The following is a 57671-nucleotide window of genomic DNA, read 5'->3' as shown; positions in this document are numbered from 1 at the left end:
TCGCGGATCCATTCCAGGTCCTTCCAGGATATTGACGGATCGAAGTTGGTTGCCAGCCAGCCGATGTAGTCTTCCAGGCCCGTTGGGTTGCCCCGGTACGTGGAGATGTTGCCCAGATCATGCGGCTTGCCATGCAGGCCCACGTCCCAGGCCCAGAGTGGGTGAGTCATGGCTTGCAGCATCCGGCGCATACTGGCGTTCGGGCCGCTCATGCCGGAATGCGCATCGCGGTAACGGGCGCCGGGTGTCGGCATATCCACGGTGAATACGAGTGTAGTGACTCCGGCTGCCTTGGCGCGCTCCAGGGCGTTTTTCATGAAGCCACGGTCTTTCAGCACATACAGCTGGAACCACATAGGCCGCTTAATTGCTGGAGCGACCTCTTCGATCGGGCAGACCGATACGGTGGATAGGGTGAAGGGGATACCTTTCTTGTCCGCAGCCCGAGCCGCTTGCACTTCGCCGCGGCGAGCAAGCATGCCGGTCAGCCCGACTGGCGCGAGGGCCACCGGCATCGACAGGGTTTCACCGAACAGTTGGGTTTCCAGGCTCAGTTCCGACATGTTGCGCAACACGCGCTGGCGCAGCGCAATGCTGGCCAAATCTTCGACGTTGCGACGGAGCGTGTACTCGGCGTAGGCACCGCCATCGACATAGTGGAACAGGAAAGGGGGGAGTTTGCGTTTTGCGGCAGCGCGGTAATCCGTAGAGGCTGAGATGATCATCGTGTGTACTCACCGAGTGAAACGAAGTAGGTCCCGAGATGCTCACGTCTTGGACGCAAGCGGTGTCTCAAATGACGCTGCCCTGTAAGCGGGCTGACGCAGCGCACGGGTACAGGGTCGAAGATTCAAACTGCTTTGCCCCGATAGATCGGGGCAAAGCGCGCGTTGCATCAGACGCCGACCAGTGGGTCCGTTACGCCTATCACGTAGATTGCGATCATGCCGATCACGCCGGTAGCCAGCACGTAGTACAGGGTAGGCCATATGGTCTTGCGCAAGGTGATGCCCTCGCGGCCCAGCAAGCCAACGGTGGCCGAAGCTGCAACCACGTTGTGGATGGCGACCATGTTGCCCGCAGCAGCGCCTACCGCCTGAATCGCGACGATCATTGCCCCCGAGATACCCAGTGACTGCGCCACACCGAACTGGAACTGGCTGAACATCATGTTGCTGACAGTATTCGATCCGGCGAGGAATGCGCCCAGCGCGCCGACGGAGGGTGCAAGCAGCGGATAGATTCCGCCTACGCTGTCGGCTACGTAGCGTGCCATGGCGATCGGCATGCTCGGCAGGTCGGCAGCGTTGACGCCGGAGTTGATAAGGATGCGCACCATCGGCACGGTGAACAGCAGGACGAAGCCTGCGCTCAGCAGCACGCTGCTCGACTCCTTGACGGCAGCCTTGAGTTCCGATGCGCGCATGCCGTGCAGGAAGAAGGTGATCAGGACCACTGCAACCAGAATGCCACCGGGTAGGTAGAGCGGTTCGATACTGGCGCTGATGCCTGTCTCGCCAAGAATGTTGGCGAAAGCGATGGAAACGGATTTGAGCGCTGTGGAGACCTGAGGGAAGACGCGGCTGATCACCAGAATCGCGCCGACCAGTACATAGGGCAGCCAGGCGCGAAAGGCGCTCATGGGACGGGCGGCGAGCTCGTCCAGCTTCATCTCGATGGTCCCGATCCACTCTGCAGGCCAGTCTTTCGCGTCGGCAAAATCCCAGGTGGACTTCGGCGTCAGGAAGTTGAAGCGGGCGGCAGTGGTGACGATTGCCAGCCCGACCAGGCCGCCCAGCAGCGATGGAAACTCCGGACCGAGAAACACACCGGTAGCCACATAGGGGAGCGTAAATGCCAGCCCCGCGAAGAGTGCAAAAGGCAGCACCTCAAAGCCGGCTTTCCAGCTTTTTTCCTTGCCGAAGAATCGCGTCAGCATGATGACCATGATCAGCGGCATGACGGTGCCGACGATTGCATGGGTGATTGCTACGCTGCTGGTGATCTGTTGCAGGAAAATCGGCCAGCTTGATCCCTGAGCGACCAGCTGTTCGCCGAGGGTGGCGGTATCGAGGCCACTGTTCACGCCAACCACAATGGGAGTGCCGACGGCACCGAACGACACCGGGGTGCTCTGCACGAGCATGCCCATGAGCACCGCTGCCATCGCAGGGAAACCGACCGCGACGAGCAGTGGCGCCGCGATCGCAGCCGGTGTACCGAAGCCGGATGCGCCTTCGATGAAGCAGCCAAATAGCCAGGCGATGATAATGGCCTGAATTCGGCGGTCGGGGCTGATGGTGGTGAAGCCGGCGCGGATTGCGGTAATACCGCCCGAGTGCTTCAGCGTATTCAGCAGCAGGATTGCGCCAAAGATGATCCAGAGCAGGCCAAGGGTAATAACCAGGCCCTGCAAGGTCGATGCAATGATCCGCGTTACGCTCATGTCCCAGATGAACAAGCCGATGGCGGCTGTAAACAGAAACACGACGGGCATGGCGCGGCTGGCGGGCCAGCGCAGGCCGATCAGCAACACCGCGGCCAGTAGGATCGGGGTAAAGGCAAACAGGGCGAGCAGACCGTTAGACATCTCAGGCTCCCATGATCGGATTAAGTGAACAGGGGCCGGAATGGACCGGGAATGTGCAGACAGCTGGAGACCGCATGATGTGTCCTCTTCTTGTTGGTGACTGCAAGCTGTAAATTGGTAATACCAATTTACAGCTGAGTCTGGCCAGCGTAAGAGGTGTCTGACAGCTTCGTCAATTAGCGGGCTATAGACTTTGGTCGCAGGGGTAGCGGTTGCTGCGACGTCAGTCGCTGGCTACGCTTCGCTGCATGCAAGTGGTCAAACCAATCGAGAGGCGGCATGGAAGTAGGAATGGTGCGTCAGCGAAGGCTGGCCGATAACATCGTCGAACAACTCGAAACCATGATCCTAGAGGGTACGCTCAAGGCCGGTGAGCGACTGCCGGCCGAGCGCGTCCTGGCAGAGCAGTTCGGGGTGTCGAGGCCGTCACTGCGCGAGGCAATCCAGAAACTGGCGGCGAAGGGGTTGCTCGTGAGCCGTCATGGTGGCGGCAATTTCGTCGCGGAATCGCTGGGCTCGACCTTCAGTGATCCGCTGCTGCATTTGCTTGAAAATAACGCCGATGCGCAGCGTGACTTACTTGAATTTCGCCATACTCTGGAAGGCAGGTGCGCCTATTACGCAGCGCTGCGAGCGACGGAGGTCGACCAGCAGCGTCTCGGAGAAGCATTCGCGGCGCTGCAGGATTGCTACAAGCGCGAAGGTACGGTGACGCGCGCGGAGGAAGGTGCCGCCGATGCGCGTTTTCACCTAGCGATCGCCGAGGCCAGTCACAACGCCGTTCTGCTGCATACGATCCGAGGTCTGTTTGATCTGCTCAAGCGTAACGTTGTGACAAACATCGGTGGCATGTACGCGCTGCGCAATGAAACGCGGGACATGCTCATGAGCCAGCATCAGGAGCTCTACGACGCCATCATCGCGCGACGCGCCAGCGAGGCACGCGATGTGATTCATCGACACATCAGTTATGTGCAGGAAGTGCTGGCCGAAGGGCAGCAGGAGGCGCAGCGCTTGGCACGAGCCCAGCGGCGACAGGGGCGTTCAGAGAAAAATCTGGAGAGTTGAATCGGCAGTGATGGTGGCGGCGTGGCTGGCGTACGAGCGGGCTGAACCCGCTCCGTACCGGGGCTTAGTCGTCCTTACCTTTGCTGCGTATGGCGCGCTGAATCTCGCGATCAGAGTCGCGCTCTTTCTCGGTATGACGCTTATCGAACTCCTTCTTGCCCTTGCCCAATGCGATGTCGCATTTGACCAAGTGCTTCTTCCAGTAGATCGATAGCGCGACGCAGGCGTAGCCCTTCTGCTGCACGGCACCGAACAATTTGCCCAGCTCGCGCTTGTTGAGCAGTAGCTTGCGGGTTCGGGTCGGGTCAGCGATGACATGGGTGCTGGCCGTGGTAAGCGGAGTAATGTGACAGCCCATCAACCAGGCTTCTCCGTCCTTGAGGAGGACGTAGCTGTCCACCAGCTGCGCCTTGCCAGCACGAAGGCTTTTCACTTCCCAGCCGGCCAGAACGAGGCCGGCCTCGAATTTCTGTTCGATGAAGTAGTCGTGTAGCGCTTTCTTGTTTAGCGCGATGGTCCCGGGGGACTGTTTCTTCTGTTTGGCCATAGGGTGCGCATTATAGGGAGTCGCGTTGCGGCTGGCGATAACCTGCATGCTGCGACGGTACGAAACTTGAGAGGGGTGCGCTTATCCCCGACAATGGGCATCTTTATGCTTGCTCATACTCAAATGCGCGCTTTCTAGCGGATATGGGTTCAACGCTTGCCTTCGGCGAGAAGCTGTAGACCTTGATTGCAGCTGCCGATTGTCGACTGACGAAGTAGAAGGGACTGAATGACAACGCATATTCAACGTTCAGCGTTACTGCCCTATCCGGCGCACGCGCTGTTCGACATGGTCAATGATGTAGCCAGTTATCCGCAATTTCTGCCCTGGTGTTCGGCTACTGAAGTCCTGTCCAGCAGCGAGACTCAGATGCAGGCCAGCATGACGGTAGCCAAGGCTGGCATGAGTCAGCGCTTCCTGACGCGCAATGAATTGCAGGCAGGCAAACGTATCGAGATGACGCTGGAAGAGGGTCCATTTAGTCATCTGCATGGCATCTGGGAGTTCAAGGCGCTGGGTGAGAAGGCCTGCAAGATCAGCCTCGACCTGACCTTCGACTATGCCGGGCCATTGGTCCGCGCAACCCTTGGCCCGTTGTTCAACCAGGCAGCTAATACGCTAGTCGACGCGTTCTGTGAGCGGGCCAAGCAGCTGTATGGATAAGCCGATGATCGCCGTGGAAGTGGTCTATGCGCTTGCCGACAAGCAGAAGCTGCTGCGCATTGCTGTACCAGAAGGGACGTCCGTTAGAGAAGCTGCGTTGCGTTCCAGCATGGACGGTTTTTTTCCGGGGCTGGACCTCGCGACCGCACCACTGGGGATTTTCGGCAAGGCGGTACCCAAGCCGAACGAGCGTGCAGTAGAAGAGGGGGAGCGAGTGGAAATCTATCGCCCACTTATCGCTGATCCGAAAGAAGTTCGAAAGCAGCGCGCAGCCAGGGCCGCGCAAAACAAGGCTGAAGACGTTGCGAAGGGGTAGCTTGCCTCGGAGTGGCGCAATGAAAAGCCCGGCGAGCCGGGCTTTTTTGTGTCTGCAGGTGTTGCTTAGTTGGTTTCCAGGCGGTCCGGAGTCGGTACCGGCACGGGCTCGGCTGCATCCACATCGCGCTGAATCTGATCGAGCAAAGATCCTGGCTCAACCGCTTCCGGTGCCGGACGGGCAGGCGCTTCGGTTGCCGGACGATCGCTGCGATCAGTGCCCAGGATGGCCTCGTCGCGGCTTACGCCTGGCTTGAAATCACCGGCCAGACCCGCCAGCTGGTCATTGGCGTTGAACACCAGGCTTACCCGCTCCTGCTGACGCTGGCTGCCACCTGGCTGGATGCTGTACAGATAATCCCAGCGATTGGCATGGAAGGTATCGGTGATCAGTGGGTTGCCCATGATAAACCGTACTTGCGAACGGGTCATTCCCGGGCGCAACTGGTCTATCATGTCTTGCGTAACGACATTGCCCTGTTGAATGTCGACCTTGTAAACCCCGGGGAATGAACAACCGGCGAGTGCGAACAGGCCCACGAGCGTGAGGCTGGACAGCATGAGCTTGGTGTTTTGCATCGGTAGGTGACTTCCACTATCTTGGCTGGGCAAAGCCCGGATCATACCCGTATTGAAGGAGGCTGCGAAACAGCAGCAGCGAGAAAGCCAACCATGGTCGAAAATAGCGAACTACGAAAAGCTGGTCTCAAAGTAACCCTGCCACGGGTCAAGATCCTGCAAATGCTGGATACCACTGATCAGCGCCACATGAGCGCCGAGGACGTCTATAAGGCGTTGATGGAAGCCGGCGAAGACGTCGGTCTGGCAACCGTATACCGCGTGCTGACCCAGTTCGAGGCGGCGGGCCTGGTGGTTCGGCATAACTTCGATGGCGGCCATGCGGTGTTCGAACTGGCAGACGGCGGTCACCATGACCACATGGTCTGCGTCGATAGCGGGGACGTTATCGAGTTTTTCGATCCTGAGATCGAAAAGCTGCAGAAGGAGATCGTCAAACGCCATGGTTACGATCTGGTAGATCACAATCTGGTGCTCTACGTCCGCAAGAAGGCTGACTAATTCCGGACTGACAAAACTGCGAAGGCGACCTCATTGGTCGCCTTTTTTGTCTCTGTTCAGGAGGGTTGTGCAGAACTGATCATCTGCCGGGCGTGAGCTAGCGCCTGCTCGGTCAGATCAACCCCGCCGAGCATCCGAGCGATCTCTTCGACCCGCTCGGCGCCTTCAAGAGCCGCCACTGCCGTGTGGGTCTCGTCCCGGCCGCGCGCCTTGTGCACGAAGAGATGGTGATGCCCTTGCGCCGCCACCTGAGGTAGATGGGTGACAGTTAGCACCTGGCCGCGCTCGCCAAGTCGACGCAGCAGCTGGCCGACCACTTCGGCAGTGGGGCCGCCAATCCCGACGTCGACTTCGTCGAATACCAGGGTCGGTGTCCTCGAGGTCTGGGCGGTAATCACCTGAATGGCCAGGCTGATCCGTGAAAGCTCGCCGCCGGACGCCACTTTCGCCAGGGGTCGCAGCGGCTGCCCGGGGTTGGCGCTGACGAGAAACTCCACCTGCTCCTGTCCTTGCGGCATCAGGTCATCGACTGATGTGGGTTTCAGCACAACGCTGAATTTGCCGCCGGGCATTCCTAGTCGTTGAATTTCCGCTTCGACCGCAACTGCGAGTGACTCAGCAGCACGTTGGCGAGCAGCGCTCAGTTCCTCGGCTTTCTCACGATAGTGCTGAGCGTATGCGGCCAACTCTTCGCCCAGCCGCTCAAGCGCATCATCATCGGCGTTGAGGCTTTCCAGCTCTTCAAACAAGCCCTGCTGCAGCGTCGGAAGTTCCTGCGGTTTAACGCGATGCTTGCGCGCCAGCGTATAGATGCTGTCGAGACGTTCCTCCAGCGTTTGCTGGCGCTGCGGGTCGGAATCGAAGTGGTCGAGAAACCGATTCAGCTCGCCCACGGCTTCCTCTACCTGGATCTGCGCACTGGATAGAAGGTTGACGGCTTCGCCCAAGGCTCCTGGTTGATTCTGAAATGCGGTCAGGCGTTGAAGGCTCGAAGTCAGCGCCGATAGCACGTTGCCCGCATCGCTTTCGCTGCATAGGTCCAGCACCTGCTGACAGGCGCCCAGCAAGTGTTCGGCATTAGCGAGATTCTTGTGCTCCTGCTCGAGCTGGTCGAGTTCGTTCTCACCAAGGGCGAGTGTTTCCAACTCCTCCAGCTGATAGCTCAGCAGCTGATGGCGCGCTCGTTGCTCGTCGCTGCTATTGCTCAGGCGCTCCAGCGTCTGTCGAGTCTGCCGCCAGCGCTGCGCTGCAAGATATACCTGTCGCGCCAAGTCCTGGCTCCCGCCAAATTCGTCGAGCAGGCGTCGGTGGGTGTCGAGCTTGAGTAGGGATTGATGTTCGTGCTGGCTGTGGATGTCGATCAAAAATTCCCCGAGCGCTTTCAGGTCGCCTTGGGGGCACGGTGTTCCGTTGATGTAGCCGCGAGAACGACCTTCGGCCGTAATGACCCGCCGTAGGATGCATGGGCCATCGTTGTCCAGATCACGCTCCGCCAGCCATGCGCGGGCGTCGGGGATATCGTCCAGATCGAAGCTGGCCAGGATGTCCGCCTTGTCAGCGCCGATTCGAACGACGCTGCTATCTGCGCGGTCGCCGAGTGTCAGCCCTAATGCGTCGAGCATGATCGACTTGCCGGCGCCGGTTTCACCACTGATCACGCTCATGCCGCGCTTCAGCTCAAGGTCGAGGTGCTCGACGATTGCGTAGTTGTGAACAGAAAGGTGAACCAGCATGGCAGGACTCCTGCGTGGGTGACTGGCTATTTATACAGTGCTTTTGCGTGGCGCTTCAAGCGATAGGAGTCTTGCGCTCTGTAAACAAAGCGCACACAGGTGCTTTGCTCGGTGGCGCCTGATTCTATGCGTCCTGATCGAGTTACTAGTCTGCCCTTGAAGCAGAATTTCCCGCCCCCATATAGCGGCACAAGAGCGGGCCAATGCCCGCAGACGTATCGATGAGGAGGACCGCATGGCCGACGAGCAGAACCTGGACAACCAGACCCCCGAAGATAATGAAAGCGAGCAAGCCGAAATGACCGAGGATCTGGCTGCACGGGTGCAGTCCCTCGAGGAGCAGCTGGCTGCTGCGCAGGACCAGTCGCTGCGGGTTGCCGCCGAGCTGCAGAATATTCGGCGTCGTGCCGAGCAGGATATCGAGAAGGCGCACAAGTTCGCCCTCGAAAAGTTTGCCGGTGATCTGTTGGCCGTGGCCGACAGCCTTGAGCGCGGCCTGGAGCTTTCGAACCCCAGCGATGAAGCGGTCAAGCCGATGCGTGAAGGTGTCGAGCTGACCTTCAAGTTGCTCCTCGACACCCTGGCGCGCCATCAGCTGGTCCAGCTTGATCCTCAGGGCGAGCCCTTCAATCCCGAGCACCATCAGGCTATGGCGATGGAAGAAAGCACCCATGCCGAGCCTGGAAGCGTGCTCAAAGTCTTCCAGAAGGGCTACCTGCTCAATGGTCGTTTGTTGCGTCCGGCCATGGTCGTCGTCAGCAAGGCGCCAGCAGAAACACCGCCTTCGATTGATGAGAAGGCTTGAATTTCGGCTACTGACCCCCATCTCGTAGCCAAGCGTTTTTGTGTTACCCGCAGCCGGTAAACAGGCGCGGACCAATCAAAGTTCGGAGAGAAAGACATGGGCAAGATTATCGGTATCGACCTGGGAACGACCAACTCCTGCGTCTCCATTCTGGAAAACGGCAAGGCCAAGGTGATCGAGAACGCTGAAGGCGGCCGCACCACGCCGTCGATCATCGCGTACGCCAATGATGGCGAAATCCTGGTCGGGCAGTCGGCCAAGCGTCAGGCGGTGACCAATCCGCACAACACGCTGTATGCGGTGAAGCGTCTGATCGGTCGTCGTTTCGACGAGGACGTCGTGCAGAAAGATATCCAGATGGTCCCTTACAAGATCGTCAAGGCGGACAATAACGACGCCTGGGTTGAAGTCAGCGGTCAGAAGATGGCGCCGCCGCAGATTTCTGCCGAAATCCTGAAAAAGATGAAGAAGACTGCCGAAGACTATCTCGGCGAGCCGGTCACTGAAGCGGTGATTACCGTCCCTGCCTACTTCAATGACAGCCAGCGCCAGGCGACCAAGGACGCGGGCCGTATTGCCGGTCTGGACGTCAAACGCATCATCAACGAGCCGACTGCGGCTGCGCTGGCCTACGGCATGGACAAGGCTCGGGGCGATCACACGGTCATCGTTTATGACCTGGGCGGCGGTACCTTCGACGTATCGGTTATCGAGATTGCCGAAGTCGACGGCGAGCATCAGTTCGAAGTATTGGCCACCAACGGTGACACTTTCCTTGGTGGCGAGGACTTCGATATTCGCCTGATCGACTACCTCGTCGACGAGTTCAAGAAGGAAAGCGGCATGAACCTCAAGGGTGATCCGCTGGCGATGCAGCGCCTTAAGGAAGCTGCCGAGAAAGCCAAGATCGAGCTTTCCTCCAGCCAGCAGACTGACGTCAACCTGCCTTACATCACCGCAGATGCAACCGGTCCGAAGCACCTGAACGTGAAGATTTCCCGCGCCAAGCTTGAAGCGCTGGTCGAGGACCTGGTACAGCGCACAATCGAGCCTTGCCGTATGGCCATGAAGGACGCAGGCATCGATGCGTCGAAGATCGACGACGTGATCCTGGTCGGTGGCCAGACTCGTATGCCGCTCGTGCAGCAGAAGGTTGCTGAGTTCTTCGGTAAGGAAGCGCGCAAAGACGTGAATCCGGATGAGGCTGTGGCAATGGGTGCCGCCATCCAGGGTGCCGTTCTGGCCGGTGACGTTAAGGATGTGCTGCTGCTCGACGTCTCCCCGCTGACCCTGGGTATCGAAACCATGGGCGGCGTGATGACTGCCTTGATCGAAAAGAACACCACCATTCCGACCAAGAAGTCGCAGGTGTTCTCGACCGCTGACGACAACCAGAGCGCGGTGACCATTCACGTGCTGCAGGGTGAGCGTAAGCAGGCGGGGCAGAATAAGTCGCTGGGTCGTTTCGATCTGGCTGAGATCCCTCCAGCCCCTCGTGGTGTTCCGCAGATCGAGGTCACCTTCGACATCGACGCCAACGGCATCCTGCATGTATCTGCGAAAGACAAAGCAACGGGTAAGCACCAGTCCATCGTGATCAAGGCGAACTCGGGTCTGTCCGAGGAAGAAATCGAGCAGATGGTCCGCGATGCCGAGGCCAATGCCGAGGAAGACCGCAAGTTCGAAGAACTGGTTACCGCGCGCAACCAGGGTGATCAGTTGGTACATGCAACCCGCAAGATGCTGACTGAAGCGGGCGACAAAGCTTCTGAGGAAGACAAGACCAGCATCGAGAAGGCTGTTGGCGAGCTGGAAGTCGCTATCAAAGGCGATGACAAGGCCGAGATCGAAGCCAAGATCGCAGCGGTGTCCCAGGCGTCAACGCCTCTGGCTCAGAAGATGTACGCCGAGCAGCCTCAGGGCGGCCAAGGCGAGCAGGCTGGTGACAGTGGACAAGCTGGTGACGACGTTGTCGACGCGGAGTTCGAAGAGGTCAAGGACAACAAGTAAGCCGCGGCTTATGACCCCCATGACGTGGGGGAGAGCAGCGGCCACCAATGGTGGCCGCTGCCTTTCGCTCCAACACCCAGCGGCGCTGCCGTGACGGGTTTGATCGCCGCGCGGGGGCTTGCTCCCGCGTCGGCGTGTCTGGAGGGTACGAATTTGAAGGTTCAGGAAATTTATGGCCAAACGTGATTATTACGAAGTGCTGGGCGTCGAGCGTGGCGCCAGCGAGGCGGAGCTGAAAAAGGCTTATCGTCGCCTTGCGATGAAGCATCATCCGGACCGTAATCCCGGAGACAAAGCCGCCGAAGACTCGTTCAAGGAAGCCAACGAGGCTTATGAAGTGCTGTCGGATGCGAGCAAGCGTCAGGCCTACGACCAGTACGGTCATGCTGGGGTCGATCCGCAGATGGGCGCCGGTGCGGGTGCTGCGTACGGCAATGCTAACTTCTCCGATATCTTCGGCGATGTGTTCAGCGACTTCTTCGCAGGTGGGCGCGGCAGCTCGCGTGGGGGCGCGCAACGCGGCAGCGATCTGCGCTACACCCTCGAGTTGGATCTGGAAGAAGCGGTGCGCGGCACCACTGTCACCATTCGTGTGCCTACGCTAGTGGAGTGCAAGCCGTGCGATGGCTCTGGGGCGAAGAAAGGTACCGCCCCGGTAACATGTACCACGTGTGGCGGCATAGGCCAGGTGCGTATGCAGCAAGGTTTCTTTTCCGTCCAGCAGACCTGTCCGCGCTGCCACGGTAGCGGCAAGATGATTTCCGATCCTTGTGGAAGCTGTCATGGTCAGGGTCGGGTTGAAGAGCAGAAGACGTTGTCGGTCAAGGTGCCGCCAGGTGTCGATACGGGCGACCGCATCCGCCTCACCGGCGAAGGCGAGGCGGGGGCGCAAGGTGGACCTGCAGGCGACCTTTACGTTGTCGTGAATGTGCGCGAGCACCCCATCTTCCAGCGCGACGGCAAGCATCTGTACTGCGAGGTACCGATCAGCTTCGCCGATGCGGCTTTGGGTGGCGAGCTTGAAGTGCCGACGCTCGATGGTCGCGTCAAACTGAAAATCCCGGAAGGGACTCAGACAGGTAAACAGTTCCGACTACGTGGCAAGGGCGTGGCCCCTGTTCGGGGCGGCGCCGCTGGGGATCTGTTGTGTCGGGTCGCGGTTGAGACACCGGTCAATCTCGGTAAGCGCCAACGCGAGCTGCTCGACGAGTTTCGCAAGACGTTGCAAAGCGACAGTTCCCACTCGCCCAAGGCCAGCGGCTGGTTCGAGGGTATGAAGCGCTTTTTCGGCGACCTTTAACTCAGCGCGGTTGCATGCGGCGCGTAAGCGCCGCTGCAGCGTGAAGCTTGCAGCTTGGAGCTGTTTCTATGCGACGTATAGCAGTGATGGGCGCCGCCGGGCGCATGGGCAAAACGCTGGTTGAGGCGGTTCAGCAGACTGGCGGTGCTGCCGGGCTGACTGCAGCCATCGACCGTCCGGACAGTACGCTGGTTGGAGCAGATGCCGGTGAGCTTGCAGCGATCGGCCGCCTGGGGGTTCCGCTTATCGGTGATGTGGCGAGGGTGGTCGAGGAATTCGATGTGCTGATCGATTTCACTCATCCATCTGTCACCCTGAAGAATCTCGAGGTATGCCGTCGGGCCGGTAAAGCCATGGTCATCGGCACCACTGGTTTCTCAGTCGAAGAGAAGGACAAGCTGACTGCGGCAGCGCGGGAAATTCCCATCGTATTCGCGGCAAATTTCAGTGTAGGGGTCAATCTTTGTCTGAAGCTGCTCGATACAGCCGCTCGGGTGCTGGGGGATGACGCCGACATCGAAATCATCGAAGCGCATCACCGCCACAAGGTCGATGCGCCATCGGGTACCGCACTGCGTATGGGAGAGGTAGTCGCCGAAGCGCTCGGTCGGGACCTGCAGAAGGTGGCTGTCTATGGGCGCGAAGGCCAAACCGGGGCACGGGCGCGAGAAACCATCGGCTTCGCTACTGTGCGTGCCGGTGATGTCGTCGGTGATCATACGGTCCTGTTCGCGGCCGAAGGTGAGCGGGTCGAGATCACCCACAAGGCGTCCAGCCGGATGACTTTTGCAAAAGGCGCAGTGCGCGCCGCGATGTGGCTGGAACAACAGCCGGCAGGCCTCTACGACATGCAGGATGTATTGGGTCTGCGCTGAATGATGCCTTAGGCTGGGCGTTCGGGTTGATTTCGGCTAGACCTCAAAAGGCGTTTTCTGTAAGCTTCCCGTTTTAGTGTGTCCACTAAAAGTTGCGCAGAAATGACTCAAACAAAAAGCGGGATGACCTTCACACGTCATCCCGCTTTTTTACAATCTGCGCCTGCTTCAGCCTTGATCTTTGGGAGGTCTCTTGACTAAGCCAGCCCCTACGCCAGCCATTTTGGCCCTTGCCGATGGCAGTATCTTTCGCGGCGAATCCATCGGCGCCGATGGGCAAACCGTTGGTGAGGTGGTGTTCAATACCGCCATGACCGGCTATCAGGAAATCCTCACCGACCCTTCCTACGCCAAGCAAATTGTCACCCTCACTTATCCTCATGTCGGCAACACCGGAACCACGCCGGAAGATGCCGAATCCTGGAAGATCTGGGCGGCGGGCCTGGTGATCCGCGACCTGCCATTGACCTCGAGCAATTGGCGCGAAAAACAATCCCTTCCTGACTACCTCAAAGCCAACGGAACCGTTGCCATCGCTGGCATCGATACGCGCCGGTTGACGCGTATTCTGCGGGAGAAGGGTGCCCAGGACGGTTGCATCCTGGCAGGCGTCGATGCCACCGAAGAGAAGGCGCTGGAGCTGGCGCGCAGCTTTCCCGGTCTGAAAGGGATGGATCTGGCCAAAGAAGTCAGCGTCAAGGAAGCGTACGAGTGGCGCTCCACGGTCTGGTGCCTGAAGGATGATGGCCACGCTGAAATCCCGGCCAGCGAACTCCCTTATCACGTCGTGGCATTCGACTACGGTGTGAAGTACAACATCCTGCGCATGCTGGTCGCGCGCGGTTGCCGTGTCACCGTGCTGCCCGCGCAGTCGAGTGCAAGCGAAGCGCTGGCACTGAAGCCGGATGGCGTTTTCCTTGCGAACGGTCCGGGAGATCCGGAGCCTTGCGATTACGCGATCAAGGCGATTCAGGAAGTGCTAGAAACCGATATCCCGGTTTTCGGTATCTGCCTTGGCCATCAACTGTTGGCACTGGCCTCCGGTGCCAAGACCGTGAAAATGCCCAACGGTCATCACGGTGCAAATCACCCTGTGCAGGACCTGGACACCGGCGTGGTGATGATCACCAGCCAGAACCATGGTTTCGCTGTGGATGAGGCCAGCCTGCCGAGCAATCTTCGCGCGACGCACAAGTCGCTGTTCGATGGCACGCTGCAAGGAATTGAACGCACGGACAAAGTCGCCTTCAGTTTTCAAGGCCATCCCGAAGCGAGTCCCGGCCCGCATGATGTGGCGCCGCTTTTCGATCGCTTCATCGATGCCATGGCCAAGCGCCGCTAAGACCGCCGAGCACAGAATTCGAGAGAGACCATGCCAAAACGTACAGACATCAAAAGCATTCTGATCCTCGGCGCAGGCCCGATCGTTATCGGCCAGGCGTGCGAGTTCGATTACTCCGGCGCTCAGGCGTGCAAGGCGCTGCGCGAGGAAGGGTTCCGCGTCATTCTCGTCAACTCGAACCCGGCCACGATCATGACCGATCCGGCGATGGCGGATGCAACCTACATCGAGCCGATCAAGTGGGCGACGGTTGCCAAGATCATCGAGAAAGAGCGCCCAGATGCGCTGCTGCCGACCATGGGCGGCCAGACGGCTCTGAACTGCGCGCTGGATTTGGAAAAGCACGGCGTGCTTGAAAAGTACGGCGTGGAGATGATCGGTGCCAATGCCGATACCATCGACAAGGCCGAAGACCGCTCACGCTTCGACAAGGCCATGAAGAATATCGGCCTGGCTTGTCCGGTCTCCGGTATTGCGCACAACATGGACGAGGCCTACGGCGTTCTGGAAAAAGTCGGCTTCCCTTGCATCATCCGTCCATCGTTCACCATGGGCGGCACGGGCGGTGGTATCGCCTACAATCGCGAAGAATTTGAAGAGATTTGCGCACGCGGCCTTGATCTGTCGCCGACCAGCGAACTGCTGATCGATGAGTCACTGATTGGCTGGAAGGAATACGAGATGGAGGTGGTCCGTGACAAGAAGGACAACTGCATCATCGTCTGCGCCATCGAGAACTTCGATCCGATGGGCGTTCACACCGGAGACTCCATCACTGTCGCTCCGGCACAGACGCTCACCGACAAGGAATATCAGATCCTCCGTAACGCTTCGCTGGCGGTATTGCGCGAAATTGGCGTTGAAACTGGCGGCTCCAACGTGCAGTTCGGTATTTGTCCGGACACCGGCCGCATGGTCGTGATCGAGATGAATCCACGTGTTTCGCGATCGTCTGCCCTGGCTTCCAAAGCCACCGGCTTCCCGATTGCCAAGATTGCGGCAAAGCTCGCGGTTGGCTATACGCTCGACGAGCTGCAGAACGACATTACCGGAGGTCGTACCCCTGCGTCCTTCGAGCCGGCAATCGACTACGTAGTCACCAAGATCCCTCGTTTCGCTTTTGAGAAATTCCCCAAGGCCGATGCCCGCCTGACGACTCAGATGAAGTCTGTCGGTGAAGTCATGGCGATCGGGCGTACTTTTCAGGAGTCGATGCAGAAGGCACTGCGCGGGCTCGAGGTTGGGGTGGCCGGCTTCGATCCAAAGCTCGACCTCTCTGACCCGGAAAGCGAAGGCACGCTCAAACGTGAACTCACCGTTCCAGGCGCGGACCGTATCTGGTATCTGGGCGATGCATTCCGTGCAGGCAAGACGGTCGAGGAAGTGTTCGATCTGACGCGCATCGATGAGTGGTTCCTGGTCCAGATCGAAGATCTGATCAAGGAAGAAGAGCGGATCAAGACCATGGGTCTTTCCAGCATCGATCGCGATGTGATGTACAAGCTCAAGCGCAAGGGCTTCTCCGACGCTCGACTGGCCAAACTGCTCGGCGTTACCGAAAAGAATCTGCGGGCCCATCGTCACAAGTTGAAGGTGCTGCCGGTCTACAAGCGCGTCGACACATGCGCCGCTGAGTTCGCCACCGATACGGCCTATATGTATTCGACCTACGAGGAAGAGTGCGAGGCCAACCCGTCCAGTCGCGACAAGATCATGATTCTCGGCGGTGGTCCCAACCGAATCGGTCAAGGCATCGAGTTCGACTATTGCTGCGTACACGCCGCGTTGGCTATGCGCGACGACGGCTATGAAACCATCATGGTCAATTGCAACCCCGAAACCGTCTCGACCGACTACGACACTTCCGACCGCTTGTACTTCGAGCCGGTAACGCTGGAAGACGTGCTGGAAATCGTGCGTGTCGAGCAGCCGAAGGGCGTGATCGTGCAGTACGGCGGCCAGACGCCTCTTAAGCTTGCTCGCGCCCTGGAAGAGGCTGGCGTGCCGATCATTGGTACCAGCCCTGATGCCATCGACCGTGCAGAGGATCGTGAGCGTTTCCAGCAGATGGTCGAGCGCCTGAACCTGCGTCAGCCACCAAACGCAACCGCGCGTAGCGAGGAAGAAGCGCTGGCGGCGTCCAAGGTCATCGGATATCCGCTGGTTGTGCGCCCGTCATACGTCCTTGGCGGCCGTGCGATGGAAATCGTGTATCAGGAAGAAGAGCTGCGCCGCTACATGCGTGAAGCGGTAAAGGTGTCGAACGATAGTCCTGTACTGCTTGATCACTTCCTCAACTGCGCAATCGAAGTCGATATCGATGCGGTATGCGACGGCGAGCATGTGGTAATCGGCGCAATCATGCAGCACATCGAGCAGGCCGGCGTGCATTCCGGTGACTCCGCATGTTCGCTTCCTCCGTATTCGCTGCCAGCGCATATCCAGGACGAAATCCGGGATCAGGTCAAGAAAATGGCCCTTGAGCTGGGTGTTGTCGGTCTGATGAACGTTCAGATGGCAGTTCAAGGCGAGGACATCTTCGTCATTGAAGTGAATCCGCGCGCTTCGCGTACTGTTCCGTTCGTGTCCAAGTGCATCGGCGTGTCGCTGGCGATGATTGCCGCACGAGTCATGGCTGGCAAAACCTTGGCTGAGGCCGGATTGACCGAAGAGATCATTCCCAACTTCTACAGCGTGAAAGAGGCGGTTTTCCCATTCGCCAAGTTCCCTGGCGTTGATCCAATCCTCGGCCCGGAAATGAAATCTACCGGTGAAGTAATGGGTGTCGGTGACAGCTTCGCGGAAGCCTTTGCCAAGGCGCAGCTGGGCGCCAGCGAGATACTGCCCAACAGCGGCTGTGCGTTCATCAGCGTGCGTGACGATGACAAGCCTCTCGTGGCCCAAGTCGCGCGTGATCTTATCGAACTCGGTTTCGAGGTAGTCGGCACTGCGGGTACGGCCAAGATCATCGAAGCGGCGGGCCTGCCAGTTCGCCGGGTGAACAAGGTCACCGAAGGCCGCCCACACGTTGTAGATATGATCAAGAATGATGAGGTCACTCTGATCATCAATACCACCGAGGGGCGTCAGTCCATTGCTGATTCCTACTCGATCCGTCGTAACGCTCTGCAGCACAAGATCTGCTGCACCACCACTCTTGCTGGTGGGCAAGCGATCTGTGAGGCGCTGAAATTCGGTCCTGAGAAGACCGTGCGCCGCTTGCAGGATCTCCATGCAGGAATCAAGGCATGACCAAATACCCTATGACGGTTCAGGGCGCTCACGCCCTGGAAGAAGAATTGCATCATCTGACCAAGGTCCTTCGACCCAAACTCAGTCACGATATTGGTGTGGCGCGTGAACTGGGCGATCTGAAGGAGAACGCCGAGTATCACGCTGCTCGTGAGCAGCAGGGCATGGTCGAGGCGCGGATCCGTGACATAGAAGGGCGTCTGCAGAACGCTCAGATCATCGATGTCAGCAGCATTCCGCACACTGGCAAAGTGATTTTCGGCACCACAGTCGAGATTGCCAATGTTGAGACCGATGAGCGCGTGACCTACCAGATCGTTGGTGAGGACGAAGCGGAAATCAAACTGGGCAAAATTTCGGTCGGCTCCCCTATCGCGCGCGCACTGATCGGCAAGGAGGAGGGTGACGTCGCGGTGGTCAAGACTCCTGGCGGTCTGGTGGAATTCGAGATTGTCGAGGTTCGCCATCTCTGAGCGTCAGCCGTTGCGCGCGGGTACGATAAGCTGGCAGCTGGCCCAGACGTTCTGGGTCGGCGGTCTTTGGCTGCTTCAGTTCGTCGTGCTTCCGGCGCTCAGTAAGATCGGCCTTGCGCCGCTGCTCATCGAGGAAATTGGGAGCACACTTCGCCCGTTAATGGTGGGATTCGCGGCGTTCTGTGTCGTGCTGCAGTCCGTGGTGCTGATTCAGCTCGCTGGTTTGCAAAGCCTTTGGAAAGACTTGCGCGGCCAGCTGCTGCTGACGGTACTGTTGCTTGCGGCAAGTTATTTCGCGGTGGGTGCTGGGGTAGTTCAGTCACCATACTGGCTGGTGTTCAGTTATCTGGTCATCGGCATGTGCGGCCTGGTTCTTGTGCTGCAGGCCACTCCTGGAAGGGAGCGGCCATGACCGGAACCGCTTTGCAGCGGGGTTAGGCCTGAAAGCGATGGACGTTGGAAAGCTGCTTGTTGACCTTCGAATTCTTACGATAGATCAGCGCCATCTTGCCGATGGACTGGACCAGCTCGCAGCTTCCAATCTTGCACAGCTCTTCCATTAACGCTCGCCGATCGTCACGTTCGGTGATTCGAAGCTGGACCTTGATCAACTCATGGTCGCTCAAGGCGCGCTCCAGTTCTGCCTGGACACCTTCGGTCAAGCCGTTCTCCGACACGATCAACACCGGCTTCAAATGATGGCCGATGGATTTGTACTGTTTCTTCTGCTCGTTTGTGAGCGGCATAATTCGACCCTTGCGTCAGAACCCTGAAAACGTCGGCTAGTGTAACTGACACGCCCTGAGCCGCACAGATGAGGTATCAGCTTGGCACGCTCCAAGACCAGCCCGCGTTGGCTGAAAGAACATTTCGACGATCCGTACGTGAAGATGGCGCAGCGCGACGGCTATCGATCCCGGGCAAGCTACAAGCTGCTTGAAATTCAGGAGAAGGATCGGATCCTCCGTCCCGGTATGACCGTTGTTGATCTCGGGGCCGCCCCCGGTGGATGGTCGCAGGTTACTAGTCGTGTCATTGGTGATCGTGGGCGCCTTATCGCGTCTGACATTCTGCCGATGGACAGCATTGCTGATGTGACCTTCGTTCTAGGAGATTTCACGGAAGACGAGGTATTTGCCGAAATTCTCAATGCAATCGGCGATACGCAGGTGGACCTTGTGATTTCCGATATGGCCCCCAATATGAGTGGGGTGAAGGTTGCTGACCAAGCGCGTGCGATGTTTCTGTGCGAGTTGGCTCTGGATCTGGCAATGCGCGTATTACGACCGGGTGGCGACTTTCTGATCAAGATATTCCAGGGTGACGGCTTTGATGCGTACCTGAAGGATGTACGGCAGAATTTCGACAAGGTGCAGATGCGAAAGCCCTTGTCCTCGAGAGATCGCTCGCGTGAACAGTACTTGTTAGCGCGTGGCTATAAAGGTGATGGCAACGAGATGCATCTTCCGCGGTCTTAACGGGCATGTGATTTATACGGGCCGACCGGTACCGCCGTCGATTTTACGGTCTAGGATGTTTCATATCGGGTTACAGACCAAGCTGCGCGTTTAGCGACGTTGTGTAGTAAGTTAGGCCGAGAGCGAACCATCGGCCGTCATGCAGGCTCCCGACTACGCGCCTGCTCTAGAGGGTAGTGAATTGAACGACATGGCAAAAAACCTGATCCTTTGGTTGATCATTGCCGCTGTCCTGGTGACGGTGATGAACAACTTTTCCAGCCCGACAGAGCCGCAAACGCTCAACTACTCGGATTTCATCGAGCAGGTCAAAGAGGGTCGCGTCGAGCGCGTGACCGTCGATGGGTTCGTCATCACCGGTAAGCGGAGTGATGGGGAGGGCTTCAAGACGATTCGTCCGGCTATCCAGGACAACGGCTTGATAGGCGACCTGATCAATAACAATGTGGTGATCGAAGGGAAACAGCCTGAGCAGCAGAGCATCTGGACTCAGCTCCTGGTTGCCAGCTTCCCGATTCTGGTGATCATTGCGGTCTTCATGTTCTTCATGCGTCAGATGCAAGGTGGCGCCGGAGGCAAGGGCGGGCCGATGAGCTTTGGTAAAAGCAAGGCGCGACTGCTTTCCGAAGACCAGGTCAAGACTACTTTCGCTGACGTAGCCGGTTGTGACGAGGCAAAGGAAGAAGTTACGGAGCTGGTAGAGTTCCTTCGCGATCCAGGCAAGTTTCAGCGTCTGGGTGGCCGTATTCCGCGTGGCGTGTTGATGGTTGGCTCCCCGGGTACCGGTAAAACCTTGTTGGCCAAGGCGGTTGCTGGCGAGGCCAAAGTCCCCTTCTTCACTATTTCCGGTTCAGATTTCGTTGAAATGTTCGTGGGTGTTGGTGCAAGTCGTGTTCGCGACATGTTTGAACAGGCCAAGAAGCACGCGCCCTGCATTATCTTCATCGACGAGATTGACGCAGTGGGTCGTCATCGTGGTGCGGGTCTTGGTGGTGGCCATGATGAGCGCGAGCAGACGCTGAACCAGCTGCTGGTCGAGATGGACGGTTTTGAGATGAACGATGGCATCATCGTGATTGCCGCCACTAACCGCCCGGATGTGCTGGATCCTGCGCTATTGCGCCCGGGCCGCTTCGACCGTCAGGTCGTGGTCGGTCTGCCAGACATTCGCGGGCGGGAGCAGATCCTCAAGGTTCACATGCGTAAGGTTCCGCTTGGTGACACGGTTGAGCCCGCACTCATTGCTCGTGGTACGCCTGGATTTTCGGGCGCCGACCTTGCGAATCTTGTCAACGAAGCCTCCCTGTTCGCCGCCCGCGCTGGTAAGCGTGTGGTCGAAATGAAGGAGTTTGAGCTGGCGAAGGACAAGATCATGATGGGCGCGGAGCGCAAGTCGATGGTCATGTCCGACAAGGAGCGTCTCAACACCGCATATCACGAAGCCGGGCATGCAATCGTGGGGCGTGTTGTCCCTGAGCATGATCCTGTTTACAAGGTCTCGATCATTCCGCGTGGCAGGGCTCTAGGTGTCACGATGTTCCTCCCAGAGGAAGATCGCTACAGTCTTTCCAAACGTGCGTTGATCAGTCAGATCTGCTCACTGTTTGGCGGGCGGATTGCTGAGGAGATGACACTAGGTTTCGAAGGGGTTACCACTGGGGCCTCCAACGACATCATGCGCGCTACTCAGTTGGCTCGGAACATGGTGACCAAATGGGGCTTGTCCGAGAAGCTCGGTCCGCTGATGTACGCAGAGGAAGAAGGTGAGGTCTTCCTCGGGCGCAGTGCCGGTAGCCAGCACGCTAACGTGTCCGGTGATACTGCAAAGCTCATCGATCAGGAAGTGCGCAGCATCATTGACCAGTGTTATGGCACTGCCAAGCAGATCCTGGCAGATAACCGAGATAAGCTAGACGTCATGGCTGAGACATTGATGAAGTATGAAACCATTGATGCCGATCAGATCGATGACATCATGGCAGGTCGCACCCCCCGCGAGCCGAGGGATTGGCAGGACGGTTCCGGACCGACCGGCACCCCCGTCCAGCCTGAAGGCGGTCGCCCTCAGACACCCATCGGCGGCCCCGCTGGCGAGCATTGAGCTAAGGCCGCAGTAGATGACTGGAACGTTGCACCCGACCCGGCTGCCTTGTGGCAGCCGGGTTCTTGATTTATCACGCCCACATGTGATGGGTATTCTGAATGTCACCCCTGACTCGTTCTCTGACGGTGGGCGCTTTGTCGATATTGACGTGGCGTTGCGTCACGCTGAATCCATGGTCAAGGCTGGAGCTACACTTGTTGACATCGGTGGGGAGTCAACTCGCCCCGGAGCTCGGCCGATCGCCCCGGTAGAAGAATTGGAGCGTGTTGCGCCAGTTGTCGAAGCGATCGCTCGGGAGCTGGATGTGATCATCTCCATTGATACATCGACACCGGCGGTGATGCGCGAGGCCGCGCGTCTCGGGGCTGGCTTGATCAATGACGTAAGATCGCTTTGTCGGGATGGTGCTCTGGATGCGGCTCTCGCCTCGGGTCTCCCGGTGTGTTTGATGCATATGCTCGGCGAGCCTGGTGACATGCAGGACAATCCACGGTATGAAAACGTCACGAGCGATGTCGTGAGCTTCCTGCGCAACAGGATGGATGCATGTGCTGCCGCTGGCATCCCGAGAGATCGGCTCATGCTTGATCCGGGATTCGGGTTTGCCAAGACTCTGTCGCACAATCTGAGTCTTTTTAAGCACATGGAGCGGCTCCACGCTTTCGGCCGACCGTTGCTTGTTGGTGTGTCTCGCAAGAGTATGATTGGCCAGACATTGCAGCGCGACGTTGCCGATCGTCTCAACGGAAGTCTCGCGCTGGCAGCCTTGGCTGTCGCCAAGGGCGCGTCCGTTCTCAGAGTGCACGACGTGGCCGAAACGGTTGATGTGGTTCGAATGATTGCCGCAGTTGAAGCGGCCGAATAGGGATTTCATGGGTAGAAAATATTTCGGTACGGATGGCATCCGGGGTCATGTCGGCCAGTTCCCAATTACGCCGGAGTTCATGCTCAAGTTAGGTTGGGCAGCAGGCATGGCATTTCGAAAGCATGGTAAGTGCCGGATCCTTATCGGCAAGGACACCCGTATCTCGGGCTATATGTTCGAATCCGCCCTGCAGGCGGGCCTTTCGGCTGCGGGCGCGGATGTGTTGCTCCTGGGTCCTATGCCCACGCCGGCAGTTGCCTACTTGACCCGGACTTTCCATGCAGAGGCAGGGATCGTCATAAGCGCTTCTCATAACCCTCATCACGACAACGGCATCAAGTTCTTTTCTGGCCGAGGAACCAAGTTGCCCGATGAGGTTGAGTTAATGATCGAGGAGCTGCTCGATGCCCCTATGACCGTGGTCGACTCCTCCCAGCTTGGTAAGGCTTCACGAATCAATGATGCTGCTGGTCGTTACATTGAGTTCTGTAAGAGCAGCGTGCCGACCAGTACCGACTTTTCGGGCATGAAAATCGTTCTTGACTGCGCCCATGGCGCCACTTACAAGGTGGCTCCGAGCGTTTTTCGAGAGCTAGGTGCGGACGTCGTGGTTATCGGGGCGCAGCCCGATGGCTTGAATATCAATGCCGACGTCGGTTCCACTCACGTCGCGCAGCTTCAGAAAGCAGTCGTCGATCATGGAGCTGATCTTGGCATCGCGTTCGACGGTGACGGCGACCGGGTAATGATGGTTGATCACACTGGTGCTCAGGTCGATGGCGATGAGTTGCTCTACATCATAGCGACGGATCTGCAGGATCGGGATCGCTTGGAGGGGGGCGTTGTCGGTACCCTGATGAGCAATCTTGGGCTGGAGCTCGCGCTTCAGGCGCGGGACATACCCTTCGTGCGCGCCAAGGTGGGCGATCGTTACGTGATGGCCGAGATGCTTGAGCGAGATTGGGTGCTCGGGGGGGAAAATTCCGGGCATATAGTCTGCGCACAGCATGTTTCTACTGGCGATGCAATAATTGCGGCGTTGCAGGTTGTCCTGGCATTGAAGCGTCGGGGCCAGAACCTTGCACATGAGCGTCTAGCGTGGAAGAAATGCCCCCAGGTTCTGATCAATGTGCGCTATAGCGGCAATCAGGACCCGATCACTCATGCTCAGGTGCAAGCAGTTAGCGACAGTGTCACTGAGCGGATGGCGGGGCGCGGGCGGGTGTTGCTGCGCAAGTCTGGCACCGAGCCGTTGGTGCGGGTAATGGTCGAAGGCGATGATGAAAAGCAGGTTCGTTTGTACGCTGAAGAGCTGGCGAATGCGGTTACTGAAGTTTGTGCGTGATTGCCGCTTGCCAGAGGTGTTTTCGTTGAGTACCATCTGCGCCCACTTTGACCGACGAGGTAAGACATGCGTCGCCCACTGGTAGCTGGTAACTGGAAGATGAACGGTACCCGCGCCAGCGTCGCAGAGCTGACCGAGTCACTTCGCTTGCAAGCTTTCCCTGCAGAAGTTGAGGTTGTGGTATTTCCTTCCTCTCTTCACGTGATGCAAGTGGTCGATGGGCTTACTAACACTTCGATTGGTGTTGGCGCTCAGGATTGTGCGACGGACGTTGGGTTCGGCGCGCTTACAGGTGAAGAGTCTGTTTCTCAATTGGCTGATGCTGGTTGTGAATGGGTCTTGGTGGGGCACTCTGAGCGTCGCCTAGTGTTGGGCGATAGTGACGAGATGGTAAGCAAGAAGTTTATGGCAGCATTGGAATGCGGAATCACTCCGGTGCTGTGTGTCGGTGAGACGCTTGAGCAGCGCGAAGCCGGGCAGACTGTAGATGTCGTGGAGCGTCAGCTTGCTCATGTATTGGCTGATGCGGGCATTGAAGCTTTCGAGAATGCGGTTGTGGCATATGAGCCGGTCTGGGCCATTGGCTCCGGCCTTACGGCAACTCCACAGCAAGCCCAGGAAGTGCATGCAGCTATTCGGGCTCAGCTAGCTCGCGAGGATCAGCGGATTGCCGACGGCATTCGTCTCCTCTACGGGGGTAGCGTTAAAGCGGAGAATGCCGCGGAGTTGTTCGGAATGGCTGATATCGATGGGGGGCTTATCGGTGGTGCCTCTCTGAAAGCGAATGATTTCGGTGCGATTTGTCGCGCCGCAGGGAACTGATCAGATGTTGCAGACTGTTGTGATTGTGGTGCATCTGCTGGTTGCCATTGGTGTGGTTGTGCTGGTGTTGCTGCAGCAGGGGAAAGGAGCGGATGCGGGTGCATCCTTTGGGTCCGGTGCTTCGGCGACCGTATTTGGAAGCCAAGGTTCTTCTACCTTTCTCAGTCGCTTTACTGCTATACTTGCCGGCGTTTTTTTCGTGACAAGTTTGGGGCTTGCTTTTTTCGCAACCCGTCAGGCGGATCAGATGTCAGAAGCAGGCCTGCCTAATCCGGCGGTGCTGGAAGTGCCGGCTGCCAAGCCAGCTGTTGAGGATGTACCGGTTCTGGAGTCCGCTCCTTCTGGTGCGGCTGCAGATGAAGTCCCGGAGGTAGAAGGGCAGCAGTAAAAGGTTTTTGCCGAGGTGGTGGAATTGGTAGACACGCTACCTTGAGGTGGTAGTGGCCATAGGCTGTAGGGGTTCGAGTCCCCTCCTCGGTACCAAACAAGCAGGCCCGCATATGCGGGCTTTCTTGTTTTTAGGGTTTGGGTTGACCTGGTTTAGGTGCGGTCGTATAATTCGTGCCCAGTTTGACGCGGGGTGGAGCAGTCTGGTAGCTCGTCGGGCTCATAACCCGAAGGTCGTTGGTTCAAATCCAGCCCCCGCAACCAGTTGATGAAAAGCCCCTGTCGAGGGGCTTTTTATTAGCTTCAAGCCAGGTCGCCGGCATTCACAGGCGACCATCATGGATGGGCGTTTCGCCCATTTTTCATTTGTACGGCATGCACGAGGGACTTCGATGTCGAGCAAGCTAGAACAGTTGCAGGCCTTGTTGGCCCCAGTAGTCGAGGCTCTTGGCTACCAATGCTGGGGCATCGAATTCATTTCACAAGGTCGGCATTCTCTATTACGCGTCTATATCGATCATCCTGACGGGATACTGGTCGATGACTGCGAAAAGGTCAGTCGTCAACTCAGCGGCATTCTCGACGTCGAAGATCCGATCAGCTCTGATTACACGCTTGAAGTGTCTTCTCCTGGAATGGATCGGCCGCTGTTCACGCTTGAGCAGTACGCGGCAAACGTTGGTGAACAAGTCAAAATAAAGCTGCGCTCGCCCTTCGATGGTCGGCGCAATTTCCAGGGTCTTTTGCGCGGGATCGAGGAGCAGGATGTGGTGGTGCTGGTCGACGATCACGAATATCTGTTGCCGATCGATATGATCGACAAGACCAACATAATTCCCCGTTTTGAGTGAATCGCGGATCCCGCGGACCCCAATGGATTGCGATAGGCGAGGCGTACGATGAGCAAAGAAGTACTGCTGGTTGTGGAGTCGGTATCCAACGAAAAAGGCGTACCGGCCAGTGTGATCTTTGAAGCATTGGAGCTGGCTCTTGCCACTGCTACCAAGAAGCGCTTCGAAGACGAAGTGGACTTGCGGGTTGAGATCAATCGGCAGAACGGTAGCTACGAAACCTTCCGCCGCTGGACTGTGGTTGAGGAAGAGGATTTCGACGATCCGGCACATCAACTGACCACCGACATGAAGCAGGCTCAAGAAGCCGATGCCAAGGTTGGTGACGTGCTGGAAGAAAAGATCGACTCCATCGAGTTCGGCCGAATTGCTGCTCAGACTGCCAAGCAGGTCATCGTGCAGAAAGTCCGCGAGGCCGAGCGCGCTCAGGTCGTCGAGGCTTACCGGGACCGGCTCGGTGAAATCATCTCCGGCACAGTGAAGAAAGTGACCCGTGACAGCGTGATCGTTGATCTGGGTAACAACGCCGAAGCACTGTTGGCCCGAGAAGATATCATTGCGCGCGAGACCTTCCGTGTGGGCGCCCGAGTGCGTGCGCTGCTCAAGGAGATTCGCACCGAGAATCGCGGTCCGCAGCTGATCCTTTCGCGTACAGCGCCGCAGATGCTTATTGAGCTTTTCCGGATCGAAGTGCCGGAAATTGCCGAGGGCCTGATTGAAGTGATGGCTGCTTCACGTGATCCAGGCTCCAGGGCCAAGATTGCTGTTCGCTCGAAAGATAAGCGCATCGACCCGCAAGGCGCCTGCATTGGTATGCGCGGCTCGCGAGTGCAAGCTGTGTCTGGCGAAATCGGTGGTGAGCGTGTGGATATCGTGCTCTGGGACGAGAATCCGGCACAGTTCGTTATTAACGCTATGGCCCCGGCAGAAGTAGCCGCGATTATCGTTGATGAAGACGCCCATGCGATGGATATCGCGGTAGGCGAAGACAATCTGGCTCAGGCCATCGGCCGTGGTGGCCAGAATGTTCGCCTCGCCAGCCAGTTGACTGGCTGGACGCTGAATGTGATGACCGAAGCGGATATACAGAGTAAGCAACAGGAAGAAACAGGCGACATCCTGCGCAATTTCATCGAAGAGCTGGATGTCGATGAAGAGCTGGCACAAGTACTGGTCGAGGAAGGTTTCACTTCGCTCGAAGAGATCGCCTACGTCCCAATGGAGGAAATGCTCGGCATTGAAGGCTTCGACGAAGACATCGTCAATGAGCTGAGAACCCGCGCTAAAGATCGCCTGCTGACTAAAGCGATCGCAACGGAAGAAAAATTGGCAGACGCCCAGCCAGCCGAGGATTTGCTCGCGTTGGAAGGCATGGACAAGGAACTGGCGGTCGAGTTGGCAATGCGAGGTGTTATCACCCGCGAAGACCTGGCCGAGCAGTCGATTGACGACCTGCTCGACATAGACGGCATAGATCAAGAGCGTGCCGGCAAGCTGATCATGGCCGCCCGAGCCCATTGGTTCGAGTAAGTAATTAGCGGCCTGAGGAGAGAGATGCATGACGCAAGTCACGGTGAAAGAACTGGCCCAGGTGGTCGACACACCGGTCGAGCGACTGCTACAGCAGATGCGTGAGGCAGGACTGTCGCACACCAGCGCCGAGCAAGTAGTGACCGATAACGAGAAGCAAGCCCTGTTGGCGCACCTCAAGAGCAGCCATGGGGCCAAAGTGGCCGAGCCAAGCAAGATCACCTTGCAGCGCAAGACCACGACCAAGTTGAAAGTGGGTAATAGCAAGACCATCAGCGTTGAAGTGCGCAAGAAGAAGACCTTCGTCAAGCGCAGCCCTGATGAGATCGAAGCCGAGAAGCAGCGCGAGATGGAAGAACAGCGCGCCGCCGAGGAAGCTGCTCGTCAAAAGGCGACAGAAGAAGCACGGCAGCGGGCCGAGGAAGAAGCGCGCCGTCAGGCTGAGTCTTCCAAGACTGAAACGCCAGCCGCCGCCTCTCCCGAGCCTGTCGCAGCTGTTGCGCCTGAGTCCGTACCGGTTACGCCTACTGCTCCTGTTGAGGATCGCAAAAAGGATGAGCCACGTCGTCCGGACAAGGCCCGTAGTGAAGACGACGAACGTCGTGATCGCAAGCAGGCTCAACATCGTCCTTCGTTGAAAGCAAAGGCGCCGCTGTCGCGTACTGCGCGTAGCGGCGAAGACGACGCTGACGGCTTCCGTCGCGGTGGGCGTGGCAAATCGAAGCTGAAGAAGCGCAACGCGCATGGCTTCCAGAGCCCGACCGGTCCGGTCATTCGTGAAGTTGCCATCGGTGAAACCATCACGGTTGGCGATTTGGCTCAGCAAATGTCGGTTAAAGCGGCCGAAGTGATCAAGTTCATGTTCAAGATGGGCACCCCGGTGACCATCAATCAGGTGCTTGATCAGGAAACCGCCCAGCTGATCGCCGAAGAGCTCGGCCACAAGGTCAAACTGGTCAGCGACAACGCGCTTGAAGAGCAGCTGGCTGAGCTGTTGAAATTCGAAGGTGAGGCGATTACACGTGCTCCGGTTGTGACCGTTATGGGTCACGTCGACCACGGTAAGACGTCGCTGCTCGACTACATTCGTCGCGCCAAGGTGGCTGCTGGCGAAGCGGGCGGTATCACGCAGCACATCGGTGCCTACCATGTGGAAACGGATCGCGGCATGGTCACCTTCCTCGACACCCCTGGCCACGCCGCGTTTACCGCAATGCGTGCCCGTGGTGCTCAGGCTACCGATATCGTCATCCTGGTAGTCGCGGCCGACGATGGCGTGATGCCGCAGACCATTGAGGCTGTGCAGCACGCCAGCGCTGCAGGTGTCCCGCTGGTCGTTGCAGTTAACAAGATCGATAAGCCAGGGGCTGATCTGGACCGGATCCGGAGCGAGCTATCAGCGCACGGCGTTACCTCCGAAGAGTGGGGCGGCGACACCCCGTTCGTATCGGTTTCCGCGAAAATGGGTACCGGCGTTGACGACCTGCTCGAAGCGGTGTTGCTGCAAGCTGAGGTTCTCGAACTCAAGGCAACCCCGTCCGCTCCAGGGCGCGGCGTTGTGGTTGAATCGCGTCTCGACAAGGGACGTGGGCCGGTTGCAACGGTCCTGGTTCAGGAAGGCACCTTGCGTCAAGGCGACATGGTGTTGGTCGGCTCCAATTACGGTCGTATCCGCGCCATGCTTGACGAGAATGGCAAGTCGATCAAGGAAGCCGGGCCGTCTATCCCTGTCGAGATTCTCGGTCTCGATGGTACGCCGGATGCGGGCGACGAGCTCAGCGTTTTGGCTGATGAGAAGAAGGCACGTGAAGTGGCCCTGTTCCGTCAGGGCAAGTTCCGCGAAGTGAAACTGGCCCGTGCACATGCCGGCAAGCTGGAAAACATCTTCGAGAACATGGGCCAGGAAGAAAAGAAGACGCTCAATATTGTCCTCAAATCCGACGTCCGCGGTTCGCTCGAGGCGTTGCAGGGGTCGCTCGGCGGCCTGGGTAACGATGAAGTCCAGGTGCGCGTGATCGGTGGTGGTGTTGGTGGTATCACCGAGAGTGATGCAAACCTGGCGCTGGCATCCAATGCCGTGCTGTTCGGCTTCAACGTCCGTGCCGATGCTGGTGCGCGCAAGATCGTTGAGCAAGAAGGTCTGGATCTACGTTACTACAACGTGATTTACGACATCATCGAAGACGTCAAGAAAGCGCTGACCGGCATGCTGGGCAGCGATGTTCGCGAGAACATCCTTGGCATCGCCGAAGTGCGCGACGTCTTCCGTTCGCCTAAGTTCGGCGCTGTGGCGGGCTGCATGGTCACCGAGGGTATGGTGCATCGCAACCGTCCGATTCGTGTCCTGCGCGACGACGTGGTCATTTTCGAAGGCGAGCTGGAATCTCTGCGTCGCTTCAAGGATGACGTTGCCGAAGTCCGGGCTGGCATGGAATGCGGTATTGCGGTGAAGAGTTATAACGACGTCAAGGCTGGCGACAAGATCGAAGTGTTCGAGAAGGTCGAAGTGGCGCGTTCGCTCTAACAGCAGCTGTTAGGCAAATCGGCGGCAAGCTCTCAGGCGCGATCCTGGAAGCTTGCCGTTTGCCTTTGCAGCACTAAGTTTTCAGATTTAGCAGCTTGCTGCTCAAGGCAGATTTAATGGCCAAAGAATTCAGCCGTACCCAGCGTATCGGCGACCAGATGCAGCGTGAATTGGCGCAGCTCATTCAGCGTGAAGTAAAGGATCCTCGTCTGGGCCTGATAACCATCACGGCAGTCGAGGTCAGTCGTGATCTTTCCCATGCCAAGATCTTCATCACTGTCATGGGCAAGGACGATGACGAAAATGCGGTCAAGGGCAATCTTCGGATCCTCAACGATGCCAGCGGTTTCCTGCGGATGCAGCTAGGCAAGGCAATGAAGCTACGTACCGTGCCTCAACTGCATTTCAACTATGACGCCAGTGTGCGTCGAGGTGTCGAATTGACGTCGCTCATTGAGCGGGCGGTAGCGGAAGACCGCAAGCACAGCGACGATCTTGGAGAGTAAGGTTTGGCCCAGGTAAAACGTGTACGCCGCGCGGTCAGTGGCATCATTCTTCTCGATAAACCTCGTGGTTTCACTTCGAACGCCGCCTTGCAGAAGGTTCGCTGGTTGCTCAATGCCGAGAAGGCCGGGCACACCGGTAGTCTTGATCCGCTGGCAACTGGTGTGCTGCCGTTGTGTTTTGGGGAAGCGACCAAGTTTTCGCAGTATTTGCTTGATGCTGACAAGGGTTATGAAACCGTTGCCCAGCTTGGTGTCACCACAACTACAGCCGATGCCGAGGGAGAGGTGATCGAGCGTAAGGCCGTCACAGCAACCCAGGCGCAGCTCGAGGCGCTACTGCCGCAGTTCCGTGGCGATCTGCAGCAAGTGCCGCCGATGTACTCGGCGCTCAAGCGTGACGGACAGCCGTTATACAAGCTTGCACGCGCAGGAGAGGTAGTGGAGCGTGAGCCTCGTTCTGTTACCATTGCCCGCCTGGATTTGCTGTCGTTTGAAGCGGACCGGGCGCGTCTAGCTGTCGCCTGTACCAAGGGTACCTATATCCGGACCTTGGTCGAAGATATAGGTCATGCGTTAGGGTGTGGTGCTCATGTGGCCGAACTGAGACGAACTCAGGCCGGGCCTTTTGATTTATCTCAAACAGTTAGCCTTGAAGAGCTGGAGCGGGTTCACGCCGATGGCGGGGCAGAGGCGGTAGACGCTTTCCTCAAGCCGGTCGATAGCGGACTTGAGCACTGGCCGCTGCTGCAGCTTTCTGAGCACAGCTCGTTTTATTGGCTTCACGGTCAGCCGGTACGTGCACCTGAAGCGCCGAAGTTCGGCATGCTGCGGGTGCAGGATCACAATGGTCGCTTCATTGGTATTGGTGAAGTGAGCGAAGACGGGCGCATTGCGCCGCGTCGACTGATTCGGTCGGAATGACCGATACGTGGTGCGCCCTTGGGGTGCGCCGCGCTACGAGGTTGGCTGTTGGCAGGCACGGTCACACCTCTTTTAAAACACGGGACATGTCCCGGCCTGTTCATAGAAGGAGCCCATCATGGCACTTAGCGTTGAAGAAAAAGCTCAGATCGTTAGCGAGTACCAGCAAGCTGAAGGTGATACCGGTTCGCCGGAAGTGCAGGTTGCCCTGCTGACCACCAACATCAACAAGCTGCAAGGTCACTTCAAGGCCAACGGTAAAGATCACCACTCGCGTCGTGGTCTGATCCGTATGGTTAACCAGCGCCGCAAGCTGCTGGATTACCTGAAGGGCAAAGACACTACTCGTTACAGCACCCTGATCGGTCGTCTGGGTCTGCGTCGCTAAGCGATGCTGGTGCGAAGCTGAATGCTAAAGCTGGAAGTGGGGCTCGTCCCTGCTTCCAGCTTTTGCCTTTCAGAGATACACCCTCTGGACAGCGTCCGGGTTCGATACCCGACATTGCCCAAGAATTCGAAAAAGCGCTTCGCGCGTGGCATGGCCCGCGAGGCGTGCGAAAAGCTTCCCCCAAGGCAACATAGAGAAGGAACCACCGTGAACCCGGTAATCAAGAAATTTCAATTCGGTCAGTCGACCGTAACCCTCGAGACTGGCCGTATCGCCCGTCAAGCCAGTGGTGCTGTTCTGGTCACCGTTGATGACGACGTGGCCGTTCTGGTCGCCGTCACCGGTGCCAAGACTGCCGATCCAAGCAAGGGGTTTTTCCCTCTTTCGGTCCACTATCAGGAAAAGACCTACGCAGCGGGCAAGATTCCTGGCGGTTTCTTCAAGCGTGAAGCGCGTCCTTCCGAAAAGGAAACCCTGACCTCGCGCCTGATCGACCGTCCGATCCGTCCGCTATTCCCGGAAGGTTTCCAGAACGAAGTCCAGGTCATCTGCACCGTCGTATCGACGAGCAAGAAAACCGATCCGGACATCGCTGCGATGATCGGTACTTCCGCCGCGCTGGCGATCTCCGGTATTCCTTTCAACGGCCCGATCGGCGCTGCTCGTGTGGCTTTCCACCCAGAAACCGGTTACCTGCTGAACCCGACCTATGAGCAGCTCAAGGCCTCGAGCCTAGACATGGTCGTCGCCGGTACTAAAGATGCCGTACTGATGGTCGAGTCGGAAGCCAAAGAGCTGACCGAAGACCAGATGCTGGGCGCGGTGCTCTTCGCTCACGACGAATTCCAGGCAGTCGTTCAGGCTGTTACCGAGTTGGCAGCCGAAGCCGGCAAGCCAACCTGGGATTGGCAGCCAAAGGCTGAAAACACTCAGCTGCTCAGCTCGATTCGTAGCGAATTCGGCGAGGCCATCTCGCAGGCGTACACCATCACCATCAAGCAGGACCGCTACGCGCGCCTGGGTGAGCTGAAAGACCAGGTCGTTGCCAAGTTCTCCGGTGAAGAAGGCCAGCCCTCCGCCGGCGAAGTCAAAGAAGCCTTCGGTGAAATCGAATACCGTACAGTTCGCGAGAACATCGTAAACGGCAAGCCGCGTATCGATGGTCGTGACACCCGCACTGTGCGCGGTCTGAACATCGAAGTCGGCGTACTCGACAAGACTCACGGTTCAGCGCTTTTCACCCGTGGCGAAACCCAGGCGCTGGTCGTGGCCACCCTCGGTACTGCCCGTGACGCGCAGCTGCTGGACACCCTTGAAGGCGAGAAGAAAGACCCCTTCATGCTGCACTACAACTTCCCTCCTTACTCGGTGGGCGAATGTGGCCGCATGGGCGCTACCGGCCGCCGCGAAATCGGCCACGGCCGTCTGGCCCGTCGTTCGGTTGCAGCAATGCTGCCGAGCGCTGATGAGTTTCCCTACACCATTCGCGTGGTTTCGGAGATCACCGAGTCCAACGGTTCCAGTTCCATGGCCTCCGTCTGCGGTGCTTCCCTGGCACTGATGGACGCCGGTGTGCCGATGAAGGCGCCCGTTGCCGGTATCGCCATGGGTCTGGTCAAGGAAGGTGAAAAATTCGCCGTGCTGACCGACATCCTTGGTGACGAAGACCACCTGGGCGACATGGACTTCAAGGTAGCCGGTACCGCAAAGGGCGTGACTGCGCTGCAGATGGACATCAAGATCCAGGGCATCACCGAAGAGATCATGGAAATCGCCTTGGGCCAGGCGCTGGAAGCGCGCCTGAACATCCTGGGTCAGATGAATCAGGTCATTGGTCAGTCGCGCAATGAGCTCTCGGCTAACGCACCGACCATGATTGCGATGAAGATCGATCAGGACAAGATCCGCGATGTCATCGGCAAGGGTGGCGCCACCATTCGCTCCATCTGCGAGGAGACCAAGGCGTCGATCGACATCGAGGACGACGGCTCGATCAAGATCTTCGGTGAAACCAAAGAGGCTGCAGAGGCTGCCAAGCAGCGCGTTCTGGGCATCACTGCAGAGGCTGAGATCGGCAAGATCTATGTCGGCAAGGTCGAGCGCATCGTTGACTTCGGTGCCTTCGTCAACATCCTTCCGGGCAAGGACGGCCTGGTGCACATCTCCATGCTCAGTGATCAGCGCGTGGAGAAGGTTACCGACGTACTGAAGGAAGGCCAGGAAGTGAAGGTGCTCGTGCTGGACGTGGACAACCGCGGCCGCATCAAGCTGTCCATCAAGGACGTGGCCGCTGCAGAAGCTTCAGGCGCGTAAGCCTGAGTCATGCGGTAGAAAAAAGGACCTTCGGGTCCTTTTTTCGTTATGGCAACTTAAGAGAGTTTGCAGCTGTATCCGGTTGGAAAGTCGGTGCAGGTCATGCAAATCGCACGCCTCACAAAGCGGAAACTTGCAGTGTGCTAGTGGCGTTAAGCTACTGTGTTTTTCAACTACTTGATTGTTAAGGATATTTTATATATCCAAGATGGCACGTCGATTGCGATATCTATTATGAATCTGCGGTCGGATTGATGCCGCAGACATCTGAAGAAAACAGGAGTGCCACTATGAACATGATCCAGAATTCCCTGACCGCCGCTGCCGTCGCCGCTGCTTTGAGCCTGCCGATGGCTGGTGCCGCTTTCGCCGACACCACCCCAGCGCTGGATAAGGCTGATACGGTCATGCTGGCCGCCAACGACACTATGAAGGATGCTGGCGACGCCACCTCCGATACTTGGATCACCACCAAGGTCAAATCTTCCCTCCTCGCTGAAGATGCCACCCCTGGCATGGACATCGAGGTCGAAACCAATGAAGGTGTTGTATCGCTTTCCGGCACTGTAGCCACCGAAGCAGAGCGTGAAGCCGCCATCGGTAAGGCAAAAGCGATCGAAGGCGTTCGCGAAGTCTCGGCTGATGGTCTGAAAGCTGCTGACTAAGCTTTGGACGTAGGTCCTCGCGTAAGCGATGCATCTGCAAAAGCCCTGCTTCGGCGGGGCTTTTTTATGCCATTTCAACGGCCGCGTTGGCTTTCGATACGGCGCAAGCGATTACCTTCGAATCGGAGGAAGTGGTACATCCCATTGCTTGGACCATAGGTCCATTCTTCGATCTGGACCTCATGGCGGAACCCATAATCGTCCAGCACCTCCTTGTAGCCGACCGCTGCTGCATCGGTCGGATCGCCACATTTTTGCCGGACCTCGCCAGTGGAAGCATCGAGACTGACCAGCGCACTACCACATCGGTGAGTAGAAGCTGCTTGGGCTGCACAGGCGAATACCAGCGTGCCTAACCCGATGAGGAGCGGTAACCGAGACATGGAACTCCCTGTAATCAATTAGCGCGTCGGGTTTCTATGCGCTTAAGGCGGTTGCCTTCGAAGGTGAGGATGCTGAGCATGCCGTTGTTAGGGCCGTATATCCATTCTTCGACGACGAATTCCTGTCTGGCATAAGCGCCGAGGGTGTAACCGACCAGGTCACGCTGCAGGGGCGCGCCGCATTTACGCTCGACCTCGAAGGCTCTGTCTCCTGTGCTGACTAGCTGAGTGCCGCAACGTAGCGTCTGGCTATGCGCCAAAGGCGCCACGAGGCTCAAAACCAGCAATGTACGGCTGACGACGGCCAACATCTCACTCAACCCCCAGATGCAGAATAGTGGGCACCTGATCGTTCTCCACGTCCTGAGCTATGCCGGTGTCCAAAAGGTAGACGCGCGAATCATTGAGGCCGGCATTATCCACGAGATAGTCCTTGATCGATGAGGCGCGAGCGCGACTCAGTCGCCGCAGCAGTGCAGTGCTGTCAGCCCGACTGGCAATAACCGCTTCGCGCAGTTTCTCACTGCGTGCCTGCTCATCGAGATCATTCCACTGAGTGGGAGGTTGTTGGCCCAAGCGACTGCGGTAGATGCCTTCCAGCATGGCTGCTTTCTCCTCGTCGCCAATTTCCAGCTCTGCGGCGTCAGCAGGCACCTTGTCACCGCGCCTTTGCAGGATTTTGTACCAGGTCTGCTGATACTCACGCTGGAGCCACTGCTCGGCCAGCAATGGTCCATCGGCGGCTGGTGAGCTCTGACCTTCCACTTCCAGACGCAGTACCGGACGTTCCTGCAGTGCACGGGCAAGGGTGTCGAGATTGCCGCGCGCCTGCGCTTGAAGTTCGCCGCTGCCAGGCGCGAAGAGCACCTGACTCAGATCGCTCTTTTCGCCGCCGCCAATACCCGCGAGAAACTTGAAAGGCGCTTTGACGGCTCTGCTGACAAGGTTGCGCAATGTCTGCCAAACGATGGGCATGACGTCGAATTGAGGATTGTTCAGGTCACCTTGAACGGGCAGTTCCAGCGCGATGGTGCCCCGGCTGTCCTTCAACAACGCGACCGCCAGTCGCACCGGCAGGTCGACTGCCTCCGGGCTGTCCACCTGTTCGCCGAGCTGCAGCTGCTGCAGCACCACTTTGTTCTCGGCGTTCAGCTTTCCTTGATTAATACGGTAGTGCAAATCCAGGTCCATTCGGCCCTTGCGAATGCGGTAGCCGGCGAATTTCCCGGAGTAGGGCGACAAGGTAGTCAGTTCGACCTGGCGGAACTGGGTTGCGATATCCAGGCTCTGCATGGGATCAAACGGCGTCAGGCTGCCCTTGATGCTGACCGGTGCGTAACGGTCGACCTTGCCCGTTACATCGACGGTAGCCGGCCGTTGCGCCTGGTTATTGATCTCGCCAATCCGGCCGTTGAGCTCTTCTACCGCGGTAATGAAAGGAGGTCGCAGGCTGAGGTCGGAAAAATTGGCTGAGCCGTTGTTGATATTGACACCGCCGATGCGAATCGCCAGCGGCTCGACCTGTTCCCCGCCCTGCGCATCAGCTTCTGACTTTGCCTCGGGCGCGGCAGTGACGGCTGCAGTTTTGTCCACCAGCAGATCGTTGATGTTGGTGGTGAGGTCGGGATTGATAATGAAGCGAGCATAGGGCTGGTTCAGATCCAAGCGCTCGATCTGCAAGATTTCTGGATGTTGATACCGTAGACGGTCGACCTCCAGGCGCTCCCATTTCACGAAGTCGCGGTTGTTGATCGTGTCCAGTGTATGCAGCTGTGTCACCTGCGCAGCGCCAGCGAGTTCGAACGCCAGTGGCTCTGTCCCGGTCAGCTCAAGCTGCACCTGGCTGGCTAGCATTCCGCTGCGCAGTTCCAGATGCACCAGGGGCGTCAGGTAGGACTGAGCGATCCGCAGGTCGATGTCCTGGGTGCTGATGCTCAATTGCCCCGTGGCGGGTTGAAGCTGCAACTGCCCCGCAGCCTGGACTACGCCCTGGTTGCCCACCCGAGTATTCAGGTCCAGCTTGAAGGGGGAGGTGCCAAGACTGTCGAAGTCATATACATCGAGATCAAGTGGCCCCAGTTCCAGATCGACTTCTTCCGCCGGTACACGGTCGCTCAGGTGTAGCTGATAGTCACGCAGCTGGGTGTCCTTCAGCACGACTTGCCAGGGGGCAGTTGCTTGCTCGGTATTGGTCTCGGGCGTAGGTGATGTGGCTTGCTGAGGCTGGTCTTGGTCTTGGTCTTGGCCGTCGCCGCCCTTGTCGGGGGAAGAGGGCGCTAGCAGCTTCTGCCAGTTCAACTCGCCGTCGCGCTCGCGTGTAACCCAAGTCTCCAATGCGCGGCTACGCACTTTGCCTATCACTACTCGCTGCTTGGCCAGATCCAGCGAGCTCTCACTTATTTGGATGTTCTCCAGTCGCACGAGTGGCTGGCCTTCGACTGTATCGAGACTGAGCGGCGCCAACTCGGCGCTCAGGTTGCTCAGCTGTAGATCGGTGCGCTCAGCCAGGTCCAGCCGGTAATCGCTGGCAAAATTCAGGCGGCCTTTATTCAACTGCAACGGCACGGCGTCCCGCGCATAGGACCAGAAGTCCTTGAGTTGCAGGTTGCTGATTGCTAAACGTCCGGAAGAGCTGATCGGCGACAGATTGATCTGCCCGTTCCAGTCAACGCGCGCGCCGCTGGGGCCGGTTGCAACCAGCACAGCGTCGGCGGCGTCATCGGACCTTGTAGCGAAGTTCAGCAGCTCGAAGTTGAGAGAATCGAGGAGGAAGTCGATGGGCTCGGCAGGGCGTTGATCGGCAAAACGCACCGAGCCCTCTACGAGCTGCAGGCGGCCGATGCGCAAGGCAAAAGGGTCGCCTTCGGTCTCGGCAGGTTCTTTTTCGCTAGCGGGCAGGTCGAATAGTCGCGCCAGGTTGAGCGAGCCATTCTTGTCGAACACGACTTCCGTGTGTAGCTGCACAAGCTCGATGTTTTCGATCTGCAGAGCACGGCGCCACAGGCTGCTCCACTGCAGATCGACATAAAGGCGTTCGAAGCCGAGTTGCGGCTGATCCGCTTCGCCGAGGTGCAGATCGTACAGGCTCAGTTCGAGACTGAGAGGATTGAACTCGATCCGCTCCAGGCGTGCCGGAACGGTTGCATATTGGATCAGCTGTTGATTGACGACGCGTTGGGCGACGCCGGGCAGGATCAGAAAGCCGAGCAGGCAGTAAACGACCAGTGCGGTCATCAGGCCGATGAACACGCGCTTCATTCCATTGGGCATGCGGACCTACATTCCGGGCGGTGGATTGCCTTGGAGTATGGCACGGCACCTGGGTTCCTCTGAGGTACCGGTTGCGGCCGCAAGTCACAGCTGCAGCAGCAGCACCTTCAATGGCGGTCGGCCATCGGCGGACGGGAAGTCGAGGCCCGGTGACAGCACCTGGCAATCGCGTACGGGTTTACCGGTCTTCGTCGCGCACCGCAACACCTGTTCGCGCCAGTCTTCCAGGCTGACCTTCGCCAGGTTGTTGCAGCACACCAGCGTGCCGCCGTCCGTGGTCGCAAGCAGCGCAGGCTTGAGCAAACTCTGGTAGTCACGCAGCAGATCGACCGTACCAAACGCGCTTTTCGACCATGCCGGCGGATCGAGCAGCACCAGGTCGAACTGCTTGGGTGTCAGTTCCGGATAGTCTGGAAGCGCCCGCCCACGACGCTGCGGGATCGGCATGCCGGCTAGCTGGCGGATTGCAGGGAAATAGTCCGACTGGATGAACTGCATCGGTGTCAGCTCAGGGTTGAGTGCAGCGTTTTCTCGGCCCACCGCAAGATTGCTCTCGGCGAAATCGAGATTGACCACCTCACGAGCGCCACTCGCTGCCGCGCACAGACCCACGCCACAGGTGTAAGCGAAGAGGTTCAGTACCGACTTGCCAGCGCTGTTGCCCTTGATCCACCCGCGAACTTCTCGCAGGTCGAGAAACAGCAAGGGATCCTGACCGCTATGACGCGCGCGAATCCGATAGCGGAGGCCCCACTCATGGCCAATCTGTTCGCCAAGCGCGGCGGGATCGGCGCGATACACCGAGTCGTCGCGATCGATACGTGAGTTGCCCTGGGAGCGGTCGTTGTAAACGAGCAACAAGGGTTCACCGAGGCTGTTGCACACCTGCTGATGCATGGCCAGGAGCGCGTCGCGCTCGAGGGGCTGATGAAAGCTCTGAACCAACAACAGCGGGCCGTAACGGTCGGCGGTCAGGCCTGGGGCGCCTTCCTGGCTGCCGTGAAACAGTCGGTAGCAGTCGGTGCCCTGGGCATGCAGCTCGGCCAGCAGGGCTTCACGCTCGTTAATGGCGGCGCGCAGCGCCTGTTGGAGAGAAGGCATGCGCGGCGACTCGGAAAGGTGGCCGCGCAGTTTATCGGAAATCGCTGCCGCACGGATGGCGGAGCGATCAGCGCTCGATAGCCAGCGCAACACCCTGGCCGCCGCCGATGCACAGCGTCGCCAACCCCTTATGGGCATCGCGACGGATCATTTCGTGCAAGAGCGTCACCAGAATGCGGCAGCCCGAGGCGCCGATAGGATGACCGATTGCGATCGCGCCGCCGTTGACGTTGACCTTCTGCGCGTCCCAACCGAGCTCCTTGCCAACCGCCAGGGCCTGGGCGGCGAAGGCCTCATTGGCTTCGATCAGGTCGAGTTCGTCGAGCGTCCAGCCGGCCTTTTCCAGGCAGCGGCGAGTAGCCGATACCGGGCCGACGCCCATGATCGCCGGGTCGACACCGGCATTGGCGTAACCGGCGATGCGCGCCAGTACGGGCAGGCCCAGCGCCTTTGCGTTTGCAGCGCTCATCAGCAGCACGGCAGCAGCGCCGTCATTGAGGCTCGAAGCATTGCCTGCCGTTACGCTGCCGTCTTTTTTGAATGCCGGCTTGAGCCTGGCCAGGCCTTCAGCAGTGGTGCCGGCTCGCGGTTGTTCGTCGGTATCGAAGATCAGCGGATCGCCCTTTCGCTGAGGGATTTCAATTGGTGCGATTTCATTCTGAAAGCGTCCCGCCTCGATTGCCGCTACGGCTTTCTGCTGCGAAGCGGCGGCGAACCCGTCCTGCTCTACGCGGGAAATGTCGTACTTCTCCACGAGGTTTTCCGCGGTGATGCCCATGTGATAGTCGTTGAACGCATCCCACAGGCCATCCTGGATCATGCTGTCGATCAGCTGGCCGTGGCCCATGCGCAACCCGGTACGGGCGGCAGGCATGACGTAGGGGGCCAGGCTCATGTTTTCCATGCCGCCGGCGATGATCACCTCGGCATCGCCGCAGCGGATCGCTTGCGCGCCAAGATGCAATGCCTTGAGTCCGGAGCCGCAAACCTTGTTCAGTGTCAGCGCTGGAACCGCGTGAGGCAGGCCAGCATGAATGGCCGCCTGACGAGCCGGATTCTGGCCAGAGCCTGCTGTTAGCACCTGACCCAGGATTACTTCATCCACCTCTGCTGGCTCGATTCCAGTCTGGTCGAGCAGGCGGCGGATCACAGCGGCGCCGAGTGCGGTGGCTGGGATGCTGGCCAGCGCCCCCTGAAAACTACCGACGGCAGTACGGGTGGCGGCGACGATGACGACTTCCTGCATCTGATTGACCTCGTGACGGGGCGGGCGACCGCGGGGCGAACATGTTGGCACAGCCCTGGACCTGCCTCCACACGTGGAACCTGCCGGTCACGCTAGCGAATCGGCAAACCCATGCGCCGCCGGGCTCTATGCACCGAGCCACTGCGGACGGCCCATCGCAGCACGGGCGCGGTTCGGGAGACACCGACACGGATAAGCTGGCGTTCGCGCTGGGGTTGGCTTAGCTCAAGCATTGCGCTGGCCCAGTCGGGTAGAAGATCCACGCCAGCCCGCATCATCAGTGCGCCGAAGGGGACTGCGAGGCGGCTGGGCGCAGGCGCTTCGAACAAGATTCGCACGATCTCCCGGGAGCGCTCATCGCACAGCAGTTGCGGGCGAACTGCGTGCAAGTAGTCCGCGATTTGCTGACGCGAGCGCGGCACGTCTCGCGCGCCTAATGCTTCGGCAATCCGCGCCACCTCGGCGTAATAACGATCCTGATCGGCGGACGACAACGAGGGGTTCAGGTAGAGCAGGTGAGCTTTCATGAAAGAGCTGACTTCGGCTACATGCACCCAGGTCAGCAGTTTCGCGTCGTAGGCGGCGTAAGGTCGGCCATCCGAAGCATGTCCGGTGACCTTCAGGTGGATTGCCTTGACGCGCTCGATCAATCGCTCTGCGTCGGCTTGGCTTCCAAAGGTTGTCGCGGATATGAACTGACCGGTACGGCGCAGTCGGCCGAGCAAATCTTCACGAAAGTTCGAATGGTCCCAGACCCCCGACAGGGCGAGCGGATGCAACGCTTGCAGTAGCAGCGCGGCGATGCCGCCTACCAGCATCGAGGTGAAGTCGCCATGCACGCGCCAGCAGACAGAGTCGGGTCCGAACAGCCCTGGGTCACCTGGCGGGTTTTCGTAGTCGACGCCTCCAATCGCCAGGCCTGTGAGGCTCAGCACCTGCGACTCGATATGTCGACGAATGAAATCCACGGAGATTTCTCGGGAGGTTTGGGCCGCAGATGTTACCTGAAGTGCTGCTGTTACCCGGTCTTGACCGACTAGCTTTCAGCTGCTGGGCTACGCGAGATGGCGGAGAGAGGTGGGGCGAAGGGTGCCGGACAGCGGCTGTGCGCTGTCCGGCGAGTCGAATCTAGCCGCGATGACGTCCGCGGAAGAAGTCGATCAGGCCCTGGGTCGAAGCGTCCTCGGCGGGTTGTCCGTCGAAGCTGGTCATCTGGCCATAAACGGCCTTGCCCAGATCCTTGCCCAGCTCCACGCCCCACTGGTCGAAGGAGTTGATGCCCCAGATCACGCCCTGAACGAAGACCTTGTGTTCGTAGAGTGCGATCAGCGCGCCGAGACGGCCGGGACTGATGGTTTCCATCACCACGGTGTTGCTCGGACGATTGCCTGGAATCACCTTGTGTGGTGCCAGTCGCTCGATCTCGGCTTCGCTCAGGCCCTTGGCACGCAGCTCGGCTTCGGCTTCCTCACGGGTTTTGCCACGCATCAGCGCCTGGCTCTGCGACAGGCAGTTCGCATAGAGCCATTCGTGGTGATCGGCAACCGGATTGTGGCTGACGACTGGCACGATGAAATCAGCAGGGATCAGCGGGGTGCCTTGATGCAGCAGCTGGTGGTAGGCGTGCTGACCGTTGGCACCGACGCCACCCCAGATTACCGGGCCCGTGGTGCAGGAAACGGGTGTACCGTCCTGACGCACGCTCTTGCCGTTGGACTCCATGTCCATCTGCTGCAGGTGCTTCACGAAATTGCGCAGGTAATGGTCGTACGGCAGGAAGGCATAACTCTGGGCGTCCCAGAAGTTGTGATACCAGATACCCAGCATCGCCAGCAGGACCGGCATGTTGCTTTCGAACGGTTCATTGAGGAAATGCTGGTCCATGCTGTATGCGCCGGAGAGCAGATCCTTGAAGTTGGACATGCCGATGGCCAGCGCGATCGGCAGACCGATCGCCGACCACAGGGAGTAACGGCCGCCGACCCAGTCCCACATCGGGAAGATATTCTTTTCGCGAATACCGAACTCGACCGCGGCTTTTTTGTTGCTCGTGACGGCTATGAAGTGGCGGTAGAGCTTTTCCTCGGTGCCGCCCTTGCCCAGGTACCAGGTGCGTGCGGCCTGGGCATTTTTCAGTGTCTCCAGCGTGCCGAAGGTCTTGCTGGAAATGATGAATAGCGTGGTCTCGACGTTCAGCTTGGCAGTCACCTCGCGGAACTCGCTACCGTCGATGTTCGCCAGATAATGCGTGCGTACCCCGTGCTGGGTGAATGGCAGGAGCGCCTCGGAGACCAGCTGAGGACCGAGGAATGAACCGCCGATACCGATGTTCACTACGTCTGTGATGGTCTTGTCACTGAAGCCGCGCCACAGATTGTTGTGGATGCGGGTAACGATATCGGTCATCTGAGCCAGAGCAGCATGCACGTCGCGCATGATGTTTTGCCCGTCGACCATGACCGAGTCACCCATTGGGCGGCGCAGGGCGGTATGCAGAACCGGACGGTTTTCCGAGCCGTTGATCCGCTCACCTTCGAACATGGCACGTGCGGCCTGCTCGACCCCGGCTTCACGGGCCAGGTTGACGAGCAGCGTGCGGGTTTCCGGAGTGATCAGGTTCTTCGAATAGTCGAGGAACAGACCGCAGCAGGAAACCGAGAGGTCATCGAAGCGGGTCGGGTCGGCCTTGAATGCCTCACGCATGCTGAACTTCTGCATGGACAGGCGGTGATCTTCCAAGGCCTTCCAGGACGACAGGCCGGTGGCATCGAGAGGGTTCTGGTAGTAGCTCATGGGTGTGCGGCTTCCTTTGCTTTGGCGGACTGTCTGCGGCTCGGCAATTCGTTGGGACAGTCATTCGATCATGCTGGCACGCTCGCATTCGTCCTGAATGCAGCAGGCGCGTACCGCTGCGGATGGACCGCAACGGCGGCGGTGCATCCTGCACCACCAAGATTGGTCTGACTGGCAAAAACGCGCGGCGTTCCGAAGCGTTTGACGTGCGACATCGATCGCGCTCGGAACAACCGGACCATTGCAGATTTAGGCCTTCAAGGGAAAGCCCTCGGGCACAAAAAAGCCCGCAGCGCGAATGGCGTTGCGGGCTTCTGGGAGCATCAGGTCGCTCAGGCAACCTGAACCGGAATAGCGTTGCTGGTGTGGCTCAGCTCGCCGTCTGCGCCCATATACAGTACGTGTGGCTTGAAGCTGGCCAGTTCGGCCTCGCTGTAATGCGCGTAAGCGCAGATGATCAGGCGATGTCCGACGCCAGCCTTGTGGGCAGCCGCGCCGTTGACGGAAATGATTTTCGAGCCTTCCTCGCCGCGGATGGCGTAGGTGGTGAAGCGTTCGCCGTTGTCGACGTTATAGATCTGGATTTGCTCGTATTCGCGAATTCCGGCCAGATCGAGCCAGTCACCGTCGATGGCGCAGGAGCCTTCGTAGTCCAGTACCGAGTGGGTCACCTGGGCGCGGTGCAGTTTAGCCTTGAGCATGATGGCGTGCATGGCGGGGTCCTCCGGGTGCGCAAGCGGCGCAGAGTGTGCCCGAACCCCGGAGTGCGATCAATACCGGAGTTGGGCGCAGTTGGTGCCGATAATCGGCTTGTGGTCAGGAAGCGGCTGGGCCGGTTTCCACTAAGAGATTGTCGATCAGACGAGTTTTGCCGAGGAAGGCTGCGGCCAGGATCACCAGCTCGCGATGTTCGGTGGTCGCCGCCTGAAGATCCAGGGCATTGCGAAGCTCCAGGTAGTCCGGGCGAAGCCCTGCTATCTGCAGCGCCTGTTTGCCAGAGGCAAGCAGGGCAGGGTAGTCGCGCTCACCCTGGCGAATCGCATCAGCCATTTGCAACAGGGTGTGATGAAGCACGGGAGCAGCGGCGCGCTCTTCAGCACTCAGGTAGCCATTGCGCGATGAAAGCGCCAGCCCGTCGTCGGCCCGTACGATGGGTTCGCCGATGATCTGGATCGGCATATTCAGGTCGCGCACCATGGTGCGGATGACCGCCAACTGCTGGAAATCCTTTTCGCCGAATACCGCGAGATCCGGCTGCACCATGTTGAACAGCTTGCTGACCACCGTGGAGACACCATCGAAATGCCCTGGGCGGCTACCGCCACACAACCCTTCGGACACACCCGGCACGCGAACGATGGTTTGCATCGCTTGGCCGTTGGGGTACATCTCTTCGACGGTGGGGGTAAACAGTAGATGGCAGCCAGTCTCGATCAGCTTTTCCTGGTCGGCAGCCAAAGTCCGCGGATAGCTGGCAAGGTCCTCGTTCGCGCCGAACTGCAACGGGTTGACGAAGATGCTGGCAACAACGAAGTCGGCGCGCTGGCCGGCAGTCTCCACCAGCGCCATATGGCCGGCGTGCAGGTTGCCCATGGTCGGTACGAAGCCGATGCGCTTGCCTTCGCCGTGCGCGCGCGTTACTGCGGCGCGCAGGTCCGCTACGGTGGTGACCACTTTCATGCGGAAAACCCATGTTCGGCCGCCGGGAATTCAACGGCTTTCACGGCGTTGACGTAGGCAGCGATGGCAGCGTGAATATCGCCATGCTCGTGCATGAAGTTCTTGACGAACTTCGGTGCACGGCCAGTGAGTGACAAGCCAAGCATGTCGTGCAGCACCAGCACCTGTCCGTCCGTGTCGCTGCCGGCACCTATGCCGATTACCGGAACCGTCACCGCCTGGGTGATCCGCGCAGCCAGCTCGCTGGGTACGCATTCGAGAAGCAACATCGCCGCACCGGCTTCCTCGAGTGCCTTGGCGTCAGCGATCATCTGCTGCGCCTGAGCTTCCTGGCGGCCCTGAACCTTGTAACCGCCAAAGATGTTGACCGCCTGGGGGGTCAACCCCATGTGCGCGCAGACCGGAATGCCGCGTTCGGCGAGCAATCGAATGGACTCGGCCAACCAGGCGGCGCCTTCCACCTTGACCATGTGTGCGCCGGCCTTCATCAGCGTCGCCGAGTTATCCAGCGTCTGCTCGATGGTCGCGTTGGCCATGAAGGGCAGATCGGCGACGATCATGGCCCCACGGTTGCCGCGCTTGACGCAGGCCGTGTGGTAAGCCATCTCGTCGACCGAGACTGGGAGCGTACTGTCGTGGCCTTGCAGGACCATGCCCAGAGAATCGCCGATCAGCAGCATTTCGACACCTGCTTCGCAGGCGGTCTTGGCAAAAGTCGCGTCGTAGCAGGTGAGCATGACGATCTTCTCGCCCTTCTGCTTGAGGCTTTGCAGGGTTGTCAGGGTTACGTCTGGCATGAAAGCCGTCCTCCTAGAGCCTCTGAAGAATCACCATTGCAGTCGGAGCGTCAGCGGTGAGGCGGGTTGGCCTCAGGTCGATGCGTGCCGGCAGAGGGCGCTTATAGTCCTGATGGCGGGGGGCTAAGTCAATCGCGAGTGTTACCCGTGCGTTACACCTGTTACCCGCCGGTTACAGCGGCACGTCGAGGCGCTCGAGGCCTGCGAATGGGCATGCTGCAAGTAGCTCGGAAAGCGCACGGCCATCGGCCAGGCGCAGATCCTGCGGTGCTATTTCAGCGAGCGGATAGAGGACGAAGGCTCTGGCATGCAGGTGGTAATGCGGGACCGTAAGGCGGGGCTCATCGATCAAGCGATCGCCGAATAGCAGGATATCGAGGTCAAGTGTCCGCGGTCCCCAGCGCTCGGCTTTGCGTTCGCGGCCCTGAGCCCGTTCGATGGCCTGTAACGCATCGAGCAGATCCAGCGGTGACAGCGAGGTGTCCAGCGCTGCGACGGCATTGTTGTAACGTGGCTGCTCGGGAGGGCCGAGCGGATCGCTCAGATATAGAGAAGAAACTGCGGATAGCTGCGAATCGGCGATGCTCGCCAAAGCGTCAAGCGCACCGCGCAGTTGCTGTCGTGGCTCGGCCAGATTGCTGCCGAGGCCGATGTATACGCGTTCCATGTCAGTCTGTAGAAGCAGGCGCGTTTTCGTTCGGGCCCCGCTTGCGGCGGTTACTGCGGCGACGCTTGCGCGGCGCGCCGCTGCCGTCGTCCTTGCTGGTGAGGCCACGAATCATGGTGCGACGTTCGCTTTCATTGGCCTCCTGATACTCGGTCCACCACTCGCCCAGCCCATCGGTCTCTTCGCCAGCGCTCTCACGCAGCAGGAGGAAATCGTAACCGGCACGGAACCGCGGGTTGTCCAGCAACTGATCTGCGCGACGGCCCTGGCGACGCGGCAGGCGCTCCTGCATGTCCCAGATTTCTCGCATGGGCATGGTGAATCGCTTCGGGATCGCCGTGCGCTGGCACTGCTCCCAGATGATGTCGTGAGCGGCTTCCTGAGCGGCTGGGATCGGCGGCAGGCCTCGTGCCTGAACCTCGGCGATGCGGGCAGGAAGGGCGGGCCAGAGCAGGGCGGCAAACAGGAACGCGGGCGTGACGGGCTTGCCTTGAGCGATACGCTGGTCGGTGTTGGCCAGGGCATTGCGAATCAGTGTGCCGGCGTACTCCGGGTTGTCTTCCAGTGCTTCGGCGCTGGCCGGAAACAGCGGGGCAAACAGGTCGTATTCCAGCAGCAGTTCGAAGGTGCGTTCGGCCTTGCCGCTAAGGAATAGCTTGATGATCTCGTCGAAGAGTCGCGCCGCGGGGACGTCGTTCAGCAGGTCGGCCAGGTCAGCGATGGGCTCGGCGCTATGCTGTTCGATCTCGAAGTCCAGCTTTGCGGCGAAGCGAACGGCGCGAAGCATGCGCACAGGGTCTTCCTGGTAACGCTGCTCGGGGTCGCCGATCAGGCGAATGAGGCGGTTGCGGATGTCCTTGACGCCGTGAGTATGGTCGAGGATGCGTTCGCTGGATGGATCGTAGTACAGCGCGTTGATGGTGAAATCGCGGCGCTGGGCATCGTCCTCGAGCGTTCCGTAGATGTTGTCACGCAGGATGCGACCGCTCTCGTTACGTGAGGCCAGATGGCTGGCGTCATCGTCGTCTACTTCCGGGTGATTGGCGCGGAACGTTGCGACCTCGATGATTTCCCGCCCGAAATGCACGTGGACCAGCTTGAAACGGCGGCCGATCACCCGCGCGTTGCGAAATTCAGCTCGAACCTGCTCGGGGGTAGCACTGGTCGCGACATCGTAATCCTTGGGGTCCAGATCCAGCAGCAGATCGCGGACGCACCCGCCGACGACATAAGCCTCGTAACCCGCCTGCTGGAGACGCTCGACCACACTGACGGCATGCCGGCTGAGGTCATCACGGTGCAGCGAATGCTGCCGGCTGGACAGTATTTCGGGTGTGCGACGAGGATGCGGGAAGCGGCGCAGAGGAGATCGAAAAGACTGGAACAGCTTTTTCAGCATGAGAGGCACTGTGTGGCGAAATGACAAGGTGGCGAAGGGAATTGCCACGAAACGAGCGTGGATTCTAGCACCGGGAACCGGGATGGTGAACGAAGCGCGGGGAGGTGTCAAAGCAACGGCCGAAGCCAGAAAGCACTAGGGGGAGCCTAAGCTCCCCCTTTAAATGATGTCGCGTGCTTTGTTGTTATTAGTATTTCGGGCGTGTTGTTTTTGTTTGATCACCCGTTCCCTTCCGCTACTGCGTCCGGGAATCGCTCCTACGTTGGGAGCAAAGAGCAAACGGATTTCTTTGGTCGCTGATTTGCCATCGATCATTGATCCAACCAGTTCAGGCGCTGCTTATGCAGTTTTTGTTGTTCTCAGCCTGGTCGCGGGGCAAAACCCCATTTGGCACTTCCTCTCCAAAAGAATCAGTTAGCTACGTCTCTGCCTTATTGTCTTTATTTTGCTAGAGCCGGTACGTCTTGTTCTTATTGTGGGTCTGCTTGTTATTGTTGTTGTGCCAGATATAAAGCATTCGCCGTGCCAGTTTTTGAAAACTCTTTTAAATCAATAGCTTGAGGATTCTGTTGCTGCGGATGGTCCAAATGTCGGCAGGTGTTCGTTACCGATAACCCCGCATTTTGTTACGTCTAGGTAGTGGCGGTAACAGCGCACTACCCAGCGGTAGCCGATTTGCGCCGCGGAATGCCCAGCCGCTGACGGCGTTCCCACAGACACTTGCGGCTGATCCCGAGCTTGCGAGCGAGCTCGGTCTCGGTCATGTGATCCTGGTGCTCGAGTACGAAATGCTGGAAGTAGTCTTCCAGCGAAAGATCTTCGGTTGGCTCATTGCTGGTAGAGATCGAGGTACCAAGCGCAGCGCAAGGCTCGTCGAAGTCGTCATCGAGGTTATCGAGCTCGATATCGATGCCCAGCAGCTCGGCACTGATTTCTTCACTGTCACTGAGAATCGCTGCCCGCTCGATGGCGTTCTCCAGTTCTCGCACATTGCCCGGCCAGGTGTAATGCCGTACGGCCTGCTCGGCTTCCCGGGAAAAGTGTAGGTCTTCCTTGGCCATGCGCTCGCCTTGCCGCGCGAGGAATGCTCGCGCGATCTCCAGAACATCGGCACTACGCTCGCGCAGGGGCGGTAGTTTTAGAGCAATCACATGGAGCCGGTAATAGAGGTCTTCGCGGAACTGTCCGTTCTTGGCCAGGGTTTTCAGATCTCGGTGGGTCGCGGCGATCAGCCTCACATCGACCTTCTGTGACTGCGTCGAACCGACACGCCGAATCTCGCCTTCCTGCAGGACGCGCAGCAGGCGGGCCTGAGCTTCCAGCGGAAGTTCACCAATCTCGTCGAGGAACAGTGTGCCGCCATCCGCTGCTTCAACCAGGCCGGCGCGCCCGGCGCTGGCGCCCGTGAAGGCACCTTTCTCATGCCCGAAGAGTTCGGACTCGATCAGAGATTCTGGAATCGCAGCGCAGTTGACCGAGATCATCGTGGCCTTGGCGCGCCGCGAGAGGTTGTGCAATGCGCGGGCAACCAGCTCCTTGCCCGTGCCTGATTCGCCCTGAATAAGTACGTTGGAGTCGGTCGGGGCGACCTTGCGGATCTTGCCGAACAGATCCTGCATCGGACCGCAGCGCCCGATGATGCCTATTTCGCCGCTGGCCGAACCGTCCTGCGTGGCTGCGCCTGCCGCTGTGGCTGTCGTGCGCGCAGTTGCTGCCGGCGTCGCGGCTGATTGCTGTCGGTCATTGAGGATGCGGGCCACGGTCTGAAGCATTTCGTCGTGGTCGAAGGGTTTGGCGATGTAGTCCATCGCGCCCATTTTCATCGAGTCCACCGCTGAGCGCAGACTCGCATAACTGGTCATGATCAACACTGGCGTGCCTTCGGCAAGCTTGATCAGCTCGGTGCCAGGCGCGCCGGGTAGGCGCAGGTCGCTGACGATGAGGTCGAAGCCCGGAATGCTGAAGCGCTCCTGGGCTTCCTGTACCGAGCCGGCCTCGCTGACCTCGTACTGGTTGCGTTCGAGCAGTCGACGCAAGGCGGAGCGGATGATGGTTTCGTCTTCGACGATCAGAATATGGGACATCAGTACTCTCTCGACGGGCTGAAGGCGGCTATGAGCGGGTGGGAACCGAAATCATCTGGCGATAGTTCCCAAGGCTGTGCAAGCTGCCGCAGTGCGGCGTAGGTGTGCCAGTGCAGGGCATTGTCGTGTCGGCGTCCTGGTCGTCAAAGGCCCAGCTATGCGCTGTGCCAGTGGTCGCCGGAACGCGGCGAAAAGCGAACATCGCCCCGTTACTCACGGGCACCTGTCGCCTCGACATGCCGCGGCAGGGTGATGCGGAAACGCGTGCCGCGTTGGGTTTCCAGGTCTGCCGGGCTGTCGATATTGATCTGGCCATAATGCTCTTCCACGATCGAATAGACCAGTGCAAGGCCCAGCCCGGTCCCTTCGCCCGGGTCCTTGGTGGTGAAGAAGGGTTCGAACAGTCGGTCCTGAATCGATTGCGGAATACCGCTGCCTTCGTCTTCGACGATCAGGTAGACGGTCTGTTCGGATACCTCGCTGCGTACCCTGATCGCGCCACCGGGTTCCGATGCATCGCGGGCGTTGGACAGCAGGTTGATCAGTACCTGAGCCAGGCGCTGTGGGTCACCTTCGGCCAGATGGTCAGGGTCACAGAGGTTGAAAAAGCGAACATCGGTGCCGCGGCGATTGAGCGAAAGCAGGGCGATCGCATCCTGTGCCACTTCGGCCAGGCTGACCGGGTAGAGGTCCTGCTGCCGCCCGCCGGCGTGGGCAAAACTCATCAGGGATTGGACGATGCGTGAGACGCGCTTGGTCTGCTCGACGATCTGATTGCTGATCTCGCTGATCTCATTGTCGGCTTCGCGCTCCTCACGCAGATTCTGCGCCAGGCAGGCGATGCCGGTGATCGGGTTGCCAATTTCATGCGCCACGCCTGCGGCCAGTCGACCGATGCTGGCGAGGCGTTCAGAGTGGACCAGCCGGTCTTCCAGTTGCTGGGTCTCGGTAAGGTCCTCGATCAGTAACACCAGGCCGCTGTTGCCTGGCGCAAGCGGTTCGGCGATGGCGGCTTTGTGCAGGTTCAGGCAGCGGCTGTGGCCGTCCAGTTGAAGTCGCTGCTTATGCAAGTGTTCTTCACCCTGCTGGGTAAAACCGCTGAGCAGGCTCTGCCAGGGTTCGGCGATAGTGGAGAGCCGTGAGCCTACGACCTGAAGCGCCGGGATCTCAGTGAGTTCTTCCAGAGCCCTGTTCCACATCAGGATCTCCTGATCCTTGGCCAGCGAGCAGACGCCCATGGGCAGTTCCTGCAATGTCTGCCGGTGATAGCGGCGCAGCGCGTCGAGTTCGGCTGCCAGGCCGGTCAGGCGGGAGTGGTAGTCCTCCAGGCGGCTCTCGATAAAGTGAATATCTTCGGTGACATAGCCGTCTGCACCGTTCTTGTAGGAAAGGAAATTCTCCACAATGTCCTGAGCCACGCTCGGGCCCATCAGCCCGGACAGGTTCGCCTCGATACGATCACGCAGGCGTCTCAATGCGTAAGGCCGGTGCTCGTCGAAGGGCAATTGCAGGTCCCGCAGCGCCTGTTCGACCTCGCGCTGCGCGGTCTTGGCTCCCAGCGGTTTCGCCAGCTGCGTGGCAAATTCCTGCGGCGAGGCGGCAGCCAGTTCACGTCGCTGAGGGCGACGGACGTTTTCCACTGCACAGGCTTCGGCTGCAGCCTGTTCCTCGGCGCTGGTTTCAGTGAATAGCGAGAACAGCGAGAACGCCAGCACGTTGACCGCCAGCGAGGCGATTGCCGCCAGGTGCCAACTGGTGTCATCGAGTACGTAGACGACGTTGAACAGAGGAATGTAGAAGCCATCGAGATTGCCCACCAGCGGTAGCAGCATGGTAACGACCCAGACGGCGATGCCGGACAGCAGACCGACAATGTACCCGCGACGGTTGGCGGTCGGCCAGTAGAGTACCGACAGGACACCGGGAAGAAACTGCAGCGTCGCAACGAACGCGACGATGCCCAGGTTGGAAAGGTCCTGCTCGGCACCCAGGAGCAAATAGAAGCCATAGCCGGCCATGATGATCGCCAGGATCAGGCTGCGGCGAGTCCACTTGAGCCAGCGGTAGATGTTGCCTTCGGTTGGTGGCTGGTACAGCGGCAGCACCAGATGGTTGAGCGCCATGCCCGACAGTGCCAGGGTGCTGACGATGATCAGGCCGCTGGATGCCGACAGTCCGCCGACGAAGGCAAGCAAGGTAAGGGTCTCGCTCTGCGCCGTAATGCCAAGGCCCAGGGTGAAATATTCAGGATTGGTGCTGACACCAAGTTTGAGGCCCGCCCAGAGAATCAGTGGCACTGCCAGGCTCATCAGCAGCAGATACAGCGGCAGGCCCCAGCTGGCGCTGACCAGGGCGCGCGGGTTGAGATTCTCGGTGAAAGTCATGTGGTACATGTGCGGCATGACGATGGCCGAGGCAAAAAACACCAGCAGCAGGGTTCGCCACGGACCTTCCTGCAGGGGCGTATGCAAAGCCTGCAGCGCGGACTGGTTCTGCAGCAACCAGATCTCGAGTTGGTGCGGGCCGCCGAACACCACGAAGAGCGCATACAGGCCGATGGCGCCAAAGGTCAGCAGCTTGACCACCGACTCGAAGGCGATGGCGAATACCAGTCCCTCGTGCTTTTCCCGCGTGGCGATATGTCGGGCACCAAAGAGAATGGTGAACAGCATGATCATCACGCAATAGCCCAGCGCGACTCGCTCCTGCAGCGGCTCGAGTGTGAGGATGCCAATCGCATCGGCCACTGCTTGTATCTGCAGCGCCAGCAGCGGAAGCATGCCAATCAACATGACGATGGTGGTCAGCGCGCCGCTCCAGGTACTGCGGAAGCGAAAAGCGAACAGATCCGCGAGCGAGGCCAATTGATAAGTGCGGGTGATCCTCAGAATCGGGTAGAGCAGTACCGGCGCGAGCAGGAAGGCGCCGCAGACGCCGAGATAGGTGGCCAGGAAGCCGTAACCGTACTGATAGGCGAGGCCAACGGTGCCATAGAACGCCCAGGCGCTGGCGTAAACGCCGAGTGACAGGGTGTAGGTCAGAGGATGGCGAATGATCCAGCGCGGAATCAGCCCGCGCTCGCTGACCCATGCCACGCTGAACAGCACCAGCAGGTAGGCAACGCTGATCAGGATCAGGTGGCTGAGGCTAAAGCTCGTCGGCATCGCGCTGGCTCTGGAGAATGAAAGTCACCACGATGAGGATCAGCCACAGCAGATAGGGCCGGTACCAGGCGCCATTGGGGTCGATCCACCAGTCCATGATCGCGGGGGAAAACAAATAGATCCCCACCACCAGGAGCAGCACCAGTCGGTAGATATACATGCTGGAACTCGTGTCGAAAGTACGCGGATGGTAAAGGAAGCGGCACGCCACAAGCCACATCGGCGGGTAATGAGCGATGTTTCCACCGGCGCAGCCAGGAGGAACGTTAGCGCAGCTGGGCTTCGGGCAGTGTGCGGCACTGTGGAATACGCTTGGCGTCCCAGCTTGAAATGGCCCAGGTCAGGACTTCGGTTGGTAGCGCATCTTCCAGTTCGCATGGGGTTGTCTGACCGAGGGCGCGCAGCGCCCGGAGCAGCAGCGGGGTGGCCTCGGCGGGTTGTAGTGGCGGCGAACGATAGCGCTTGCCCAGCTTGTGGCCGTTGGGCTGAATGATCAGCGGGACGTGCAGATAACGCGGTCTTGCCAGGCCGACAAGTTCCTGCAGATAGAGCTGGCGCGGTGTGGAGTCGAGCAGGTCGGCACCGCGAACGATGTCGGTGATGCCCTGCCAGGCATCGTCCAGTACCACGGCCAACTGGTAGGCGATCAGCCCATCGCGGCGACGAATTACGAAGTCGCCGACCTCGCGGGTTAGGCGCTGGTGGTATTCACCCTGGGTGCGATCGCAGAATCCGTATTCGCGGTCCGGAACGCGCACGCGAATGGCGGCGCCGCTGGGAGCGCGTCCGGCTTCCCGACAGAAGCCGGGATAGAGTCCGTTAAAAGGCTCCAGTTGCTTGCGTGAACAGGTGCAGGCGTACGCATGGCCGTCACGCAGGAGCCGGTCGATCACGCTGTTATAGACATCGAGTCGTTCGCTCTGGCGAACCATTTGCCCGTCCCATTCGAACCCGTAAGCTTCGAGCGCCTGCAGAATAGCCGCTTGGGCCCCAGCCATTTCCCGAGGTGGGTCGAGGTCTTCCATGCGCAACAGCCAGCGGCCACCGACGGCACGGGCATCGAGATAGGATGCGAGGGCAGCGATCAGCGAGCCAAAGTGCAAGTAGCCACTCGGCGTTGGCGCGAAACGGCCTATATAAGAGGAGGGTATGGACATGAGCCGGCTCGGGGGAGAGACATCGAGGCGGGATGATGCGGCCAGCCAGGGGCTGAAATGAAGCGGGGCGCCGTAGCGCCCCGTTCGGGATCAGGAACCGATCTGCTTTTCCTTGATCTCCGCCAGCGTCTTGCAGTCAATGCACAGCGTAGCAGTGGGGCGGGCTTCCAGCCGGCGGATGCCGATCTCGACGCCGCACGAATCGCACCAGCCGTATTCGTTGTCTTCGATCAGCTGCAGCGTCTCGTCGATCTTCTTGATCAGCTTGCGCTCGCGATCACGGGCGCGCAGTTCCAGGCTGAATTCTTCTTCCTGGCTGGCGCGGTCCGCTGGATCGGGGAAATTGGCCGCTTCGTCCTGCATGTGGTGCACGGTGCGATCGACTTCCTCCATCAGCTCCAGCTTCCACTTGTTGAGGATGCCGCTGAAATGAGCGCGCATGTTGTCGCTCATGTATTCCTCGCCCTTGGACTCTTTATAGGGCACGAAGGCGCGAATCAGTTGGTTGCTGTTTGTCGTTTTGGTAATGGGCATGGATGAACGCCTCTCGCTATGTCCATTGCGCAGGATAGTGAATCCCTCTGCCGGCCCGTGCCGGCCCTGCGGCTGCAAGCGGGCGAACTTACCAGATCGTATCGGGGTGCGCTACTCCCGAATATCACGGTGGCTGCGGTGTCAGAGGGACCTTGGGTAGAATTCACGCTTTGTACTCATCAGGAAGGTCAGATGACCTCGTCATATAGCGCGCGTAGCCGTGCAATCGAACCTTTTCACGTCATGGCGTTGCTGGCGCGGGCCAACGAACTTCAAGCTTCGGGACGTGATGTGATTCACCTTGAAATCGGTGAGCCGGACTTCACCACCGCTGCCCCCATCGTGGCGGCCGGTCAGGCTGCCCTCGCGGCGGGCCATACCCGCTACACCGCCGCCCGAGGTCTGCCGCAACTGCGCGAAGCGATTGCCGGTTTCTACGCCGAGCGATATCAACTGTCTATTGACCCCGAACGCGTGCTGATTACTCCCGGCGGATCCGGTGCGCTTCTGCTGGCCAGCAGCTTGTTGGTCGATCCCGGTAAGCACTGGCTGCTGGCGGACCCCGGATATCCGTGCAACCGGCACTTCCTGCGCCTGATCGAAGGTGCCGCCCAGCTGGTGCCAGTGGGCCCGGACGTGCGCTATCAGCTGACAGGGGATCTGGTCGAGCGTTACTGGGACAAGGACAGCGTGGGCGCGCTGGTTGCTTCACCGGCCAACCCCACCGGAACGCTGTTGAGTCGGGCCGACCTGGCCGGCCTTTCCTCGGCACTGAAGGAACGCGGCGGGCATCTGGTGGTGGACGAGATCTACCACGGTCTGACCTACGGCACCGATGCGACGAGTGTGCTTGAGGTCGACGATGCGGCTTTCGTGCTCAACAGCTTCTCGAAGTACTTCGGCATGACGGGCTGGCGGCTCGGCTGGCTGGTCGCGCCGCCGGAGGCTGTGAGCGAGCTGGAGAAGCTCGCGCAGAACCTCTACATCAGTGCGCCGACCATGGCCCAGCACGCCGCGCTGGCGTGTTTCGAGCCGGCTACGCTGGACATCCTCGAAGCCCGTCGCGGCGAGTTTGCCAAGCGCCGCGATTTCCTCCTGCCTGCCCTGCGCGAGCTTGGCTTCGGCATCGCCGTAGAACCCGAAGGCGCCTTTTATCTGTATGCCGACATCAGCGCCTTTGGCGGAGACGCCTATGCCTTCTGCCAGCACATGCTGGAAACCGAATTCGTCGCCATTACCCCAGGGCTGGACTTCGGTCGTTACCAGGCCGGGCACCATGTGCGTTTCGCCTATACCCAGAGTCTGCCGCTACTGGAGCAGGCCGTTGAGCGTATCGCCCGCGGGCTGCAGAGTTGGGCTGGCTGATGCGATTCGTCACTCCGCTGGAGCAGGGCACGTTAGTACGGCGCTACAAGCGCTTCCTCGCTGACATCGTCACCAATACCGGCGAGGCGCTCTGCATCCATTGCCCAAACACCGGCTCGATGCTCAATTGCATGGGCGAAGGTGCGCGCGTCTGGTTTCAGCGCAACAGCGACCCCAAGCGCAAGCTACCAGGCACCTGGGAGCTGGTGGAAACCCCCCAGGGGCGGCTTGCCTGCGTTAATACGGCCAGAGCCAATCGGCTGGTGGAAGAGGCACTGCTGGCCGGCGTTATCAAGGAGTTGAACGGCTTCACCGCGCTCAAGCGTGAGGTGGCCTACGGCGTGGAAAACAGTCGCGTAGATTTTCGGCTGGACTATCCCGCCGGGCCGGCATTCGTTGAAGTCAAAAGCGTGACCCTGGGCTTTGGTGATACCGCTGTGGCCGCCTTCCCAGATGCAGTGACGACCCGCGGCGCTCGTCATCTGCGCGAATTAGCGGCGCTGGCCCGCCAGGGCGTGCGGGCAGTGCAACTGTATTGCGTGAATCTCACAGGTATCGAGGCTGTTCGCCCTGCCAGCGAAATCGATCCGCTTTATGCCGCAGCTTTGCGCGACGCGGTGGAGGCGGGCGTCGAGGTCCTGGCGTACGGCGTGGAACTGTCACCAGAGGAGATACGTTTGTCTCATCCATTGCCGGTGATGATCTGATCGTCGCGCTTTGCGGGCGCGAGGCGGCGCGCGGAAAAGCCACGCCGCGCCAGGCTGTGCCCAAGGTCAATCAGTATCAGGCGTCACACGCCAGATCACGTTCCCGACATCGTCGGCGACGAGCAGCGCCCCTGCCTTGTCCACGGCGACGCCGACCGGGCGTCCCATGGCCTGCTCATCGCTGCTGAGAAACCCGGTCAATACATCTTCAGCCGCGCCGTTCGGCTCGCCATTCCGGAAAGGTACGAAGACAACCTTGTAGCCGCTGCGCGGCTTGCGGTTCCAGGAACCGTGCTGGCCGATGAAGGCGCCATTTCGGTAACGCTCCGGCAGCAACGTGCCTTCATAAAAGGTGAGGCCAAGAGACGCGGTATGCGCGCCAAGCGCGTAATCCGGGATGATGGCCTGTTCCACGAGATCCGGCCGCGGTGGCTTCACCCGGTCGTCCTGATGCTGACCGAAGTAACTGTAGGGCCAACCATAGAAGCCACCGTCCTTCACCGAAGTCATGTAGTCGGGAACCAGATCACTGCCGATCAGATCCCGCTCGTTGACGGTGGTCCACAGCTCTC

The 57671-nt window shown here is 59.2% G+C and carries 53 protein-coding genes and 2 tRNA genes (2 of these 55 cut by a window edge); 31 read left to right on the top strand and 24 right to left on the bottom strand.

Translation table 11 applies throughout. From position 1 onward, the window contains the following. Positions 1-725, bottom strand: the 5' portion of a protein-coding gene (lldD, locus tag NA619_RS11375; RefSeq protein WP_255961975.1) for an FMN-dependent L-lactate dehydrogenase LldD. Its footprint begins 445 nt before the window's first position; the window shows 725 of its 1170 coding nt (coding positions 1-725); its start codon is at positions 723-725; the stop codon falls past the left edge of the window. A gap of 170 nt (positions 726-895) precedes the next feature. After that, positions 896-2590, bottom strand: a complete 1695-nt coding sequence (locus NA619_RS11370) for an L-lactate permease (RefSeq protein WP_255961974.1) — start codon at positions 2588-2590, stop codon at positions 896-898. Positions 2591-2869: 279 nt separating this feature from the next. Between NA619_RS11370 and NA619_RS11365 the strand changes: the two genes are divergently transcribed. Then, positions 2870-3658, top strand: coding sequence for a GntR family transcriptional regulator (locus NA619_RS11365; protein WP_255961973.1), 789 nt, complete (start codon positions 2870-2872; stop codon positions 3656-3658). Positions 3659-3722: 64 nt separating this feature from the next. Here NA619_RS11365 and smpB read toward each other — a convergent pair whose 3' ends face one another. Next, entirely contained in the window at positions 3723-4205 is a 483-nt protein-coding gene (smpB, locus tag NA619_RS11360; RefSeq protein WP_255961972.1) for an SsrA-binding protein SmpB, read from the bottom strand. Between the two features lie 228 nt (positions 4206-4433). On the opposite strand from smpB, the gene NA619_RS11355 reads away from it, so the two are divergent. Both NA619_RS11355 and NA619_RS11350 read left to right on the top strand, forming a co-directional pair. Beyond that, complete coding sequence (locus NA619_RS11355) at positions 4434-4868, top strand: type II toxin-antitoxin system RatA family toxin (protein WP_255961971.1); 435 nt, start codon at positions 4434-4436, stop codon at positions 4866-4868. Then, entirely contained in the window at positions 4861-5184 is a 324-nt protein-coding gene (locus tag NA619_RS11350; RefSeq protein WP_255961970.1) for an RnfH family protein, read from the top strand. Before NA619_RS11355 ends, NA619_RS11350 begins: the two co-directional genes overlap by 8 nt. Before the next feature lie 65 nt (positions 5185-5249). On the opposite strand, the gene NA619_RS11345 is transcribed toward NA619_RS11350, so the two are convergent. Beyond that, positions 5250-5762: an outer membrane protein assembly factor BamE gene (locus NA619_RS11345; RefSeq protein WP_255961969.1), complete on the bottom strand. Its 513-nt coding sequence runs from the start codon at positions 5760-5762 to the stop codon at positions 5250-5252. 93 nt (positions 5763-5855) lie between these two features. On the opposite strand from NA619_RS11345, the gene fur reads away from it, so the two are divergent. After that, positions 5856-6263: a ferric iron uptake transcriptional regulator gene (gene fur, locus NA619_RS11340; RefSeq protein WP_255961967.1), complete on the top strand. Its 408-nt coding sequence runs from the start codon at positions 5856-5858 to the stop codon at positions 6261-6263. 56 nt (positions 6264-6319) lie between these two features. On the opposite strand, the gene recN is transcribed toward fur, so the two are convergent. Beyond that, positions 6320-7996 (bottom strand): DNA repair protein RecN, encoded by a 1677-nt coding sequence (gene recN, locus NA619_RS11335; protein WP_255961966.1) that lies wholly within the window; start codon positions 7994-7996, stop codon positions 6320-6322. 217 nt (positions 7997-8213) lie between these two features. Here recN and grpE point away from each other — a divergent pair, with 217 nt between their 5' ends. The 8 genes from grpE to NA619_RS11295 all read left to right on the top strand — a co-directional run bounded on the left by grpE (position 8214) and on the right by NA619_RS11295 (position 18465). Next, on the top strand, positions 8214-8801 hold the full coding sequence (gene grpE, locus NA619_RS11330) for a nucleotide exchange factor GrpE (protein ID WP_255962013.1): 588 nt from the start codon (positions 8214-8216) through the stop codon (positions 8799-8801). A gap of 96 nt (positions 8802-8897) precedes the next feature. Next, complete coding sequence (gene dnaK, locus NA619_RS11325; protein ID WP_255961965.1) at positions 8898-10811, top strand: molecular chaperone DnaK; 1914 nt, start codon at positions 8898-8900, stop codon at positions 10809-10811. 172 nt (positions 10812-10983) lie between these two features. Next, complete coding sequence (gene dnaJ, locus NA619_RS11320; RefSeq protein WP_255961964.1) at positions 10984-12111, top strand: molecular chaperone DnaJ; 1128 nt, start codon at positions 10984-10986, stop codon at positions 12109-12111. Positions 12112-12179: 68 nt separating this feature from the next. Next, entirely contained in the window at positions 12180-12986 is an 807-nt protein-coding gene (gene dapB / locus NA619_RS11315) for a 4-hydroxy-tetrahydrodipicolinate reductase (RefSeq protein WP_255961963.1), read from the top strand. A gap of 193 nt (positions 12987-13179) precedes the next feature. After that, complete coding sequence (gene carA / locus NA619_RS11310) at positions 13180-14328, top strand: glutamine-hydrolyzing carbamoyl-phosphate synthase small subunit (RefSeq protein ID WP_255961962.1); 1149 nt, start codon at positions 13180-13182, stop codon at positions 14326-14328. A 30-nt stretch (positions 14329-14358) separates the two neighbouring features. Next, positions 14359-17580 carry a carbamoyl-phosphate synthase large subunit gene (gene carB, locus NA619_RS11305; protein ID WP_255961961.1) on the top strand — a complete coding sequence of 1074 codons (3222 nt, stop codon included), beginning with the start codon at positions 14359-14361 and terminating at the stop codon, positions 17578-17580. Beyond that, positions 17577-18053: a transcription elongation factor GreA gene (greA, locus tag NA619_RS11300; RefSeq protein WP_255961960.1), complete on the top strand. Its 477-nt coding sequence runs from the start codon at positions 17577-17579 to the stop codon at positions 18051-18053. The genes carB and greA overlap by 4 nt, the downstream gene beginning before the upstream one ends. Beyond that, the gene (locus NA619_RS11295; RefSeq protein ID WP_255961959.1) at positions 18031-18465 is read left to right on the top strand and encodes a DUF4149 domain-containing protein; all 435 of its coding nucleotides are present in this window, start codon (positions 18031-18033) and stop codon (positions 18463-18465) included. The genes greA and NA619_RS11295 overlap by 23 nt, the downstream gene beginning before the upstream one ends. A gap of 22 nt (positions 18466-18487) precedes the next feature. Here the strand turns inward: NA619_RS11295 and NA619_RS11290 are convergent, their stop codons facing one another. Further along, positions 18488-18799 carry a YhbY family RNA-binding protein gene (locus NA619_RS11290; RefSeq protein ID WP_255961958.1) on the bottom strand — a complete coding sequence of 104 codons (312 nt, stop codon included), beginning with the start codon at positions 18797-18799 and terminating at the stop codon, positions 18488-18490. 81 nt (positions 18800-18880) lie between these two features. Here NA619_RS11290 and rlmE point away from each other — a divergent pair, with 81 nt between their 5' ends. From rlmE to NA619_RS11210, 16 genes are all read left to right on the top strand, one after another. Then, positions 18881-19531 (top strand): 23S rRNA (uridine(2552)-2'-O)-methyltransferase RlmE, encoded by a 651-nt coding sequence (rlmE, locus tag NA619_RS11285; protein ID WP_255961957.1) that lies wholly within the window; start codon positions 18881-18883, stop codon positions 19529-19531. 190 nt (positions 19532-19721) lie between these two features. Further along, entirely contained in the window at positions 19722-21632 is a 1911-nt protein-coding gene (gene ftsH / locus NA619_RS11280; protein WP_255961956.1) for an ATP-dependent zinc metalloprotease FtsH, read from the top strand. Between the two features lie 16 nt (positions 21633-21648). Further along, on the top strand, positions 21649-22500 hold the full coding sequence (gene folP, locus NA619_RS11275) for a dihydropteroate synthase (protein WP_255961955.1): 852 nt from the start codon (positions 21649-21651) through the stop codon (positions 22498-22500). Between the two features lie 7 nt (positions 22501-22507). Next, positions 22508-23845 (top strand): phosphoglucosamine mutase, encoded by a 1338-nt coding sequence (gene glmM, locus NA619_RS11270; RefSeq protein ID WP_255961954.1) that lies wholly within the window; start codon positions 22508-22510, stop codon positions 23843-23845. A gap of 66 nt (positions 23846-23911) precedes the next feature. Then, positions 23912-24667 carry a triose-phosphate isomerase gene (tpiA, locus tag NA619_RS11265; protein ID WP_255961953.1) on the top strand — a complete coding sequence of 252 codons (756 nt, stop codon included), beginning with the start codon at positions 23912-23914 and terminating at the stop codon, positions 24665-24667. 4 nt (positions 24668-24671) lie between these two features. Next, the gene (gene secG / locus NA619_RS11260; RefSeq protein ID WP_255961952.1) at positions 24672-25055 is read left to right on the top strand and encodes a preprotein translocase subunit SecG; all 384 of its coding nucleotides are present in this window, start codon (positions 24672-24674) and stop codon (positions 25053-25055) included. Positions 25056-25064: 9 nt separating this feature from the next. Further along, positions 25065-25150: transfer RNA gene (locus NA619_RS11255), tRNA-Leu, on the top strand. Positions 25151-25241: 91 nt separating this feature from the next. Continuing rightward, positions 25242-25318: transfer RNA gene (locus NA619_RS11250), tRNA-Met, on the top strand. A 128-nt stretch (positions 25319-25446) separates the two neighbouring features. Further along, complete coding sequence (gene rimP / locus NA619_RS11245) at positions 25447-25905, top strand: ribosome maturation factor RimP (RefSeq protein WP_255962012.1); 459 nt, start codon at positions 25447-25449, stop codon at positions 25903-25905. A gap of 48 nt (positions 25906-25953) precedes the next feature. Next, the gene (nusA, locus tag NA619_RS11240) at positions 25954-27435 is read left to right on the top strand and encodes a transcription termination factor NusA (RefSeq protein WP_255961951.1); all 1482 of its coding nucleotides are present in this window, start codon (positions 25954-25956) and stop codon (positions 27433-27435) included. Between the two features lie 28 nt (positions 27436-27463). After that, entirely contained in the window at positions 27464-29959 is a 2496-nt protein-coding gene (gene infB / locus NA619_RS11235) for a translation initiation factor IF-2 (RefSeq protein ID WP_255961950.1), read from the top strand. Between the two features lie 116 nt (positions 29960-30075). Further along, positions 30076-30465 (top strand): 30S ribosome-binding factor RbfA, encoded by a 390-nt coding sequence (gene rbfA, locus NA619_RS11230; RefSeq protein ID WP_255961949.1) that lies wholly within the window; start codon positions 30076-30078, stop codon positions 30463-30465. A gap of 3 nt (positions 30466-30468) precedes the next feature. Then, a complete protein-coding gene (truB, locus tag NA619_RS11225; protein ID WP_255961948.1) occupies positions 30469-31386 on the top strand; it encodes a tRNA pseudouridine(55) synthase TruB in 918 nt (305 codons plus the stop codon). Between the two features lie 118 nt (positions 31387-31504). Next, positions 31505-31774: a 30S ribosomal protein S15 gene (rpsO, locus tag NA619_RS11220; protein ID WP_045429687.1), complete on the top strand. Its 270-nt coding sequence runs from the start codon at positions 31505-31507 to the stop codon at positions 31772-31774. Positions 31775-31981: 207 nt separating this feature from the next. Beyond that, positions 31982-34087, top strand: coding sequence for a polyribonucleotide nucleotidyltransferase (gene pnp, locus NA619_RS11215; RefSeq protein ID WP_255961947.1), 2106 nt, complete (start codon positions 31982-31984; stop codon positions 34085-34087). Between the two features lie 290 nt (positions 34088-34377). Further along, on the top strand, positions 34378-34752 hold the full coding sequence (locus NA619_RS11210) for a BON domain-containing protein (RefSeq protein ID WP_255961946.1): 375 nt from the start codon (positions 34378-34380) through the stop codon (positions 34750-34752). 74 nt (positions 34753-34826) lie between these two features. Here the strand turns inward: NA619_RS11210 and NA619_RS11205 are convergent, their stop codons facing one another. From NA619_RS11205 to NA619_RS11190, 4 genes are all read right to left on the bottom strand, one after another. Next, positions 34827-35135 (bottom strand): DUF2845 domain-containing protein, encoded by a 309-nt coding sequence (locus NA619_RS11205; protein WP_255961945.1) that lies wholly within the window; start codon positions 35133-35135, stop codon positions 34827-34829. 14 nt (positions 35136-35149) lie between these two features. After that, on the bottom strand, positions 35150-35446 hold the full coding sequence (locus NA619_RS11200) for a DUF2845 domain-containing protein (protein ID WP_255961944.1): 297 nt from the start codon (positions 35444-35446) through the stop codon (positions 35150-35152). A 1-nt stretch (position 35447) separates the two neighbouring features. Beyond that, positions 35448-38405, bottom strand: a complete 2958-nt coding sequence (locus tag NA619_RS11195) for a DUF748 domain-containing protein (RefSeq protein WP_255961942.1) — start codon at positions 38403-38405, stop codon at positions 35448-35450. An 84-nt stretch (positions 38406-38489) separates the two neighbouring features. Then, positions 38490-39506, bottom strand: a complete 1017-nt coding sequence (locus NA619_RS11190; protein WP_255961941.1) for a class I SAM-dependent rRNA methyltransferase — start codon at positions 39504-39506, stop codon at positions 38490-38492. Between NA619_RS11190 and NA619_RS25220 the strand changes: the two genes are divergently transcribed. After that, positions 39438-39587 (top strand): hypothetical protein, encoded by a 150-nt coding sequence (locus tag NA619_RS25220; RefSeq protein ID WP_423836823.1) that lies wholly within the window; start codon positions 39438-39440, stop codon positions 39585-39587. The genes NA619_RS11190 and NA619_RS25220 overlap by 69 nt on opposite strands. Here NA619_RS25220 and NA619_RS11185 read toward each other — a convergent pair. The 13 genes from NA619_RS11185 to dksA form a co-directional block, all read right to left on the bottom strand. Further along, entirely contained in the window at positions 39574-40752 is a 1179-nt protein-coding gene (locus NA619_RS11185) for an acetyl-CoA C-acetyltransferase (protein ID WP_255961939.1), read from the bottom strand. The two genes, NA619_RS25220 and NA619_RS11185, sit on opposite strands and share 14 nt — an antisense overlap. 92 nt (positions 40753-40844) lie before the next feature. Next, positions 40845-41720, bottom strand: coding sequence for an oxygenase MpaB family protein (locus NA619_RS11180; protein WP_255961938.1), 876 nt, complete (start codon positions 41718-41720; stop codon positions 40845-40847). A gap of 160 nt (positions 41721-41880) precedes the next feature. Beyond that, complete coding sequence (gene pgi, locus NA619_RS11175; protein ID WP_255961937.1) at positions 41881-43545, bottom strand: glucose-6-phosphate isomerase; 1665 nt, start codon at positions 43543-43545, stop codon at positions 41881-41883. Positions 43546-43877: 332 nt separating this feature from the next. Further along, positions 43878-44258, bottom strand: a complete 381-nt coding sequence (gene panD, locus NA619_RS11170; protein ID WP_003298244.1) for an aspartate 1-decarboxylase — start codon at positions 44256-44258, stop codon at positions 43878-43880. A gap of 103 nt (positions 44259-44361) precedes the next feature. Beyond that, positions 44362-45225: a pantoate--beta-alanine ligase gene (panC, locus tag NA619_RS11165; RefSeq protein WP_255961936.1), complete on the bottom strand. Its 864-nt coding sequence runs from the start codon at positions 45223-45225 to the stop codon at positions 44362-44364. Continuing rightward, positions 45222-46022 carry a 3-methyl-2-oxobutanoate hydroxymethyltransferase gene (gene panB, locus NA619_RS11160; RefSeq protein ID WP_255961935.1) on the bottom strand — a complete coding sequence of 267 codons (801 nt, stop codon included), beginning with the start codon at positions 46020-46022 and terminating at the stop codon, positions 45222-45224. Before panB ends, panC begins: the two co-directional genes overlap by 4 nt. Before the next feature lie 172 nt (positions 46023-46194). Then, a complete protein-coding gene (gene folK, locus NA619_RS11155; protein WP_255961934.1) occupies positions 46195-46689 on the bottom strand; it encodes a 2-amino-4-hydroxy-6-hydroxymethyldihydropteridine diphosphokinase in 495 nt (164 codons plus the stop codon). 1 nt (position 46690) lies between these two features. Then, positions 46691-48088 (bottom strand): polynucleotide adenylyltransferase PcnB, encoded by a 1398-nt coding sequence (locus NA619_RS11150; protein ID WP_255961933.1) that lies wholly within the window; start codon positions 48086-48088, stop codon positions 46691-46693. Between the two features lie 656 nt (positions 48089-48744). Beyond that, complete coding sequence (locus NA619_RS11145) at positions 48745-50172, bottom strand: sigma-54-dependent transcriptional regulator (RefSeq protein WP_255961932.1); 1428 nt, start codon at positions 50170-50172, stop codon at positions 48745-48747. Between the two features lie 209 nt (positions 50173-50381). Beyond that, positions 50382-53336, bottom strand: coding sequence for a sensor histidine kinase (locus NA619_RS11140; RefSeq protein ID WP_255961931.1), 2955 nt, complete (start codon positions 53334-53336; stop codon positions 50382-50384). Then, the gene (locus NA619_RS11135; RefSeq protein WP_003095129.1) at positions 53320-53496 is read right to left on the bottom strand and encodes a hypothetical protein; all 177 of its coding nucleotides are present in this window, start codon (positions 53494-53496) and stop codon (positions 53320-53322) included. Before NA619_RS11135 ends, NA619_RS11140 begins: the two co-directional genes overlap by 17 nt. Before the next feature lie 106 nt (positions 53497-53602). Then, the gene (gluQRS, locus tag NA619_RS11130; protein ID WP_255961930.1) at positions 53603-54493 is read right to left on the bottom strand and encodes a tRNA glutamyl-Q(34) synthetase GluQRS; all 891 of its coding nucleotides are present in this window, start codon (positions 54491-54493) and stop codon (positions 53603-53605) included. A gap of 90 nt (positions 54494-54583) precedes the next feature. Continuing rightward, positions 54584-55027, bottom strand: coding sequence for an RNA polymerase-binding protein DksA (gene dksA / locus NA619_RS11125; protein WP_122165683.1), 444 nt, complete (start codon positions 55025-55027; stop codon positions 54584-54586). Between the two features lie 192 nt (positions 55028-55219). Here dksA and NA619_RS11120 point away from each other — a divergent pair, with 192 nt between their 5' ends. Both NA619_RS11120 and sfsA read left to right on the top strand, forming a co-directional pair. Beyond that, entirely contained in the window at positions 55220-56392 is a 1173-nt protein-coding gene (locus NA619_RS11120; protein ID WP_255961929.1) for a pyridoxal phosphate-dependent aminotransferase, read from the top strand. After that, complete coding sequence (sfsA, locus tag NA619_RS11115; protein WP_255961928.1) at positions 56392-57099, top strand: DNA/RNA nuclease SfsA; 708 nt, start codon at positions 56392-56394, stop codon at positions 57097-57099. Before NA619_RS11120 ends, sfsA begins: the two co-directional genes overlap by 1 nt. A gap of 66 nt (positions 57100-57165) precedes the next feature. Here the strand turns inward: sfsA and NA619_RS11110 are convergent, their stop codons facing one another. After that, a protein-coding gene (locus NA619_RS11110; RefSeq protein WP_255962011.1) for a PQQ-dependent sugar dehydrogenase crosses the window boundary here: on the bottom strand, positions 57166-57671 show its 3' portion. The gene runs 790 nt beyond the window's last position; 506 of the gene's 1296 nt are visible here — the last part of the coding sequence; its start codon lies beyond the right edge, outside the window; its stop codon occupies positions 57166-57168.

The sequence above is a fragment of the Stutzerimonas stutzeri genome (genome assembly GCF_024448895.1).
Lineage (GTDB): Bacteria > Pseudomonadota > Gammaproteobacteria > Pseudomonadales > Pseudomonadaceae > Stutzerimonas > Stutzerimonas stutzeri_Q.
This window is presented reverse-complemented; position numbering and strand designations above follow the sequence as displayed.

Bases quoted from the DNA above. Each gene is read 5' to 3' on its own strand.
- greA (WP_255961960.1), top strand. From the start codon at position 17,577: ATGACCAAATACCCTATGACGGTTCAGGGCGCTCACGCCCTGGAAGAA.
- rpsO (WP_045429687.1), top strand. From the start codon at position 31,505: ATGGCACTTAGCGTTGAAGAAAAAGCTCAGATCGTTAGCGAGTACCAG.
- NA619_RS11205 (WP_255961945.1), bottom strand. From the start codon at position 35,135: ATGTCTCGGTTACCGCTCCTCATCGGGTTAGGCACGCTGGTATTCGCC.
- dksA (WP_122165683.1), bottom strand. From the start codon at position 55,027: ATGCCCATTACCAAAACGACAAACAGCAACCAACTGATTCGCGCCTTC.
- infB (WP_255961950.1), top strand. From the start codon at position 27,464: ATGACGCAAGTCACGGTGAAAGAACTGGCCCAGGTGGTCGACACACCG.
- carB (WP_255961961.1), top strand. From the start codon at position 14,359: ATGCCAAAACGTACAGACATCAAAAGCATTCTGATCCTCGGCGCAGGC.
- nusA (WP_255961951.1), top strand. From the start codon at position 25,954: ATGAGCAAAGAAGTACTGCTGGTTGTGGAGTCGGTATCCAACGAAAAA.
- pgi (WP_255961937.1), bottom strand. From the start codon at position 43,545: ATGAGCTACTACCAGAACCCTCTCGATGCCACCGGCCTGTCGTCCTGG.
- tpiA (WP_255961953.1), top strand. From the start codon at position 23,912: ATGCGTCGCCCACTGGTAGCTGGTAACTGGAAGATGAACGGTACCCGC.
- recN (WP_255961966.1), bottom strand. From the start codon at position 7,996: ATGCTGGTTCACCTTTCTGTTCACAACTACGCAATCGTCGAGCACCTC.
- NA619_RS11200 (WP_255961944.1), bottom strand. From the start codon at position 35,446: ATGTTGGCCGTCGTCAGCCGTACATTGCTGGTTTTGAGCCTCGTGGCG.
- smpB (WP_255961972.1), bottom strand. From the start codon at position 4,205: ATGGCCAAACAGAAGAAACAGTCCCCCGGGACCATCGCGCTAAACAAG.
- NA619_RS11145 (WP_255961932.1), bottom strand. From the start codon at position 50,172: ATGTCCCATATTCTGATCGTCGAAGACGAAACCATCATCCGCTCCGCC.
- dnaK (WP_255961965.1), top strand. From the start codon at position 8,898: ATGGGCAAGATTATCGGTATCGACCTGGGAACGACCAACTCCTGCGTC.
- sfsA (WP_255961928.1), top strand. From the start codon at position 56,392: ATGCGATTCGTCACTCCGCTGGAGCAGGGCACGTTAGTACGGCGCTAC.
- panD (WP_003298244.1), bottom strand. From the start codon at position 44,258: ATGCACGCCATCATGCTCAAGGCTAAACTGCACCGCGCCCAGGTGACC.
- ftsH (WP_255961956.1), top strand. From the start codon at position 19,722: ATGGCAAAAAACCTGATCCTTTGGTTGATCATTGCCGCTGTCCTGGTG.
- rbfA (WP_255961949.1), top strand. From the start codon at position 30,076: ATGGCCAAAGAATTCAGCCGTACCCAGCGTATCGGCGACCAGATGCAG.
- NA619_RS11120 (WP_255961929.1), top strand. From the start codon at position 55,220: ATGACCTCGTCATATAGCGCGCGTAGCCGTGCAATCGAACCTTTTCAC.
- NA619_RS11365 (WP_255961973.1), top strand. From the start codon at position 2,870: ATGGAAGTAGGAATGGTGCGTCAGCGAAGGCTGGCCGATAACATCGTC.
- folP (WP_255961955.1), top strand. From the start codon at position 21,649: ATGACTGGAACGTTGCACCCGACCCGGCTGCCTTGTGGCAGCCGGGTT.
- NA619_RS11150 (WP_255961933.1), bottom strand. From the start codon at position 48,088: ATGCTGAAAAAGCTGTTCCAGTCTTTTCGATCTCCTCTGCGCCGCTTC.
- NA619_RS11190 (WP_255961941.1), bottom strand. From the start codon at position 39,506: ATGCCTTCTCTCCAACAGGCGCTGCGCGCCGCCATTAACGAGCGTGAA.
- NA619_RS11290 (WP_255961958.1), bottom strand. From the start codon at position 18,799: ATGCCGCTCACAAACGAGCAGAAGAAACAGTACAAATCCATCGGCCAT.
- NA619_RS11140 (WP_255961931.1), bottom strand. From the start codon at position 53,336: ATGCCGACGAGCTTTAGCCTCAGCCACCTGATCCTGATCAGCGTTGCC.
- NA619_RS11345 (WP_255961969.1), bottom strand. From the start codon at position 5,762: ATGCAAAACACCAAGCTCATGCTGTCCAGCCTCACGCTCGTGGGCCTG.
- panB (WP_255961935.1), bottom strand. From the start codon at position 46,022: ATGCCAGACGTAACCCTGACAACCCTGCAAAGCCTCAAGCAGAAGGGC.
- NA619_RS25220 (WP_423836823.1), top strand. From the start codon at position 39,438: ATGCAGCTCGGCCAGCAGGGCTTCACGCTCGTTAATGGCGGCGCGCAG.
- NA619_RS11350 (WP_255961970.1), top strand. From the start codon at position 4,861: ATGGATAAGCCGATGATCGCCGTGGAAGTGGTCTATGCGCTTGCCGAC.
- NA619_RS11185 (WP_255961939.1), bottom strand. From the start codon at position 40,752: ATGCAGGAAGTCGTCATCGTCGCCGCCACCCGTACTGCCGTCGGTAGT.
- dnaJ (WP_255961964.1), top strand. From the start codon at position 10,984: ATGGCCAAACGTGATTATTACGAAGTGCTGGGCGTCGAGCGTGGCGCC.
- NA619_RS11355 (WP_255961971.1), top strand. From the start codon at position 4,434: ATGACAACGCATATTCAACGTTCAGCGTTACTGCCCTATCCGGCGCAC.
- dapB (WP_255961963.1), top strand. From the start codon at position 12,180: ATGCGACGTATAGCAGTGATGGGCGCCGCCGGGCGCATGGGCAAAACG.
- NA619_RS11135 (WP_003095129.1), bottom strand. From the start codon at position 53,496: ATGTATATCTACCGACTGGTGCTGCTCCTGGTGGTGGGGATCTATTTG.
- NA619_RS11195 (WP_255961942.1), bottom strand. From the start codon at position 38,405: ATGCCCAATGGAATGAAGCGCGTGTTCATCGGCCTGATGACCGCACTG.
- NA619_RS11210 (WP_255961946.1), top strand. From the start codon at position 34,378: ATGAACATGATCCAGAATTCCCTGACCGCCGCTGCCGTCGCCGCTGCT.
- NA619_RS11370 (WP_255961974.1), bottom strand. From the start codon at position 2,590: ATGTCTAACGGTCTGCTCGCCCTGTTTGCCTTTACCCCGATCCTACTG.
- fur (WP_255961967.1), top strand. From the start codon at position 5,856: ATGGTCGAAAATAGCGAACTACGAAAAGCTGGTCTCAAAGTAACCCTG.
- panC (WP_255961936.1), bottom strand. From the start codon at position 45,225: ATGAAAGTGGTCACCACCGTAGCGGACCTGCGCGCCGCAGTAACGCGC.
- gluQRS (WP_255961930.1), bottom strand. From the start codon at position 54,493: ATGTCCATACCCTCCTCTTATATAGGCCGTTTCGCGCCAACGCCGAGT.
- secG (WP_255961952.1), top strand. From the start codon at position 24,672: ATGTTGCAGACTGTTGTGATTGTGGTGCATCTGCTGGTTGCCATTGGT.
- glmM (WP_255961954.1), top strand. From the start codon at position 22,508: ATGGGTAGAAAATATTTCGGTACGGATGGCATCCGGGGTCATGTCGGC.
- rimP (WP_255962012.1), top strand. From the start codon at position 25,447: ATGTCGAGCAAGCTAGAACAGTTGCAGGCCTTGTTGGCCCCAGTAGTC.
- folK (WP_255961934.1), bottom strand. From the start codon at position 46,689: ATGGAACGCGTATACATCGGCCTCGGCAGCAATCTGGCCGAGCCACGA.